Annotated in this window: 49 protein-coding genes, 1 tRNA gene and 1 riboswitch (2 of these 51 only partly in view); of the genes, 24 read left to right on the top strand and 26 right to left on the bottom strand. The window is 42.8% G+C overall.

Going from position 1 to position 57,671, the window contains the following annotated elements; genetic code table 11:
- The 5 genes from ACEN2L_RS01505 to ccoG all read right to left on the bottom strand — a co-directional run.
- Positions 1 to 252, bottom strand: the start of a protein-coding gene (locus ACEN2L_RS01505) for a topoisomerase IV (RefSeq protein ID WP_306023213.1). The gene continues 870 nt to the left of window position 1, outside the view; the window shows 252 of its 1,122 coding nt (coding positions 1–252); it begins with the start codon at positions 250 to 252; its stop codon lies beyond the left edge, outside the window.
- 15 nt (positions 253 to 267) lie between these two features.
- Positions 268 to 696, bottom strand: coding sequence for a phosphate ABC transporter substrate-binding protein (locus tag ACEN2L_RS01500; protein ID WP_306023212.1), 429 nt, complete (start codon positions 694 to 696; stop codon positions 268 to 270).
- 537 nt (positions 697 to 1,233) lie between these two features.
- Positions 1,234 to 3,219 (bottom strand): TonB-dependent receptor plug domain-containing protein, encoded by a 1,986-nt coding sequence (locus ACEN2L_RS01495; RefSeq protein ID WP_441741450.1) that lies wholly within the window; start codon positions 3,217 to 3,219, stop codon positions 1,234 to 1,236.
- Positions 3,184 to 3,423: riboswitch (cobalamin riboswitch) on the bottom strand. Its footprint overlaps the gene before it by 36 nt.
- A gap of 30 nt (positions 3,424 to 3,453) precedes the next feature.
- Entirely contained in the window at positions 3,454 to 4,428 is a 975-nt protein-coding gene (locus tag ACEN2L_RS01490) for a serine/threonine protein kinase (protein WP_306023210.1), read from the bottom strand.
- 20 nt (positions 4,429 to 4,448) lie between these two features.
- Positions 4,449 to 5,888, bottom strand: coding sequence for a cytochrome c oxidase accessory protein CcoG (ccoG, locus tag ACEN2L_RS01485; RefSeq protein WP_441741449.1), 1,440 nt, complete (start codon positions 5,886 to 5,888; stop codon positions 4,449 to 4,451).
- A 242-nt stretch (positions 5,889 to 6,130) separates the two neighbouring features.
- On the opposite strand from ccoG, the gene ACEN2L_RS01480 reads away from it, so the two are divergent.
- Positions 6,131 to 6,490 (top strand): hypothetical protein, encoded by a 360-nt coding sequence (locus tag ACEN2L_RS01480; RefSeq protein WP_441741448.1) that lies wholly within the window; start codon positions 6,131 to 6,133, stop codon positions 6,488 to 6,490.
- Here the strand turns inward: ACEN2L_RS01480 and ACEN2L_RS01475 are convergent.
- The 4 genes from ACEN2L_RS01475 to ACEN2L_RS01460 are packed head-to-tail and all read right to left on the bottom strand — an operon-like array spanning position 6,487 to position 9,669.
- Positions 6,487 to 7,722 (bottom strand): ATP-binding protein, encoded by a 1,236-nt coding sequence (locus ACEN2L_RS01475; RefSeq protein ID WP_306023207.1) that lies wholly within the window; start codon positions 7,720 to 7,722, stop codon positions 6,487 to 6,489. The two genes, ACEN2L_RS01480 and ACEN2L_RS01475, sit on opposite strands and share 4 nt — an antisense overlap.
- A gap of 5 nt (positions 7,723 to 7,727) precedes the next feature.
- Positions 7,728 to 8,429: a response regulator gene (locus tag ACEN2L_RS01470; protein WP_441741447.1), complete on the bottom strand. Its 702-nt coding sequence runs from the start codon at positions 8,427 to 8,429 to the stop codon at positions 7,728 to 7,730.
- On the bottom strand, positions 8,429 to 8,788 hold the full coding sequence (locus tag ACEN2L_RS01465; protein ID WP_306023215.1) for a DUF3019 domain-containing protein: 360 nt from the start codon (positions 8,786 to 8,788) through the stop codon (positions 8,429 to 8,431). The genes ACEN2L_RS01470 and ACEN2L_RS01465 overlap by 1 nt, the downstream gene beginning before the upstream one ends.
- A gap of 23 nt (positions 8,789 to 8,811) precedes the next feature.
- The gene (locus ACEN2L_RS01460) at positions 8,812 to 9,669 is read right to left on the bottom strand and encodes a MipA/OmpV family protein (RefSeq protein WP_441741446.1); all 858 of its coding nucleotides are present in this window, start codon (positions 9,667 to 9,669) and stop codon (positions 8,812 to 8,814) included.
- Between the two features lie 220 nt (positions 9,670 to 9,889).
- Between ACEN2L_RS01460 and ACEN2L_RS01455 the strand changes: the two genes are divergently transcribed.
- Positions 9,890 to 11,257: a DUF4397 domain-containing protein gene (locus ACEN2L_RS01455; protein ID WP_306023204.1), complete on the top strand. Its 1,368-nt coding sequence runs from the start codon at positions 9,890 to 9,892 to the stop codon at positions 11,255 to 11,257.
- 113 nt (positions 11,258 to 11,370) lie between these two features.
- The gene (locus ACEN2L_RS01450; RefSeq protein ID WP_306023203.1) at positions 11,371 to 11,895 is read left to right on the top strand and encodes a DUF3016 domain-containing protein; all 525 of its coding nucleotides are present in this window, start codon (positions 11,371 to 11,373) and stop codon (positions 11,893 to 11,895) included.
- A gap of 71 nt (positions 11,896 to 11,966) precedes the next feature.
- Here ACEN2L_RS01450 and ACEN2L_RS01445 read toward each other — a convergent pair whose 3' ends face one another.
- The 5 genes from ACEN2L_RS01445 to pepA form a co-directional block, all read right to left on the bottom strand.
- Positions 11,967 to 13,625: a diguanylate cyclase domain-containing protein gene (locus tag ACEN2L_RS01445; protein WP_441741445.1), complete on the bottom strand. Its 1,659-nt coding sequence runs from the start codon at positions 13,623 to 13,625 to the stop codon at positions 11,967 to 11,969.
- Positions 13,622 to 15,121: a bifunctional metallophosphatase/5'-nucleotidase gene (locus ACEN2L_RS01440; RefSeq protein WP_441741444.1), complete on the bottom strand. Its 1,500-nt coding sequence runs from the start codon at positions 15,119 to 15,121 to the stop codon at positions 13,622 to 13,624. Before ACEN2L_RS01440 ends, ACEN2L_RS01445 begins: the two co-directional genes overlap by 4 nt.
- A 95-nt stretch (positions 15,122 to 15,216) precedes the next feature.
- A complete protein-coding gene (locus tag ACEN2L_RS01435) occupies positions 15,217 to 17,994 on the bottom strand; it encodes a valine--tRNA ligase (RefSeq protein WP_441741443.1) in 2,778 nt (925 codons plus the stop codon).
- Positions 17,995 to 17,998: 4 nt separating this feature from the next.
- Positions 17,999 to 18,454 (bottom strand): DNA polymerase III subunit chi, encoded by a 456-nt coding sequence (locus ACEN2L_RS01430; protein ID WP_306023199.1) that lies wholly within the window; start codon positions 18,452 to 18,454, stop codon positions 17,999 to 18,001.
- A 21-nt stretch (positions 18,455 to 18,475) separates the two neighbouring features.
- Complete coding sequence (pepA, locus tag ACEN2L_RS01425) at positions 18,476 to 19,981, bottom strand: leucyl aminopeptidase (RefSeq protein WP_441741442.1); 1,506 nt, start codon at positions 19,979 to 19,981, stop codon at positions 18,476 to 18,478.
- Between the two features lie 261 nt (positions 19,982 to 20,242).
- Here pepA and lptF point away from each other — a divergent pair, with 261 nt between their 5' ends.
- Positions 20,243 to 21,352 (top strand): LPS export ABC transporter permease LptF, encoded by a 1,110-nt coding sequence (gene lptF / locus ACEN2L_RS01420; protein WP_306023197.1) that lies wholly within the window; start codon positions 20,243 to 20,245, stop codon positions 21,350 to 21,352.
- Entirely contained in the window at positions 21,345 to 22,412 is a 1,068-nt protein-coding gene (gene lptG, locus ACEN2L_RS01415) for an LPS export ABC transporter permease LptG (RefSeq protein ID WP_306023196.1), read from the top strand. The genes lptF and lptG overlap by 8 nt, the downstream gene beginning before the upstream one ends.
- 25 nt (positions 22,413 to 22,437) lie before the next feature.
- Here the strand turns inward: lptG and ACEN2L_RS01410 are convergent, their stop codons facing one another.
- Positions 22,438 to 22,953, bottom strand: a complete 516-nt coding sequence (locus ACEN2L_RS01410; protein ID WP_306023195.1) for an RDD family protein — start codon at positions 22,951 to 22,953, stop codon at positions 22,438 to 22,440.
- A gap of 394 nt (positions 22,954 to 23,347) precedes the next feature.
- Here ACEN2L_RS01410 and ACEN2L_RS01405 point away from each other — a divergent pair, with 394 nt between their 5' ends.
- The gene (locus ACEN2L_RS01405; RefSeq protein ID WP_306023194.1) at positions 23,348 to 24,094 is read left to right on the top strand and encodes an SDR family NAD(P)-dependent oxidoreductase; all 747 of its coding nucleotides are present in this window, start codon (positions 23,348 to 23,350) and stop codon (positions 24,092 to 24,094) included.
- Positions 24,095 to 24,207: 113 nt separating this feature from the next.
- Here the strand turns inward: ACEN2L_RS01405 and ACEN2L_RS01400 are convergent, their stop codons facing one another.
- Positions 24,208 to 24,939, bottom strand: coding sequence for a FadR/GntR family transcriptional regulator (locus ACEN2L_RS01400; RefSeq protein WP_306023193.1), 732 nt, complete (start codon positions 24,937 to 24,939; stop codon positions 24,208 to 24,210).
- A 255-nt stretch (positions 24,940 to 25,194) separates the two neighbouring features.
- Between ACEN2L_RS01400 and ACEN2L_RS01395 the strand changes: the two genes are divergently transcribed.
- From ACEN2L_RS01395 to ACEN2L_RS01345, 11 genes are all read left to right on the top strand, one after another.
- Positions 25,195 to 25,515 carry a hypothetical protein gene (locus ACEN2L_RS01395; RefSeq protein ID WP_306023192.1) on the top strand — a complete coding sequence of 107 codons (321 nt, stop codon included), beginning with the start codon at positions 25,195 to 25,197 and terminating at the stop codon, positions 25,513 to 25,515.
- 98 nt (positions 25,516 to 25,613) lie between these two features.
- Positions 25,614 to 27,872: a polysaccharide lyase 6 family protein gene (locus ACEN2L_RS01390; RefSeq protein ID WP_441741441.1), complete on the top strand. Its 2,259-nt coding sequence runs from the start codon at positions 25,614 to 25,616 to the stop codon at positions 27,870 to 27,872.
- 130 nt (positions 27,873 to 28,002) lie between these two features.
- Positions 28,003 to 29,301, top strand: a complete 1,299-nt coding sequence (locus ACEN2L_RS01385) for an MFS transporter (RefSeq protein ID WP_441741440.1) — start codon at positions 28,003 to 28,005, stop codon at positions 29,299 to 29,301.
- A gap of 64 nt (positions 29,302 to 29,365) precedes the next feature.
- On the top strand, positions 29,366 to 30,322 hold the full coding sequence (locus tag ACEN2L_RS01380; RefSeq protein WP_441741439.1) for a sugar kinase: 957 nt from the start codon (positions 29,366 to 29,368) through the stop codon (positions 30,320 to 30,322).
- A gap of 357 nt (positions 30,323 to 30,679) precedes the next feature.
- The gene (locus ACEN2L_RS01375; RefSeq protein ID WP_441741438.1) at positions 30,680 to 31,867 is read left to right on the top strand and encodes an NAD(P) transhydrogenase subunit alpha; all 1,188 of its coding nucleotides are present in this window, start codon (positions 30,680 to 30,682) and stop codon (positions 31,865 to 31,867) included.
- A 1-nt stretch (position 31,868) separates the two neighbouring features.
- Positions 31,869 to 32,150, top strand: a complete 282-nt coding sequence (locus ACEN2L_RS01370; protein WP_441741437.1) for an NAD(P) transhydrogenase subunit alpha — start codon at positions 31,869 to 31,871, stop codon at positions 32,148 to 32,150.
- A 9-nt stretch (positions 32,151 to 32,159) separates the two neighbouring features.
- Positions 32,160 to 33,542 (top strand): NAD(P)(+) transhydrogenase (Re/Si-specific) subunit beta, encoded by a 1,383-nt coding sequence (locus tag ACEN2L_RS01365; protein WP_306023186.1) that lies wholly within the window; start codon positions 32,160 to 32,162, stop codon positions 33,540 to 33,542.
- A gap of 13 nt (positions 33,543 to 33,555) precedes the next feature.
- Entirely contained in the window at positions 33,556 to 34,188 is a 633-nt protein-coding gene (gene eda / locus ACEN2L_RS01360; RefSeq protein ID WP_306023185.1) for a bifunctional 4-hydroxy-2-oxoglutarate aldolase/2-dehydro-3-deoxy-phosphogluconate aldolase, read from the top strand.
- A 155-nt stretch (positions 34,189 to 34,343) separates the two neighbouring features.
- Positions 34,344 to 34,430: transfer RNA gene (locus ACEN2L_RS01355), tRNA-Leu, on the top strand.
- A 458-nt stretch (positions 34,431 to 34,888) separates the two neighbouring features.
- Complete coding sequence (locus tag ACEN2L_RS01350) at positions 34,889 to 35,404, top strand: hypothetical protein (protein ID WP_441741436.1); 516 nt, start codon at positions 34,889 to 34,891, stop codon at positions 35,402 to 35,404.
- Between the two features lie 10 nt (positions 35,405 to 35,414).
- On the top strand, positions 35,415 to 38,099 hold the full coding sequence (locus ACEN2L_RS01345; protein ID WP_441741435.1) for an ATP-binding protein: 2,685 nt from the start codon (positions 35,415 to 35,417) through the stop codon (positions 38,097 to 38,099).
- 363 nt (positions 38,100 to 38,462) lie between these two features.
- On the opposite strand, the gene ACEN2L_RS01340 is transcribed toward ACEN2L_RS01345, so the two are convergent.
- The 4 genes from ACEN2L_RS01340 to ACEN2L_RS01325 all read right to left on the bottom strand — a co-directional run bounded on the left by ACEN2L_RS01340 (position 38,463) and on the right by ACEN2L_RS01325 (position 41,313).
- Entirely contained in the window at positions 38,463 to 38,939 is a 477-nt protein-coding gene (locus ACEN2L_RS01340) for a nuclear transport factor 2 family protein (protein ID WP_441741434.1), read from the bottom strand.
- Positions 38,940 to 39,019: 80 nt separating this feature from the next.
- Positions 39,020 to 39,904 carry an MBL fold metallo-hydrolase gene (locus tag ACEN2L_RS01335; RefSeq protein WP_441741433.1) on the bottom strand — a complete coding sequence of 295 codons (885 nt, stop codon included), beginning with the start codon at positions 39,902 to 39,904 and terminating at the stop codon, positions 39,020 to 39,022.
- Between the two features lie 116 nt (positions 39,905 to 40,020).
- Positions 40,021 to 40,614: a malonic semialdehyde reductase gene (locus ACEN2L_RS01330; RefSeq protein WP_441741432.1), complete on the bottom strand. Its 594-nt coding sequence runs from the start codon at positions 40,612 to 40,614 to the stop codon at positions 40,021 to 40,023.
- Positions 40,615 to 40,665: 51 nt separating this feature from the next.
- A complete protein-coding gene (locus tag ACEN2L_RS01325) occupies positions 40,666 to 41,313 on the bottom strand; it encodes a DsbA family protein (RefSeq protein ID WP_441741431.1) in 648 nt (215 codons plus the stop codon).
- Between the two features lie 120 nt (positions 41,314 to 41,433).
- Between ACEN2L_RS01325 and ACEN2L_RS01320 the strand changes: the two genes are divergently transcribed.
- The 3 genes from ACEN2L_RS01320 (at position 41,434) to ACEN2L_RS01310 (ending at position 44,707) form a co-directional block, all read left to right on the top strand.
- Positions 41,434 to 42,327 (top strand): LysR family transcriptional regulator, encoded by an 894-nt coding sequence (locus ACEN2L_RS01320; RefSeq protein WP_441741430.1) that lies wholly within the window; start codon positions 41,434 to 41,436, stop codon positions 42,325 to 42,327.
- Positions 42,328 to 42,591: 264 nt separating this feature from the next.
- A complete protein-coding gene (locus ACEN2L_RS01315; protein WP_441741429.1) occupies positions 42,592 to 43,266 on the top strand; it encodes an HAD family hydrolase in 675 nt (224 codons plus the stop codon).
- 499 nt (positions 43,267 to 43,765) lie between these two features.
- On the top strand, positions 43,766 to 44,707 hold the full coding sequence (locus tag ACEN2L_RS01310; protein WP_441741428.1) for a carbohydrate kinase family protein: 942 nt from the start codon (positions 43,766 to 43,768) through the stop codon (positions 44,705 to 44,707).
- A gap of 72 nt (positions 44,708 to 44,779) precedes the next feature.
- Here ACEN2L_RS01310 and ACEN2L_RS01305 read toward each other — a convergent pair whose 3' ends face one another.
- From ACEN2L_RS01305 to ACEN2L_RS01290, 4 genes are all read right to left on the bottom strand, one after another.
- Positions 44,780 to 45,982, bottom strand: a complete 1,203-nt coding sequence (locus ACEN2L_RS01305; protein ID WP_306024239.1) for an MFS transporter — start codon at positions 45,980 to 45,982, stop codon at positions 44,780 to 44,782.
- A 23-nt stretch (positions 45,983 to 46,005) separates the two neighbouring features.
- Positions 46,006 to 47,109, bottom strand: coding sequence for an NADH:flavin oxidoreductase (locus ACEN2L_RS01300; RefSeq protein WP_441741427.1), 1,104 nt, complete (start codon positions 47,107 to 47,109; stop codon positions 46,006 to 46,008).
- Positions 47,110 to 47,755: 646 nt separating this feature from the next.
- Positions 47,756 to 48,439, bottom strand: a complete 684-nt coding sequence (locus ACEN2L_RS01295; RefSeq protein ID WP_441741426.1) for a haloacid dehalogenase type II — start codon at positions 48,437 to 48,439, stop codon at positions 47,756 to 47,758.
- 175 nt (positions 48,440 to 48,614) lie between these two features.
- Complete coding sequence (locus tag ACEN2L_RS01290) at positions 48,615 to 49,037, bottom strand: hypothetical protein (RefSeq protein WP_441741425.1); 423 nt, start codon at positions 49,035 to 49,037, stop codon at positions 48,615 to 48,617.
- A 337-nt stretch (positions 49,038 to 49,374) separates the two neighbouring features.
- Between ACEN2L_RS01290 and ACEN2L_RS01285 the strand changes: the two genes are divergently transcribed.
- Together ACEN2L_RS01285 and ACEN2L_RS01280 are read left to right on the top strand one after the other, a co-directional pair.
- Entirely contained in the window at positions 49,375 to 50,046 is a 672-nt protein-coding gene (locus tag ACEN2L_RS01285) for an OmpW/AlkL family protein (protein ID WP_441741424.1), read from the top strand.
- A 156-nt stretch (positions 50,047 to 50,202) separates the two neighbouring features.
- The gene (locus ACEN2L_RS01280; RefSeq protein WP_441741423.1) at positions 50,203 to 51,066 is read left to right on the top strand and encodes a delta-class carbonic anhydrase; all 864 of its coding nucleotides are present in this window, start codon (positions 50,203 to 50,205) and stop codon (positions 51,064 to 51,066) included.
- 4 nt (positions 51,067 to 51,070) lie between these two features.
- Here the strand turns inward: ACEN2L_RS01280 and ACEN2L_RS01275 are convergent, their stop codons facing one another.
- Both ACEN2L_RS01275 and ACEN2L_RS01270 read right to left on the bottom strand, forming a co-directional pair.
- On the bottom strand, positions 51,071 to 51,751 hold the full coding sequence (locus ACEN2L_RS01275; RefSeq protein ID WP_306024234.1) for a response regulator transcription factor: 681 nt from the start codon (positions 51,749 to 51,751) through the stop codon (positions 51,071 to 51,073).
- Positions 51,748 to 53,307, bottom strand: a complete 1,560-nt coding sequence (locus ACEN2L_RS01270) for an ATP-binding protein (RefSeq protein ID WP_441741422.1) — start codon at positions 53,305 to 53,307, stop codon at positions 51,748 to 51,750. Before ACEN2L_RS01270 ends, ACEN2L_RS01275 begins: the two co-directional genes overlap by 4 nt.
- Before the next feature lie 264 nt (positions 53,308 to 53,571).
- Between ACEN2L_RS01270 and ACEN2L_RS01265 the strand changes: the two genes are divergently transcribed.
- Positions 53,572 to 55,923 carry a TonB-dependent receptor gene (locus tag ACEN2L_RS01265; RefSeq protein WP_441741421.1) on the top strand — a complete coding sequence of 784 codons (2,352 nt, stop codon included), beginning with the start codon at positions 53,572 to 53,574 and terminating at the stop codon, positions 55,921 to 55,923.
- 7 nt (positions 55,924 to 55,930) lie between these two features.
- Positions 55,931 to 57,671: the 5' portion of an FAD-dependent oxidoreductase gene (locus tag ACEN2L_RS01260; protein WP_441741420.1), read on the top strand. Its footprint extends 401 nt past the window's final position; 1,741 of the gene's 2,142 nt are visible here — the first part of the coding sequence; its start codon is at positions 55,931 to 55,933; its stop codon lies off the right edge, out of view.

Here is a 57,671-nt window from a genome sequence, read left to right as displayed (position 1 = left end):
CTCTGGACTATAATCGTCGGAACCACGAGCGACCATTTGTGCCGTTGCTGTCATTTTACTATTAATGTCGCCACTTACTTGGATAGCGAATAAACTCTCATCGGTAAAGGAAATGCTGTCATCGTAACCGTAAACAACGTCATCAGAGCTGGTAATACCGCCAATTAAATTGGCAAAGCCGTTTATGCGAACTTCAGCTTGTGCTGACAAACTAGCAAGTGTCAGTACACTTAATGCGATTAATTTTTTCATTTTTTATCTTCCTAATTAGTTCAGTGAAATGGCTTTAACAGCACCAGTAACCGATGCACTATCAACATAACCAACGGCATCTTGATTGCCTGATACAATGGCAATCACTTCCGCATCGTTGTTAACCTCTTTAGGGGGAATTCCTTTACCAGTGAAAACTAATTTCGACCAATAAGCCGCTACTTGGGTAGAGCTTCTGCCTAGGGTGTCGGTATCGAACGATGCGCGACTAGCTGATTCTGGTACCTGATTAATTGGTAGCGCTTCTTTGCCATTTGAAAACTTATTTTCTTTTCCTAAAAAAATCCTTTGAGCGGTTTTAGCATCAATAGAGGCATCGTTCGAAGGATGAACAATCAGAACGACTTCTGCATTGCTATAAAACGAGATTGAGCACCCAATAACAGCGCTAATCAGTGTGGTAGTTAAGGTTTTTTTTAACATGGTGGTTACCCTTATATGTGTTTAAAAAAGAACATCACTTTTGTTATTTCAGAAGTCTGAAACACATTAAAAATAATGCGTTATTTTTAATGGGTTCTAGCTCGTCTCAGTTAATAAAGTTTGTCAGGTGAATTCGAGGGCGCGAATTATGCCGTATTAGGTGCCCGGTGTCTGGCTTAATGGGTATGTATATGTATACCTAGTTATTGATCTGTATCCTGTATGTTTTTTATTCATTTCGCTTTTTCCTATCTATTGGAAGGCAAATACTCGCTGACTATTGCCGATTTAATGACCATTTCTCATCATCAAAAACGTACACGTTTCCTGCAATTTTTTTGGTTCCATTGTTCGCTTTTAATGTGACTAAACCTGCGTATCCACATGACTACGAAGGTAACAAAAAAGATTAGATTAAAATCAATTTATAGCTAAAACGAACTTAAGCCCCCGAATTATAGACAATTTTCAGAAAGAGCAAGGTTGAAATGAAAATATCTTGCAAGGGGAGGGGTTTCCCCTTGCGAATAAGAAAGATTACAGAGTAATGGCAGCACCGACGTAAAAAGCGCGGCCAGCAGTGTTAAATCCAACAACATCTTGGTAGTGGCGATCAAATAGGTTTTCTGCGCGAAGTGTAAACTGAATGAGCTCGTTAAACGTATAAAGAGAAGTGAAGTTAACTAAGTGGTAATCGTCAAGTCTTACACCACCAATATCCACCAGATCTCTTACCACTTTAAGTGTTACATTAAGTGTCAACATATCGTCTAGTAACGCGGTTTGCACACCTACATTAGCTTGGTGCTTGGGACGTCTAATACGCTCCTCATCTGCATTGGTTTGTGTGTGGTTATAGGTATAATTAGACCACAGTGTTATGTCACGGAAAAGCGTTTGGCTTAATTCAAACTCGATACCTTTAGAATTGCTAGATAGACTATTTTGTAGATAACCGGTGTAGGCCAAACTATCAAAATAGATTTCGTTAGCAATGGATTGATTAAAGTAAACCAAAGACATTTTCTGTGAATGATTACTGTAATCTAAGCCAATATCAAAGCCTTTACTGGTCTCTTCTTTAAGTTGCAAGCCCGCCGCATCTCCATAGGCATAGTCTCCATCATTGTAGGCTTGCTCGTATAAACTTGGGGCGCGAAAACCTGTGCCGTAAGACGATTTAAGCTTAATTAGCTCTTGTGCATTTAATGGCAGTAAATAAGCCGCACTTAAACGATAGCTATGGTGGCTACCAAAAGTCTCATTGTCGTCATGACGTACGCCCGCGGTCATAAAAAATTGGTCGTGCCAAGAGGCTTGGTACTCGGCGAAGAGCCCCGTTTGTTCTCTTTGCTCCCCAGAGCTGACCAATTTCTGTGATTCATTATCAGCACCCCAAATGATTTTTTGCTCAGCTAAGTTGATATACCCCCTGTATTCAACCTTATTGATCTCGCCTTCGCTGGCAAAACTAAACTGGTCTTGACTAAAATATTGACGTTCGACATCGGTTTTTGCATAGCCTAACTGGTGATGCATATTCTTATGTTCATATTGCAATGATAATCGAGCCGTTTGATTTTCGCTTTCGGTTCGGCAAGCGTTAACGGGGGTAAAAGTGGTATTGTCAAAGCAGCCATCATATTCATTTTCAGCATCGACATTACGCAAGACAACATTTAGTAAAAGTGACTCGTTTATCTGAAGGCCTGTATTCAAATGTAAGCTTGTGTTTTGATACCCGTCTTTGTCGCCAGTTTCATCTGCTGTTTGGGCATTGAACCCATCGGTTTCAAATTGCGCTGCGGCTACATAAATGTGTCCTGTTTTATTGGCATAGCCAATATCTGCACTTAATAGAGAGCTTGAGTAACTGCCAATTTGTGTGTTTACCGATCCTGTTAAACCCATCTCGCTTTGTTTGGTGGTAATGCTTACCACCCCACCGGCATCAGCCCCATACATCAAGCCTTGCGGACCCCTAAGAATTTCAACTCTATCGATAAATGTAGTCAACATATCGTCGAAGATAGGCGTGACTTGCGGGGCCGTAGGATCGCTTAGCTCCACGCCATCGATATAGACTTTGGTTCTAAAGCCATCTTCACCACGAACACGCAAGGTGGTGTTTTTGCCGATACCACCAGAATTTGACACGCCGACTCCCACTTCGTGACGCATAACATCGGCTAAGGATATATTCCCTCGCGCTTCAATATCTTCTTTTTCAATCACACTTACACTGGTTGCGAGTTCTCGCATTGACAAGGGGATTTTGCTAGAAACCACAGTTATTGTTTCAAGTTCTGCATTGGATAAGGAAGGACTAAGCGTATTGGCAAGTACAGAAGGGGTAAAAATCACGCTGCTACAAAATAAGCTGATGCAACACGATCTATTGCGGTAATTCATTGATTTCATTAATTTTAGGCCTAATTGATGCACTCCGCCCGAGTACATAAAATACAAACTAAACAAGCTATGCTGGTTTAGCACCAGATTAAGGCCGGTATCCGGGCTCATAAGTGACCAAACAATGTTGGACTGCTTTGCAACCTTCCCATTCGATCGAACAGTGGTATGCCTGCAAAACATGTCTTATTTACCGTTGCGGGGGCAGCGTAGGCTTTACATCTTAGTACCTTAAGATATTCACCAACTTCCCGTTTAACCTGATAGTAGAAACTGGGTTAGTACTATCGAGGCACCTTAAACGCGGCGCAGTATATTGAAAAGACAAGTAAATAGAAAGTGCAGTTAAAACAAAGTAAGGGGGGCTTCTTGTAAGGCAGACATTTGCTCTTTTAAAGAGAGAATTTGTTGCTCCCAATATTTGCCATCGGCAAACCAAGGAAAAGCTTGCGGAAAAGCGGGGTCTTGCCAGCGTTTGTTTAACCATGCCATGTAATGCACCATGCGCATGGCTCTTAAAGGTTCGATCAATTTGAGTTGTTCGTTGTCAAATTCAGCAAACTCTTCATAGGCATTTATTAAGGTATCTAATTGCAGCATTTGTTGATGTCGGTCACCGGACAACATCATCCAAAGATCTTGGATAGCAGGACCACTGCGACAATCGTCTAAATCAACAAAGGTCGGGCCATCACGCCATAATATATTACCGGGGTGGCAATCACCATGCAGTCGGATATTGTCAGTCTTGTTAGCGCGGTAGAGCTGCAAAGTCTTGTTGACTACAGGCTCTAGGATGGCAAAGAATGAGGTGTGCAAGTAGTCAGGTATGAGCTCACTTTTTTTCAAGTGCTCCAAAGGCTCAAGCAAGTGTTCTTCAACTGAAAATTTTGGGCGATGTACGAAAGTTGCACTTTTTGCTACGGCATGAATTCGCCCAATAAAGCGGCCCATCCACTCAAGTTGGTCAAGGTTATCCACTTCAAACTGCCTACCTCCCACAGAGGGGAAGAGAGCGAAGTAGTACCCTTGGTATTGATGCAAGGTATTATTCTGATAGATGATTGGGGCGACTACTGGAATTTCGTGGCTCGCCAATTCGAGGCTAAAGTCATGTTCTTCTTTAATTTGTAGCTCAGTCCAACGCATCGGCCGATAGAACTTCACTACATAGCGTAAACGGTCTTCAGCGATAAATTGATACACTCTGTTTTCATAAGAGTTAAGTGCGAGTAAGCCAGACTCCACTCGGATACCTAACGACTCAATCGCGTCTAAAATAAGGTCAGGCCCTAAGCCAGAAAAATCAAATTTTGTCATTTGCCTGGCTCCACCAAGTATTAATTGTCAGGGTATAAGAAGTTACTTGGCTCTTGTACTTGAACGTCAATTAAAGGGTCATTGATCACTTCAACTTTGACCTCGAATTCAGTCACATCTTGCTCTATTTTATAAGGGTCGATGGCTAAGCTTATAGGCCAAGTCAGCACTTCGCCGCCATCTACCACAACGGTATTTTCACCAATAAATTTAGCGCCCTCTAAGCCCACTATGCTAATTAGATAAGTTTGCTTTTGTTGTGACTTGTTGAGAATTTTTAAGGTATAAACGTTTTCAATCAAGCCATCGTTGGTTTCACGGTACAAGGAGTTACGATCGCGAATAATATCCACTTCTAAGGGCACGCGAGTCATGATTTCAAACACTAATAACCCAGACATTAAAACAAGCACTAGTGCATAACCGACTAATTTGGGCCTAATAATTTTAGTTGTTCCGCCCGCTAATTCGGTTTCAGAGGTGAAACTGATTAAGCCTTTGGGATAATTCATTTTCTCCATCACGCCGTTACAGGCATCGACACACGCCCCACAATTGATGCATTCGTATTGTAAACCGTTACGAATATCAATGCCGGTGGGGCAAACCTGAACACATAGGTTGCAATCGATGCAATCACCTAAGCCTTTCTCTTGATTCGCTTCTCTTGTCGTTTTGCGACTGCGCGGACCTCGCTGTTCACCGCGTGTTGCATCATAGGCAACAGTGAAAGTATCTTTGTCAAACATAGCTGACTGAAAACGCGCATAAGGACAAATATGGGTGCACATTATTTCGCGCATCCAACCTGCATTGCCATAGGTGCAAAAGGTAAAAAACAGCACAAAGCCCACCGTCCATGCAGAGCTAGAAAAGGTAAAAAATTCAATAAACAATTGGTCGATAGGGGTGAAATAACCGACAAATAAAAGAGAGGTAAGTAGAGCAACCGCTACCCATGCAAGATGTTTTAAGGCCTTTCGCCAAAATTTATCAAAATTCATGGCTCGCTCATCTAATTTGATCCGCTGATGTCGAGAGCCTTCAATTAACTCTTCAAACCAAATATAAATAAACGTCCACGTGGTTTGCGGGCACATAAAGCCGCACCATACTCTGCCTGCAAAGGTCGTGATAAAAAATAGGGCAAAAGCGGCAACAATAAAAATCCAAGCAAGCAGAGTTAAATCTTGTGGCCATAAAGTTAAGCCAAAAATATTAAATCGTTGACTACCAATATCTAACAAGATGGCCTGGTGCCCGTCATATTGGATCCAAGGAAGAATGGCAAATACACTTAAGAAAATAAGCCCAAAGAAACGGCGAAAGTTTTCCAGAGTACCTGATACAGCACGGACATAAATGCGGCTACGAGGAGTGTAGTGGTTATCATGTTGACTGGAGTCGGGTTTGTGAACTTTAACGGGAGAAATCACTTTAACTGGGATTCGTTCACTCATGTGGTGTCCTTGCTAGAAAATGCTGCAAAATCTAAAAACGATTTAGTATATCAGTTACTCATCATCGCTGCTGCTGTTGTGTGTCTTATTGTTTGATTTCTATCAACAAATCATGCTCTAACCGCCCAGTTAAATTTAGCACAAGAGTTTATCCCCAGTTATGGCAGCACATAACTAATGTTAGTACTCTATTCACTCAACTTCATTTACTCTAGTAATAGGTAAATCAATCAATAAGTGTTATGACGCGTTTTTTTATAATCTCCTTTGAAATATTGGCTCTTGTTGCACTGTTGCGCTCGCCGTTTATACATTATTGGTTTGACGATGTGCAGAGCAAAGTGGCGGATTGGATGTTAGATATATCGTTGATGGCCGAAAGAAATGAATTATCAATCTTTCGACAAGCCATTATTTCACATACAAATAATTTAACTGAATCTCAATTAGCCTATTTAGAAACCATCACCGCTAACAAAATGTCAGTCAGCCATTTTGATAGCCTTTATTGTCAAGCCAATGATAAAAACCCATATTTTTATGGGGCTAATTTACGTTATCTTTGTAGTGAAATAGCCAGCAGTCAAATAGTGGCCAATTAATTTCTGGTTATCTTCATCGGGAAGTACAAGGTAAATTGAGCGCCACCCAACGCACTTTTACTAACGGAGCATGTACCTTGATGCCACTGCATGACCCGTTTGACGATAGCAAGACCTAAACCCGCGCCTCCTTGAACCCGATCGCGGGCCTCATCAGGACGAAAAAAAGGCTCAAAAATCTTCTCAGCTAACTTGTCACTTACCCCCATGCCATCGTCTTCCACCAATAGCATAAGGTTATTTTCATTAGTTTTTATCGTGACCACAATACACTGTGTCGCGTAACGGGCAGCATTAAGTAAGAGGTTTTCTATTGCCCTTTCAATAAAGTGTCCGTCACCGATTATTTGCTCATCATTACCCTCAACGCTAACCGACAGGTGGGCTAAGTGACTCGTGTTTAATCTATCGACTACATTTAGGCAGATTGCCTTAAGAGGAATTTCGCAAAAGTGTAAGTTCGGCATGTGCGCCTCTCCCGCCGAAAAATCCAACATCTCTTGGACAAGTTTCTCAAGTTCAAGCACATCCATACGCATATTAGCGAGTAACTGGTCTTGGTTTTCATCTAACATGCCTAAAGCAAATTTTAAGCGCGCTAATGGCGTTCGAAACTCATGAGCGACCCCACCCGACAGCTCTCGTTGGCTTTGTATCAATGCTGAAATTTGGTCGCGCATACTGTTTAAGGCAATTGCAACGGGGGCGACTAAAGACGAACTACTGATATGATTTTTGCTGATGTTACCATCGGGTAAAACCGTCGTGACACTTTTTTTCAAGGCCTCCAAATCGCGCCAAAGCGGCCAAATCCAAAGGGCAACCAGCCCGCCTAATGCAATAAAAAATATTGTGCGGTATAAGAAAAAGCTTGTTCTGTCTGGCGCTGCATCATTAAGCGATAATTCTAGTAAGCGGCCTGATTCGAGTAAGAGATAAATTTGTTCGCCTAACAGTGGGTCAAAAACACTCACCGCTTCACCACTATCTAATTGATGTTGGTTGTCGGGGGGCCATGCAATATCACTGTTATCTAACAAGCGATAAGCAATATTGGTGTGCTGCAGTAAGCTCTGTATATCAATATTTTGTTTGTTTGCTGCAGCTAAAAGTTGATGTAAGTGTGAACGCGCCGGTGTTGCAGGTGGGGTAAAAAAGCTATCTAAGCCAGCACTGAGACCAAGTAGAGCCAAGGTAATGAATACATAAAGACTAATAAACAATTTAGCCATTTATGTTATTCGTCCCAGGCTTCAGCGACAAAAAAGAAGCCTTTGCCCCAAATCGTTTTAATACGGTAAGGGTGCAAAGGATTATCTTCTAGTTTCTTGCGTAGGCGTGAAATTCTGACGTCGGCAGAGCGATCTAAACCGTCGTATTCTCGACCAATTAATTCATCATATAACACACTGCGTTCGACAAGCGTTGAGGCATTTTCTGCAAGTTTCCATAACATATCAAATTCGTGGCTAGTCAATTGTACATTGCGTCCTTTGAGCAAGGCGCAGCGAGCATTTTTATCAATAACCAATTGGCCAAACACTAATTTTTGCACTGGCAAAGAAGGAGAGCTTAGGTGCCGAGCTCGGCGCAACAAGGCATTAATCCTTGCCAGGAGTACTCGTGGTTCAACAGGTTTGACAATATAATCATCCGCGCCTATTTCAAGCCCCAGTACTTGGTCGAAATCATCGCCCTTGGCGGTCATAAATAATAATGGCCCGTTATAAAAGGGACGTATTTGCCGACACAAAGTGAAGCCGTTTTCACCAGGTAACATAACGTCCAATAATACGATGTCGGGTTTTGTCTGTTTTACTTGGCTGAGTAAAGTGTCGCCGTTGGAAAGGTGTTTAACCTCAAAACCTTGCTGGCTTAAATAACTCACAATTAATTCGCTAAGTCTTTGATCATCCTCTACCAATAATACATAGGCCATTAAAAAATACTCCAAGGACTGCGAAGTCTGCGTCGTTGTTTTTGTCGTTGAGACTTAATAAACAAGGTAGTCGTCAACAGTGTGGTTTGTTTTGTATCAAGTAAAGTGAGTTGCTCACTTTGCTCTAATTTTACGGTGAGCTCGAGAGGAAATTCAGTAATCGAGTAGCAGCCTAAATTGCGTGAATCCAGGCTCAAACAGTATTGTTCTGCAGTCATATTTTCCAGTGCAATGAATAAGGTAAACACACAAGATACCTCTGGCAAGGCACTGATACAGGTCGTTGGTTTGACGTGCCAATTAGGCGACTTGGCGCTGACTCGGTAACTACATAGTAAACAACAAAACAGACACAGCACAGCTAGCTTCAAGTTAGATTCCGTTAAAATTGATAAGCAAAACCACTAAAAAAACGATAAATCGACGAGTCTTCTACAAGTGGACTTTGCGTCATGCCTTTATTGAGTTTTTGCACACTTAGCTTAGTTAGCCACAGCCATTTGTCATTTAATGGCTTTTGTATGGATAAGGTCAGCGCGGGTTGCCAGCCCCCTTTGGCCTGATAATAAAAAAACGGGTCCACTTTATCCAATGGTCGAATTCCATAATAGTAATTGAGTAGCTTGCTGCTTTTCCAAACGACATCAAGCTCAGCCACCAATCGCAGTGTCTGCCAATTCCAACTATGTTGATAATACACAGACATTTTTTGACCATTATGGGTGCCTGTTACATCTTGCCATACAGAGATTTGCCACTGTGCATCTTGAGTATAATAATGCCAACGGGTGCCGGCTAAAATAGCCCAATCCCGTGTTGCTATATGGTCGATAGACAACTTTTCTGGGCCAGTACTCAAGCCACCATCTAGGGCGGTCAAATTACTATTTTTATTAATAGGGTTAAGAATGTTGACTGGGTGCCAAAAACTAAAATAAGCGCGTTCTTGGTCGACCTCTAAAAAGGTCACGAACGCGGAATGAGCATGTTCCGTCCATTGATAGCCTAATTCACCATTGTCAAAATAAGCGGCTTCTCCATACCATGCGATATCAGGCAGAATAAATAAAGGAATAGTATCCCCGTCTTTTAGCGGATTAGAACCAAAACCGAGACCTAACGCTACACCAAATTGCCAACTTTGTGGCGACACACACTGCTCATCATGCGTGCAAGCTGCACGGCACCAAGGCGCTATTAGCAACAACACAGTAAACACAATTTTAGAACGAATACTCACATTAAATCCGCAGTGATAGCTGAATATTAGAAGAGGCAATATGCTAGCAGATTTATCTAAAAGGCAGACTCTTTGATTACAAATATTAACAATTGATGCCAATTTGAATCGCTTTTTAAACGTAGTTCTCTCTACACTTTTGCACGTTTAACGACTTTTACGTTGTGATGCCACAAATAATTACTCATGAAAATCCACTATCAGGGAATGCAAAGCAAGTATGAAAAACAAATATGTAGTGCACTATTTATTGATGCTATTGACACTTTTAGTTAGCGCCTGCGGTGGCTCAGACAACAAGGACAGTGATCCCACCTACCCAGATGCCTACCTGCAATTTTATAATGGCGCATCTAGCAGCGCCCTTACCTACATGAAAATAGTAGATGGCAAAACATTGGGCTCCGCTTCCTACGGTGATGTAACAAGCTTACTTACCCTTGAACGTGGTGATTATTCACTGGCCTTATATCGACTGGATACAGACGGTAAAGAGGTGTTAATTGATGAAATACAAGTAACTCTCAAAGCAGGTGAAAAAAATGTGCTTGTCATGAGCGAAAACGCCAGTGCTACCGAGTTAACTTTATATCAGTTTGCCCGAGAAGAATTAAACGCGCACCTGCGATTGTTTGGTTTATCTGTTACAAACTCAAATCAAGAGTACGACTTATATATGGCTAATGCGGGTGGCAGCTTTGCTGATGCCCACAAGCTGAGTCAGCTGACAAATAATGAGTTTAGTGAGGTTGTGCATTGGGATGGGGCGAATGTGGATTTTACCCTTGGTGAGTATGTGGTGTTTTTAACCTTACCCGGGCAAAGTGAGCCAGTGTTCCAAAGTGCCAATATCAATTTTACTTTTTCTACTGAATACCTGTTGATACTACGCGAAACTGCAGGTGCAAACAGTGGCCATATCGAGTTAGATGTTATTGCGAATGCCAGCACGGTTAGCACCTATCCTGATTTGAATGAAACCGCTCAATACCGAATTTACAACAGTTTGGCTGAGGGCCTAACAGCACAAGTGAGCTTAGAAGGCATTTCAGGCAATACGAGTGCCGCTACAGTTAACGCTCATACGTTAAGCGCCTATTCAGCAGTAAATTTCGGAGACTATCGTTTATCTGCGCAGGTAGAGAGTGAAACCGCTTTAGTGTTTAACAATCGCTTGCTCACCTTAAATCAGGGAGATAGCAAAGCAATCGTGCTTTATCGAAACCAAGAAAGTCAGTTAAACGTATTAACATTTGACGAAAGTAAACTGCCACAGGTGCATGACTTCAATATTCAGGTGGTAAATTTGGTCACTGATTATCCGTTTATCAATGTATTTTTTGTTCGTTCGGATGAGACCTTAGAAACCGCTAGATACCATGTTTCTGGATTAAACCTTGCAAAAAATAAGGCCATTACTTTACCGCAAGATAACTATCAAATTGTTGTTTTGGCCGAGCTTGATAATAATAAATTGTTACTTGATCGTATTGAAGGAGTAGAATTCATGCAAGGCAAAAATACTATTATGACCTTTGAAAGTGAACCTAACTCAGCGACGGGGTTCAAAATACAGGTGTTAAATTAGATACCAGTCTGAACTCGCATAGTCTAAGTGCCTAGCTATTAAACGCGATTCAGTTTAAGTTCATAGCGTTGAGTTTACACTCGACTCTATTAAACAAGAGCGAGGAGAGATAAATGAAAAAGTTAATTGTACCTTTAGTGGCAAGTTCTTTGGCGTTAATTTCAGTCCCAAGTTTTAGCCAGGCTGAGGTAGAAGTAAATTGGCAAAACCCAGAAAGTTATCGTGACGTTAGGCCTACGGGCGAATCACGAAAACGCTTTCGGGAGCACACATTTGCCGAGCTACAAGACTATATTGTTAAATTGGCAGAGCAGTTACCTCAAGGGCAAAAACTCACGCTCAATGTGACTAATCTGGATTTAGCAGGTCAGGTTTGGCCAGCCTCTTTTGTTGGTCTTGGGCACAGCACGAACGATGTAAGAGTCGTAAAAAACATCGACATACCTCGAATGAGCTTTTCTTATACGCTTACAAATAAGGCGGGTGAAATTGTGCAACAAGCAGAGGTTGATCTAAAAGATATGGCGTTTATGGACAGAGCAAATCGTTTTTTTGATTCCGAAAATTTACGGTATGAAAAAAACATGTTGAAAAGCTGGTTTGACGCTGAATTTCCGGCCTTGGTGGTTAAGAACTGAGTCAACTACACAATTGTAAAAAGCTGCTTAGGCAGCTTTTTTATTGGCTCAGTGACTGAGACGAATTAATCTTAGTTATTGACTAAAGCCGAGTAGGTGCAATATTGGTTTCGCCCCTTACTCTTCGCCAGATAAAGCGCCTTGTCTGATTGATTTAACAACTGTTCTGGCATTAGTACCTTATCTGGGCCTGAAACAGCAATGCCTATACTTAAGGTCACAACATCGCTAATGGCACTCATTTTATGCTGCACCTTACTATCGCGAACGCTTTGCAATATTTGCTGAGCAATGTCTTCCGCTCCTTGTAAGTCAGTGTCAGGCAATACACAAACAAACTCTTCACCACCATAACGGGCAATAAAATCTGAGTTACGTTTTAAGGCATGCTTAATGGTATGAGCAATTACTTTTAAACATTCATCACCCGCCGCATGCCCGTAGTTGTCGTTATACAGTTTGAAAAAGTCTACATCCATTAAGAGGACTGCTACGTAAGATTTTTTACGTATAGATAACTCAATGTCGTGTAACAGCCTGATATCTAATGCACGGCGATTGGCGATATTGGTTAAACCATCTGATAGCGACATTTGCTCTAATTTAACGTTTTGCTGTTCTATGGTTTCGCTAAACAGCACAAAACTATTAGCGATATCTGTAATTTCGTCATTGCCTTTTAAGTTCGCAGACATGACTTGACCCTTTATCTTGCCTTTCACCATGGTGTTGAGCATATCTAAACGCGCCATGATATTTTTTTGTATAAAGATGATCAGAACAATTAAAAATATAACTCCAACAATTAAGGCAACGCCAATAATCGAAGTTTCACTTTCGGCTTTGTTTATTGTCGCCCCCATTTTTTTAGTAATTTTTTCTTCTGTCTCTTTAGCTGAATACTCGAGCAATCGGCCAAAATCTTGAATTAAATTGTGAACAAAATTCTCGCGCCCAATCGCTCTTCCCGCAGTGCGTAGCTGCAATATTTTTAAAGGAAGCAGACCTTCTTCTTGCACAATAAGTTGAGCTAAGTTATTGGTTAACTTAAGTTTTTGACTACTGTTAGTCTCTTGCTGAGCATATTGGCGTAAGAGCTCAAGATCAGTATTGAATTGTCTAAAAAGGTCTCTTACTTCCTGCAGTCGATTCATATTGATACTACGGCTGACATTAACAATGGTCTTAGATAATTGCATTGCCCAAAACGAATTTTCTTTGGTTTGGCCAAAGTCATTTACGTTAGATTCAAAGGCCAAAGAAAGAGTAAATAGCCGATAAATGGCTTTTTCTTTTTCACTTATTTGCTGATTTATCAGTAAGTTTTTTTTAATTAGAGCGGTAAATTCAGCGATTTCCAAACTGATAATATTGAGCTGGACGTCTAAAAATTCATTTTTAAAATATTGTTCAGAAATGCGTTTTAACTGAGCTAAATATTGCTCGACTTTTTCTTCGGCTAAGCGCTTACTGGCGTCTGAATTTGATTTTGATAGCTGTTGTGTTGCTTCTAATAAGCGTGAAGATTCACCGTATAATTTGCTGGAAAAAACAATGTTAGGCAGTGACTCGTCTGCGATATCGTCTAACAAGGTTTTGAAACCCATCAAACTGGAATAGATTAACCACGTAAGAATAAGAAACAGCAGTAACATCCCACCCGAAGTAATACTAAAAATTCGATTGAGAGATATTCTATGTTTCCTCGATTTGTCTATGGCTGAGATCATTCGTCTAATCTCACTATTCGTTCTTCAATTTTGGGTGATATGACTTGCTGGCTTTGTATGGCTCGTATCACCACATCAGAAAGTAAGGGGGTATCTAAGGTTGTAACGCTTTTATCTTGAGTCATCAATAATGTGGTGTAACCGTCTCCGCCTTTTAATAGGTAATCTGATGTCGCTAACTTGTACTGTTTAGTTGGCTGCAAGGGCTGATCATTAATGCTGATAGCCTGGATTCGCGAACCAGCGGGATGTTTCATTGAATAACGGAATTTCATTCCTGCCACCTGAGGAAAGCGGCCTTTGGCTGATTCTACTTCGCTCAGCCCGTTTTCTAAGGCCAACAATAATTGCTGCCCCGTGATAGTTGCGGTGGCGATATGGCTTCTGAAGGGCAATTCTCTAGCAATATCACCACGAGTGATCACGCTTTGAGCTTGGTAGGCTTTGTCGCCCCTAATAATGCCACCATTGACTAGGGCAATATCGGCCTTGGTGGCTTCTTTCAGGGCATCCGCAATAAAGTTGCCAAACGCGACTTCTTGGGTTCTAACTAATTGGCGTTGAGTGTTAAATGTGGTGCTAGTGCGTCCTATGGATTGATTTAACAATCGATTTAGACGCATGTTGTATTCGTCTATTAGCAATGAAGTTGTTCGGTGAGCAATCAAAGAATCAAAATCGACTTTACTTTCTTCTACGCTGACTTTATGAGGAGAATCTGCCTGCCAAGATATATTCAAACGTATTACCGGATCTTTGTCTGTCACAGTAAATGTACGAAGCATGTTTTCTTGAGGAGTCGCAATATCGCTAGTGGAGGCGAGGCGCAAAGCAAAGGCGATTTTATTCGACTCTATTAGCGGCTGGTAATAGTCTTTGTGCTTAGAGTAAATCATTACGATGATGTCAGCACCTTTGCGCTGCAATTGCTTTATTTGTTGATTAATGACTTCTCTAGGCTCTTCTATATTGGCTCGTTGTAACAAATATTCTGTTACCACCTCTTCGTCTAAAATAGAGATAATACCAATGTGCAAGCCGCCTTTATTAATTAATAGATTGGTATTAATACCCTCTAAATTTCCTTTATTTAGCGGGTCATACAGATTTGTACTAACAAAAGGAAAGGCTGCTTCATAAGAGCGCAATGTGAGTTCGTCTTCAAAATAACTAAACTCGCGTTTATCGATAGTCATTAAATCGGGCTCTAGGGTATTGAGGATGTCGATGATATGAGAGCCGCGGTCTAAGCTTGATAATGGGCTCGGCCCTAAGCTTCCACCACCAAAAATAAATATAGTGAATTCGTCTTCTTGACGACTTTGCTCCAATAAACTGGCGAGTTTTGCATAGCCCAATTTCTTACTTTTGGTTATCTCTGGCATATTGGCAGCAAATACCAAAGACAGTTTATTTTCTCGTGTTGGTTCGCCAAGCGCCAAATTAGTCATAAGGGCTAATAAAACAGTCAACAAAACGCGATATTTAATAAACATTCTTAACCAACATGAATAGAACCGTCACTACTGAAAAATGAGCCTGCACCACCTTGTGATGATGCAGGTATTACGTAAGGCCAAGCTACCTAAAATTATAAGGCTTCAATGGTCAGTTTTTGTTCCTTTAGCTTGGCAATTTGCATTGAAAAGTCAGCCAGTTTAGCTTGCTCTTTTTCAATTACTTCGGCCGGTGCGTTACTCACAAATTTTTCATTAGCCAATTTACCTTGAGTTCGGTCAAAGTCTTTTTGCACTTTTTCAAGCGCTTTGGCAATACGGGCAAGTTCGGCATTTTTATCAATAAGACCTGCCATTGGGATTAAAATTTCCATTTCCCCCACTAAGGCCGTTGCACTGGCTGGTGCTTCTTCATCCGCTTCTAACAAATTAATGCTTTCTAATCGGGCAATGGTACCTAAAAACGCGCGAGTATTCTGCAAGCGTTGCCAATCTTTAGCGCTGGCGTTACGCAACAATACCGCAAGAGGTTTGCTGGGTGGAATATCCATTTCACCCCGGATATTACGAATACCAAGAACAAAACTCTTCATCCATTCGATGTCATCAATAACCTGTTTATCAATCAAACTTTCGTTTTGTGCAGGGAAACGTTGCATCATAATACTTTGCGAACCATCAGCGGATAATTCACGACACAGAGGAACCACTCGTTGCCAAATTTCTTCCGTAATAAACGGCATGATGGGGTGCAGTATGCGCAAAATATTTTCTAATACATTGACTAAGGTGTGACGAGTTCCGCGTTTTTGTGCGTCACTACTTTGCTCTGAATTTAGAATGGGTTTAGTCAGCTCTAAATACCAATCACAGAATTGATTCCAGGTAAATTCGTATACGACCTGAGCGGCGATATCAAAGCGATATTCTGCGACGGCTGTTTCAAACTCTTTTAAGGTGGTTTGTAAACGCGCCAGTATCCAGCGGTCAGCTACGCTTAGCTCAAGTTCACCACCGGCTAAGCCCGTGTCTTGCCCTTCGGTGTTCATCAATACAAAGCGCGAAGCATTCCATAATTTGTTGCAGAAGTTACGGTATCCTTCAACCCGTTTTACATCAAAATTGATGTCACGGCTGGTGGAGGCCATTGCAGCAAAGGTAAAACGTAGGGCGTCAGTGCCGTAAGCGGCAAAACCTTCAGGATAGCTGGCTTGAGTTCGCTTAGCGATTTTCTCCGCTAATTTTGGCTGCATCATGCCTGAGGTGCGTTTTGCGACTAACTCTTCAATGCTAATACCGTCGATCAAATCGATGGGGTCAATGACGTTACCTTTGGATTTAGACATTTTATCGCCATTTTCATCGCGAATAAGGCCGGTGATATAAATCTCTTTGAAGGGGATTTGACCAGTGAATTTTTTAGTCATCATGATCATTCTGGCTACCCAGAAGAAAATAATGTCAAAACCAGTTACCAGCACTGCGCTTGGTATGAAAGTGTTGAGTTCTGGCGTTTGTTTTGGCCAGCCCATGGTGGCAAATGGCCAGAGCGCCGATGAAAACCAGGTATCCAAAACATCAGCATCTTGGCGTAAGTTAATTTCAGCACCTAGCTGATGTTGTTCACGCACCTCAGCCTCAGTTCGACCGACAAAAAATTGCCCACTGTCATCATACCAAGCAGGGATGCGGTGCCCCCACCAAAGCTGGCGAGAAATACACCAATCTTGAATGTTGTTCATCCATTGGTAATAGGTTTTGTCCCAGTTCTCAGGGACAAATTTAATTTCACCACTTTTTACTGCTTCAATAGCAGGCTTGGCGAGTTCTTCTACGGCAACATACCACTGGTCGGTTAAATAGGGTTCGATAACGGCACCAGAGCGATCACCACGGGGGACTTTAAGTTTGTGATCCTCTATTTTAATCAAAACGCCCGATTCTGTTAAATCAGCGACGATTTGCTTTCGTGCCTCAAAGCGGTCTAATCCCTGATATTGAGCAGGTGCGGCGTCATTTATTTTGGCATCATCAGTCAAAATATTAATCATTTCTAATTGATGACGCTTACCCATTTCATAGTCGTTAAAGTCATGGGCAGGGGTGATTTTTACACAGCCGGTACCAAAATCTTGTTCAACATAATCGTCAGCAATAATAGGGATAAGACGGCCAGTGATAGGCAATTTAATTTGTTTACCAATATACGCTTGATAGCGCGGATCTTCAGGGTGAACGGCTACGGCGGTATCGCCTAACATGGTTTCTGGTCGAGTGGTGGCCACCACTAATTCGCCAGAGCCGTCAGCCAAAGGATAACGCATGTGCCACATAAAACCGGCTTCTTCTTCACTTAATACTTCAAGATCAGATACCGCAGTGTGTAAGACTGGGTCCCAGTTTACTAAGCGTTTTCCACGGTAAATCAGCCCTTCTTGGTATAAACGCACAAACACTTCGTTTACGGCTTCTGACAAATCGTCATCCATAGTGAACGCTTCACGCTCCCAGTCAGGAGAGGTGCCTAAACGACGCATTTGTTGAGTGATATTACCGCCTGACTCCGCTTTCCATTGCCAGATTTTTTCAACAAAAGCTTCACGGCCTAAGTCATGGCGCGTCAAATTTTGTGCATTGAGTTGGCGTTCTACCACCATTTGGGTCGCAATACCGGCGTGGTCAGTACCACATTGCCACAAAGTATTATCGCCTTTCATACGGTGATAGCGGGTTAGGGCATCCATAATGGTTTGTTGAAAACCATGACCCATATGCAAACTACCAGTGACGTTTGGCGGCGGTAATAAAATACAATAGGGCTCGCCTTGACCAGACGCTTTAAAGTAACCGCGGTTTTCCCACTGTTGATAACATTGCTGTTCAATATTTTGTGGGCTGTACGTTTTTTCCATGGGTTTAATTCTCGTAAATACTTGAGGCAGCCTGGGTATCTAATTGATTACCTGCCGCACGATAATGTTTGTAGCGCTCGCGAGCCTTGAGTTTGAGTTCTTCGGCATGTGGCACGAAGTCAATGACTTGATGAAAGCGAGTATGAAATTCAGGCACAAGGTCAGCTAAATTGATTAATACCTGTCTCGAAAATCGCTGCGGTGCTTGCCAGGTTATTTCAACTGGTGCACCGCCAACGGGGCCTTCGCCGGCTAAATTGTGTGGAACAAAGGCGTCAATTGGCAGTTGCCACAAAAGTTCATCAAACTGCTCCGCTTGTTGTTTATCTTGGCAAAACACTAAGCACTTTTGTTTTTGCCTAAAACAACGAGCAGCAGCTAGGCAGGCAAGTTCAAAATGCGCAAGCACTGAACTGCCAACCTGAGGTTCTTCTAGCAAGAAAAATGACACATTAGCCATGAGTGTTTGTTGTGTCCTGTATTAATCTTCGGTGGTTAAACCGGCTCTGGTCATTAAAAACTGAGACAATAAGGGCACAGGGCGACCTGTCGCGCCTTTATTTTTTCCACTCTGCCATGCGGTTCCGGCAATATCCATGTGTGCCCAGTTATACTTGCGTGTAAAGCGCGATAAAAAACACGCCGCGGTAATGGTGCCTGCAGGACGACCACCTATATTGGCCATATCGGCAAAGGGGCTTTCGATTTGCTCTTGATACTCATCCCACAAAGGTAAGCGCCATGCTTTGTCACCACTTTGTTCAGAGGCATTCAGAAGCTCATGAGCAAGTGGATTATGATTACTCATCACACCTGATGCGTATTTACCCAAGGCAATCACACACGCACCAGTTAATGTTGCCACGTCGACCACTAATTCAGGATCAAAACGCTCAACGTAGGTCAGTGCGTCGCATAGCACCAACCTGCCTTCGGCATCCGTATTCAGCACTTCTACTGTTTGTCCTGACATAGTGGTTAAAATGTCGCCCGGACGATAGGCGTTAGCATCAGGCATGTTTTCACATCCAGCAAGTATACCAACGATATTAATGGGAAGGTTTAACTCACAAATGGCATGCATGGTACCCAGAACGCCTGCAGCGCCGCCCATGTCGTATTTCATTTCATCCATTGCTTCGCCAGGTTTAATCGAGATACCACCTGAGTCAAAGGTGAGGCCTTTGCCGACTAATACGATAGGCGCTTGATCAACGGGACCACCTTTGTGTTCCATGATGGTCATTATCGATTCGTTAGCTGAGCCACGCCCCACGGCTAAATAAGAGTTCATGCCTAATTCAGCCATTTGTGTTTCATTCACCGAGCTAACATGCAAATTTTGATAATTTTTTTCAAGTAACTCCGCTTGTTCGAGCAAATACGCAGGGTTACAAATATTGGGCGGCATGTTGGCTACGTCTTTCGCCGTTTTCATTCCTGTCGCCACGGCTAAACCATGGGCGAGTGCTCGTTCACCAATCGGCAATTCGCGACGGGTGGGCACATTAAAAATGATCTTGCGAATAGGACGACGCAGCTCACCTTTTTTGGTTTTTAATTGCAAGAAGGTATACAAGGCATCTTGAGTGGCTTCAACCGCTTGACGAACTTTCCAATAGGTATCACGCCCCTTTACGTGCAGATCAGTTAAAAAGCTGACCGCTTCCATTGCGCCAGTCTCGTTTAAGGTCTTAATGGTTTTGGCAATAATTTGTTTGTATTGGCGCTCGTCTAGCTCGCGTTCTTTACCGCATCCCACTAATAAGACTCGCTCACTCAATACGTTAGGAACATGATGCAATAAAAGCATTTGACCGGCTTGACCTTCTAAATCACCACGTCTGAGTAAGTTGCTGATATACCCTTCGCTGATAATATCGAGTTGCTCTGCGACGGAAGTTAGACGCCTTGGCTCAAAAACCCCGACAACAATGCACGCGCTACGCTGTTTTTCCGGACTGCCGCTTTTTACGCTAAATTCCACACGCTTTCTCCGCTTTTATTTGGTTTCATAAAGAGTCATTATGCAGAATTAAACCCTAGAAAATTCGTCGATGACGAATCGTTCTACATAATGCTGTGATAAGATTACAAGAATAATTTGAGCCACAGATTATTTTTAAAGAATTCTGCGGCGAAATGCATTAAAAATGCAGCGTAGATAAATTAAACTTGAGAAAACGCTAAGTTTACTTAAAATTTCCTGTAGCGCTACTAAAATACCACTTTTTCCTTTGGAACACGCGTGCTGATATTTCGATATTTAGTGACAGAAACTGTCAAATCTCAAATTGCCGTTTTTATGTTATTGATGGCAATTTTCATTACTCAGAAATTTATCCGAGTGCTTGCTGAAGCCTCTAGCGGCGACATCCCTGCTAACCTAGTACTGGGTTTTTTAGCGCTAAGTATGCCCGTGTTGGCCTCAATTATTCTCCCTCTTAGTTTATTTCTTGGCATCATGCTGGCTCATGGTCGTTTATATGTTGATAGCGAAATGAGTGTCATGCGAGCGTGTGGTATTAGTGAGTGGTATATCACCCGTGTCATGCTTGTTGTGGCTCTTGTGATGGCTGTATTAACAGGCGCGCTGACATTGTGGCTGTCGCCCTTAGCGGTAGAAAACGAATATCAGCTTGAAGAAAAAGCCGGCGCACAAAGTGGTTTGACTGCTCTAGTACCTGGTCGTTTCCAACAAACGGCCAACGAACAAGCTGTGATTTTTGTCCACGACATTGAGCCTGGTCAGAGTCCTCTGCGTAAAGTCTTTTTAGCTCAGCGCTCTGCGGATACCGAACGTCAAGATATACGAATTGTGTATGCGCAGAATGGTGGTGTATTTGAAGAAAAAAACGGTGCTGAAAAATTAATTCTAAAAGAGGGGGTTCAATACGAGGGAACTCTCGGTAATAAAGATTATCGGGTCATCGAATTTGCCGAATATCAGGTGCAAATTGCTGAGCAAGAAGTCGAGCAGCAAAGACGTAAACTTACCGCATATCCCACTGCCAAACTATTAAGTGAAACCTCGATTGATGCGATAGCTGAACTTCATTGGCGACTGGCTTTGCCTCTGTCTTTGCCATTTTTAGTGATGATTGCAGTGCCCTTAAGTGCAGCAAATCCTCGACAAGGGCGTTTTGGTAAAATGCTCCCTGCCTTAATGTTATATCTTGGCTACTTCTTGATGTTAATGGCTGGTCGCAAGGCGCTAGAAGATGGCCATATTCCGCCTCAAATTGGCTTGTGGTGGGTGCATGGCATACTCTTTAGTATTGGTATTGCCTTGCTGTTAAAAGGGCGGCCAATAGGCGTGCGCTTGCGAGCAAAACTGCGAGGTGATGCCCGTGTTTAAAATAATCGACTTGTATATCGCTCGCACATTGCTGGCAACAACGTTAATGAGTTTATGTGTGCTGACAGGTTTAAGTGCGCTTATTCGTTTTATAGAACAAATGAAACAGGTGGGCAAAGGCAGCTATGACATGACAGTTGCCGCCATTTATATATTACTGAGCCTACCTCGTGAGTTTGAGCAGTTTTTTCCGATGGCGACCTTAATAGGTGGGTTAATTGGCATGGGAATGTTAGCCAGTAATAGTGAGCTGGTGGTGATGCAGGCATCAGGGCAAAGTCGCTGGAACATTATTGTATCAGCAATGAAGTCGGCTTTATTGATGGTTGTAGTCGTGATGATGATAGGTGAATGGGTTGCACCACTGACTGAAGCGAAGGCTAAAGAGATTCGTACACAGGCGATTTCAGGCGGCAGTTTATTTTCGTCGGACCGGCTAGTGTGGGCCAAAGATGCCGAAAATTTTGTTAGCATTGGCGAGGTTATCGACAAAAATACTCTGCGGGACGTTACCGTATACCGCTTTAATGACAGTCTTGCTTTGCAACAAATCATGAGTGGCGAGCAAGCCACATATGATGGTCAGGCTTGGTTATTAAAAAATGTCGAATTTACTGATTATCTTGCCAATCAAATAAACGTGACACAAAAGAGCGAAGAGCAATGGGTATCTACGTTAACCCCGGACAAGCTAGGCGTGGTGACGGTTAAACCAGAGGCTTTGTCGATCCAAGGCTTATATGGTTACGTTGATTACCTTGAAAATAATAGCCAAGATCCTAATCGTTACAAATTGGCTTTTTGGCGCAAGGTGCTTCAGCCACTGACAGTAGGCGTTATGCTCCTTATGGCGCTGTCTTTCATTTTCGGTCCCTTACGCAGCGTTACAATGGGCGCTCGGATTATCATGGGAGTACTGACAGGTTTCGGTTTTTTTGTCAGTAATGAAGTCTTCGGCACGCTCAGTACGGTGTATCAATTACCACCATTATTCGGTGCGGTTTTCCCCAGTGCAGTATTTGCCATTGTTGCGATATTTTTATTGCGAAGGCGGGGTTAATTCCGCCTTTTCATCAAACCTTGAATCAGTCTTGTAGATCTTTCCAAGCAGCATGATGATTGGCTTCTTTACTTAAATACAGCATTTCGGTTTTTGCAATTCTATCTTGTAATGACAGTTTATTTTTCACATCGAACAAAACAAACAATGTGCCAATGCCGCCTAAAGCACTCAGTAATCGAAGCAAAGCTCTGCCGTAGCCAAAAGGTTGTTCAGAGGTGCTAAATAATTTGAGTCGCCAAGCCCGCATACCAATTGTCTGACCGCCATTGCGCCAAAACCACAGAAAGAAGCCCACAACCCACAATAGTGACCAGCCGAAAATAATATTAGCATACAGTGGTGAATGGCTAATGACGTCCATGCTATGGGTGTACCCCTGTTTGTCTAATACCTTATTTTCTAATAACACGATGACCACGACCGTCGAAACGATTCCTGCAACCATAAAGATCGCGGTAGCAACAAGGAGGTCGTAAACAATTGCAGCGAGGCGGCGAAAAAAACCAGCACGGGGAAAGGTCAATTTTGTTGAATTCATGGAAATTTGTCTCAAACATTTTGTGCAGTTTAACAGTATTTACTTTCAGGGATAAATAGCAGTGTGCAGTAAATGATTGTCTTTGAGCTTTAGCGTTCTATCGGACTAACAAGATGAACGCCAGGTTCGCCTCATAACCTTTCTCACAGACAGATATGAGTAACACTTTTCTAACATTCATTAATGAGAGGGCGTCTTCGTATTCGCGTGCATTTCATTTTGGTAATACCAAATTAAAATAATTGGTTGACATAATTCTCTTTATTGGTTAGTTTTTATGTTTCAGGCAAATATAAAGTATTATTCTGACCATCACAGAAAAGGGGTTTTGGTTACTGTTTAAGGCCTTAGTTTGTCTACATAATACTTAAGCTCTTTTGTATGGAGAATGAAAATGTCGATGGCAGGAAAAGTAGCAATAGTGGCAGGGGGTGGTCGAGATATCGGTCGAGCATGCGCGCTGGAATTGGCAAGTAGGGGAGCGAATGTAGTTATTAGCTATCATTCAAGTTCAACGACGGCAAAAAGTGCGGTCGCTGAAATGGAAGCAATGGGCGTAAAAGCCGTGGCTGTTCAAGCGGATCTCACCACGCAAGAAGGCGTTGATGCTTGTGTTAAAACAGCAATAGATAGTTTTGGCAAGATTGACACCTTAGTGCATGTCTCTGGTGGGCTGGTTGAGCGAATTAAAATTGCAGATATGTCTTTAGCCCATTGGCACAAGGTGATGGATTTGAATTTAACGTCGCTGTTTATGATGAGCCAAGCCTGCATTCCACACATGGGAAAGGGTAGTTCTATTGTAACCTTAGCATCACAAGCGGGCCGAGATGGTGGCGGCGGCGGCGCCGTAGCGTATGCTACATCGAAAGGGGCAATCATGACGTTTACTCGAGGGTTGGCCAAGGAGCTTGGTCCACATATCCGTGTGAATGGGGTGTGCCCGGGTATGATAAGTACCGGATTTCACGATACCTTTACTAATGACACTATTCGCGCCAACGTCGCTGGAGCGACCGCCCTTAAACGAGAAGGGCAATCTGAAGAAGTGGCAAAATTAGTGGCTTTCTTGGCAAGTGACGAATCGTCGTATATGACGGGTAATAATGTCGATATCAATGGCGGTTTGTTGTTTTCATAAACGCCAACAATCTTTTCAAAACCCGCGTACCCTGCGGTAGGGGCACTGTAACAGGTGCCCCTTTTTTTATTTTTTCTCAGCGCTTGATGGCCGGCAATTCACTCAAGATGTGCTTAGCTGACCAAATGGTTTAACGAATACAAGCCACGAGTTTCACTTGATTTACGCTTCACTTCTTCTAAGGCTTTCGCTTCACTGACTTCAAAAAGTGAATTGATCAGGCGGTTAAAGTGATGATGCATCGCACTGCGCGCTGCCTGTGAGTCTTTATTAGCTAAAGCGGTGTAAATAGCTCGGTGCTCCTCTAGTCTATCGCTATCGCTTTGACTACAAACGTTTTTATAAGCAGCTTTAATTTCATCTCGACTGTCGCGCAGGCGCCACAAGTTCTCAACTGCTAAAGAAACGGCATTATTGCGGGTAGCGTTTGATATTATAACGTGAAACTCTTTATCAGCTTGGTCCGCATTAATACCTTTTTGCATGGCATCTAAGGTGAGCTTTAGCTTGGCTAATTCGGCTTCAGTAATTGTCATGGCAGCCAAGGCCGCGGCTTCACCTTCAATAAGGGCTCTGGCTTGCGTTAATTCAAACGCGCTAACGGGTTTGCTTTCTTGTTTGTCTTGTTGCATTTCAAGCACATACACACCTGAACTGGTTTTTACTTCGACACGTTGGCGAACCTCTAAGGCAATAATCGCCTCACGAACAGTGGGACGGCTCACAGAGAACGATTCAGCTAATTCACGTTCAGGTGGTAAACGACTTCCAGGGGGATATGCTCCTGAATCGATAAGGGTCTCAATTTTTTCGACTATGTTCCAAAACATACGTTTGTTTTTCATTTTATCTATTACCTTTTTACATAGTGTTTGAGTACCAAACTCATAGGCTTAATCATATCCAATACCCACAGGAATAGGCAAAGCCAATTTTAAAAAAAGTTTGTTTATATTCATTTACGATTTTTAGTATATACCATTTATTGGTATTACCAATAAATTCACTATTGGTAATAATTTATGTTAATAAATGGTTGACATTTGTTTGCTTGATTGGTTAGATGGCGTCGTCTGTGCAAAAGCTATGCGAGAAACTTAATGTTATTCATCACACAGTTAAACAAGATCAGTCGGGCTGTCCTTGAACATACAAGAAAACCAGCATTTATCACTGCAGTTTGTGCAATAGCCATAATGGTTGGTGTTTCAGCTTCGGCGCGTTCGCAAGAATTTGTCATTGATGGAGTAGCAAAATATCAAAGCCTTAACCTTGATGAATTAACCGTAGCAGGCGTCAATTTGGAGCGCTTAGATACGACCGATGACATTAACATCGCTAAAGGTGAAACAATAGGCGCGACTGATTTTGCAAGCTATTTTCACCCTTTGCGGTCAGTTGGCGATGAGTATGGGTGTTGAGACTAAATTGAATACAGATTTTGTAACGAGTGTGTCGGTGGAACCTGACGAACGTCCTATCGTCAGGTTCCATTTTTAATTTTTTATCTGGGGTCAAAATGTTATCAGAGCAATGTAAAAATCGCTTCTCCCAAGCAGCCTTATTGTTTGTTTTGTTGTGTTGTCACAACATGGTCAGTGCTGAGCAATGGGTAGTGCATAGCCAAGAAGAATATGGTCATGCCGCAAAAAATATTAAAGCAGGCGATAAAATCGTTTTAGCTGACGGTGTTTGGCATGATTTTGAAATTTTATTCAAGGGCCAAGGTACGGAAAAACAACCTATTGAATTAACGGCGCAAACGAAAGGGCAAGTTATATTGTCAGGCCAGTCAAATCTGCGTTTAGCCGGTGAATATTTAGTGGTATCTGGTTTGGTATTTAAAAATGGTTATAGCCCGACGGGTGAAGTTATCTCCTTTCGTCAAAATGCCAGCACATTGGCAAATCATAGTCGGGTAACGGAAACAGTCATCGACCACTTTAATAACCCCGACAAGTTTTCGTCCGATAGCTGGGTATTAATGTATGGCCAGCATAATCGCTTTGATCATAACCATATCGTCGGTAAAAGTAATGCGGGTGTGACCATGGCAGTGCGCTTAAATAATGAGGCAAGCCAACAGAACCACCATCAGATTGACCATAATTATTTTGGTCCTCGGCCTATTTTAGGCTCTAACGGCGGAGAAACATTACGGATTGGCACAAGTCATTATTCACTCAGTGATTCATTTACTGTTGTAGAAAACAACTATTTTGACCGCTGCAACGGGGAGGTAGAAATTATCTCCAACAAATCGGGTAGTAATACGTTCCGTAACAACGTTTTTTTTGAATCTCGCGGCACCTTGACCTTACGCCATGGCAGCGGAAATTTGGTGGAAGGCAATGTGTTTTTGGGAAATGGTCAAGATCATACTGGTGGCATACGCGTTATTAATGGCAACCAAACCATCCGTAATAATTATTTATCTGGCTTGACTGGAACCCGCTTTGGTGGTGGTTTGGTGGTCATGAATGGTGTACCTAACTCTAAAATTAACCGCTATCACCAAGTGGATAATGCTTTAATTGAAAACAATACCTTAATTGATGTGAGTAACATCAATTTAGCCGCTGGTAGTGATGAAGAGCGCACAGCAGCGCCTATTAATAGCCATTTTAAAAACAACCTTATCATTAATAGAAATAAACAAGACCCTTTTCACTTATTGGATGACGTAAGCGGAATAGCATTTTCTAACAATGCTATGAGTCAAGCCGCGCCGAGTGAAATTGAAAATGGGTTTGAGCTTGTTAGCGCGGAATTAGTCATGGCAGAAAACGGTTTGTGGTATCCAAGCGACATAAAATCCGTTGAGCTAGGTGCATCGAGAAATCTTCAGCCCATCACTAAAGCGCAAGTGGGTGTTACTTGGTATGAGAAACAATCGAAACCCGTGGATTTTAGCGCAGGCAAGCAAACTACCATCAGCAATAGCGAACAATTGGTTCTAGGCCTAAAAACAGCAGAACGGGGCGAGCAATTTATATTGGCTGACGGCGAATATATCTTAGACAAGATCATGGAAATCAACACCGTGGTGAGTATTCAAGCTGAAAATCCTGGTAAAGCCATCTTATTTAATTTGCGCCCAGTGATGCTTGAAATTGCTGATGGTGGCAGCTTAAAACTGCAAGGTTTGGTAATTGATGGTAAAGATGCTGTTGATTCTGCAGGTAATGTGCTTATTCGCACGACTAAATTGCCTACTTTGCAAAACTACACACTGATAGTTGACCAAGTAAAGGTTCGCCATCTTAATGTGAATCACTCATATCACGTATTTGATGCAGGCTATCGTAGCCTTGCAGATTTAATCAGTATCACCAATAGTGAATTTGTTGACGTCACTGGCGACATATTAAAACTAAATAAAGAGCTTGATGACTTGGGTATTTACAATGCGGAATACGTGGTGATGAACAACAATCGTTTTACCAATGTACAGGGTGCTATTGCGACTATCTACCGCGGAGGCACGGATGAAAGTACCTTTGGCCCTCATCTTGAATTCAGCCAAAACACTGTGTTAAACAGCGGCACTGGTAAACGTAATAAAGTAGGTGCAACGCTTTTATTGCATGGTACTCAAGTTAATCTCATTACGGGCAATTCATTTGGCTCATCTGCACCGGTTGTGCTCGAACATACCGTGGGAGAACCACGTACCACCATTACAAATAACCAATTTGAACAAACCCCTAAGCCTGTAATTAAGCAACTTTTTCCTTTGAGTGGGGCCGTACTGAGTATGTCTGGGAATACTTACTAGTAACTACACTTAACAATCGGAGCGTTAAACGGCATAAGTTTGATGACTCAAAAGTTTAGAATGAGTAGATAAATACGCAATTTTTTGCGTTTTTGTCCCCGTAAAGTCTGTTAAATTGAGTGGTATCGAAATGAAAATAAAAAACTTACGCTGGTGGGTCATAGCGTTAATTGCGCTAGCTACCGTTATTAACTACATAGATCGCTCGGCGCTGAGCGTACTTTGGCCAGATATCGTTGAGGAGCTATTTCCTGATGAATCGGCATTAGAGCGTAAGCAAATATACGCCAATATTTCTATTGTGTTCATTTTATCCTATGCCTTTGGGCAAGCCATTTTTGGTAAAATATTTGACTGGGTAGGTACACGCTTAGGCTTTGTACTGTCTATCGGAATTTGGTCTCTTGCCACTGCCGCTCATGCTTTAGCCCAAGGTGTGTTGAGTTTTAGTATTGTTCGCGCAGTATTAGGTGTAGCTGAAGCTGGAAACTGGCCGGGTGCCGCTAAAAGTAATGCCGATTGGTTTCCCACTAAAGAGCGAGCGCTTGCCCAGGGTATTTTTAACTCTGGAGCCGCTATTGGCGGTATTATTGCTATTCCGCTGATTGCCTATTTAACCGTTTTTTTTAATTGGCAAATGGTTTTTGTGGTCATTGGTTTAGTGGGCTTGTTATGGCTTATTCCGTGGATTATTTTGGTTAAAGCACCACCTAAAGAGCACCCTTGGATCACCGAAGAGGAGCGTCACTACATCCTTAGCGGTCAAAGAGTAACGGATGTTCAAGCTGACTCAGATGAAGAAGAATATAACCCTTCGACCGTTGAACTGCTCTCACGTAAGCAAAGCTGGGGCGTAATTATTGCTTCAGCGGCCATTGATCCTATTTGGTGGTTGTTTGTATTTTGGATCCCAATTTACCTTAACGAAGTGTACGCAATGGACGTTAAGTCGATTGGCATTTATGGTTGGGTACCTTATGTAGGCGCAATGTTGGGCGCATGGTTTGGTGGCCTGTTAGCGCAAAATCGTATCAAAGCGGGTTGGAACACAGACAAAACACGTAAACTCACTATCACACTGGGCTGCCTAATTATGTTGCCAGCTCTCCTTGCTATGGCTAACCCAGGTGGCCCCACTACCGCAGTTATCATTATGGCCGTTATCTTATTTGGATTTCAAACTACTATCGGCAACGTGCAAACTTTGCCAAGCGACCTGTATGGTAAAAAAGCAGTGGGAAGCTTGTCAGGTTTTGCGGGCATGGCGGCTAAGTTAGGCGCACTGGGATTAACCGCTTTAGTACCTTGGCTTACCGCCGATGGCAACTACACTCCAGCATTCGTTATTGGGGCATCTTTAGCCATTATTGCTATGCTGGCAGTTTGGATACTTATTCCAAAAATCGAACCTTTAAAAAGTACTAAATAAGGGTTTAATTAGAAAAATTCTTAGCTTAAGCAAGCTTATAAGCTATTACGATCCAAGGTTTATTATGCAAAAAATAGTGTTATTTGGTGAATGCATGCTTGAGTTACGTCAAGGTGGCGAGGGTAATATCATGCACCGCTCATTTGCGGGTGACGTGTTTAATACCGCAGTTTATTTAAAGCGAGCTTTTTTTGAACATCAAGTGAGTTTTATGTCTGGTGTGGGCCACGATGTGATCAGCCAAGAATTAGCAGCAAACTGTCAAGCTGAAGGATTGCAAACTAGCTTGCTACGACGCAGCGCCTCTCATAATCCTGGAATCTATTTGGTACAAACAGATGAACATGGTGAGCGTTCATTTTTGTATTGGCGCGAAAATTCAGCAGCTCGTCAGATGATGAAATTATTGGATGACGATATTCGTAATACTGTGTGTAAGGCGGATCTATTCTTTTTCTCTGGTATATCGCTGGCTATTCTTGCACCTGAAGATCGTGCCACGTTTTGGCAATTTTTAAGTGAGTTACAAGAGGCGGGCGTCACCATCGCGTTTGACCCTAACTACCGCGCGCGTTTATGGCAGAGTGAAGACGATGCTAGGCATCAATTTTCTTTGGCCTTTGCAGCTAGCGCCATTGTATTACCCGGTATAGAGGACTTTGCCACCCTTTATGGACATCAAACTCTTGAGGACGTTGTGGCTTTTTGTGCTCCTTTTAACATCAAAGAGCTAATTATTAAAAATGGCCCGAGTTCAGTTTTTTGCAAAACTGAGTACTGTCATTTTAGTCTGCCTGTAGAACCTGTTAAAAAGGTAGTAGACACCACTTCGGCGGGTGATTCGTTCAACGGAGTGTATTTAGGCGCAAGGCAAGCGGGTTACGACATCAAATTGGCGGTCGAACTTGCTGCAAAAGCAGCTGGACTAGTTATTCAATTTCCCGGAGCAATTGTTCCAAATGAGAATTTTAGTGAACTTATTCGTGCGCAATTATTGGCATTTGAACATCAAGCGAGCTAACTGTTTACAAAGCAAAAGTTCATTTTTATAAGGGGTAAGTGAGTATTGATAAACTGTAACATCATGACTCACTTACACAGAAAAGCACCTCCCGGAGTAAAACGTCGAAACTGGGCGCTAAGGGAAGGTGTTTAATAATAGAGTTATAAGCAATGACAAACATTGCAAAGAGCCCCCAGTTTTAGGTAGGTAGTTAAATTAGGTATTCATAAATGCTCGTTACATCGTATTTACCCCTCGCGTTTTGTAACGCGTAGCGGCACCTCGATACTCTGTATAAGTACTGTGAATTTTCCGTTTTAACCCTATGCGTGCATAGTCGAAGACGCGCAACTATTAATTGTTAGAGGGGAAATTATGCCTATTATTGGATTTCCGGTTGAGACAAAACCGGGGGAAAAACGCTGTGCATTATTGCCAGCCAACGTAAAAGCTTACACCTTATTAGGTGCCAGTGTATTAATCGAGAAAGGCTTAGGTGAGCCGCTCCACATCAGTGATGATGACTATGTTCAAGCTGGCGCGCAAGTAGCTGACAATCGTGACGTTTTACTGAAAAAGTCAGACATTGTCTTGGCTTTACATAAATTACCTAGCTCAGAATTACGCTCACTTAAAGCCGGTGCATTACTCGTGAGTTATCTCGATCCCTTTAATGAATCGGCCTATATTCAACAACTTTGTGATGCTGATTTATCCAGCATAAGCATGGAAATGATCCCGCGCATCAGCCGTTGTCAAAAAATGGATGCCTTAAGTTCACAGGCCAGTTTAGCGGGTTATGTGATGGTTATGCAGGCGGCGAATGCCCTTGAAACTGTGTTACCAATGATGATGACACCAGCCGGTACCTTAAAACCTGCCAAGGTCTTTATTATCGGGGCAGGGGTAGCAGGCTTGCAAGCTATTGCGACTGCAAAACGCTTAGGGGCAAGCGTGACAGCCTTCGATACTCGAAGCGTAGTTGCTGAACAAGTGCGTTCCCTTGGCGCGAAATTTTTAGATATTGATTTAGGCCAAACCGGTGAAACCGGACAAGGTTATGCCCAAGCTTTAAGCTCAGAACAAATGCAAATTCAGCAACGCGAGCAAGCAAAATGTATTGCTGATTCGGATATTGTCATCACCACGGCGCAGTTATTTGGTCGCAAACCGCCTGTATTGATCGACCAAAAGACCATCGCGTCAATGCGCCCTGGTAGCGTGATTGTGGATATGGCCGCTGAAAATGGCGGTAATGTGGTGGGTTCAGTTTCTGGTGAAACCGTTCAAATTCATGATGTGAATGTCATTGGTACCGGTTTTTGGGCCAATGGTGTGGCTAAACACGCCAGCCAAATGTATGCCAGTAATGTATTTAATTTGATTAGCGAATTTTGGGATAAAGCGTCAAATCAGTTTGCTTTAGATGTTGAAGACGAAGTGTTGTCAGCTTGTGTGATTAGTCACCAAGGTCAGGTAGTACACAAGATGATCAACGATTTTTATCAACAACATGGCGTGCCTATGCATGCTAAAGCAACGCAAATGACAGCGGAGGCCTAAGATGGACGCAATTTATTTACTCTTTATTTTAATGTTGTCGATCTTTGTCGGCTTCGAACTTATCCAAAAAGTACCTGCTACTTTGCATACTCCGCTGATGTCAGGAGCGAATGCTATTTCCGGTATTACCGTGGTGGGTGCGTTAGTGCTTGCTGGTGATGAAACCCTAGGAGACTACGCCATGTACTTGGGCGCGTTTGCCGTTTTTCTTGCCACTATTAATGTAGTGGGTGGGTATTTAGTTACTGATCGCATGCTCGCCATGTTCAAGAAAAAGAAGTAGGAAATGGCCATGTTAGAATTATCAACCAATAGCGCTTTATTAATTAATTTCGTTTACGTTATCGCCGCAGCTTTATTTATCTTTGGTCTAAAACTCTTAGGTCATCCTTCTACAGCTCGTAAAGGTAACGCCCTATCTTCATTGGCTATGCTATTAGCCATTGTAGTGACCTTACTCGACCTTAACATTGTAAATTATCAATGGATCATCATCGCCATGATAGCTGGCTCAGTTGTGGGGATTTTTGCTGCACGCTTAGTCGCCATGACAGCCATGCCTGAGATGGTTTCTTTGCTTAACGGCATTGGCGGTTTAGCCAGTTTGTTTGTGGCATGGTCTGCGATGGTTTCACCCAATACTATGTCGGTGTTTATTTTACTGGTCACCTTCTTAGCCTTACTCATTGGTGGCGTGACCTTTTCTGGCAGTATTGTGGCATGGGGCAAACTCAGTGAGCGTATTGTTGGCCGCCCTATTATGTTTCGCGGTCAAGCAATCGTTAATTTATTAGTGGTCTTGGCCGTTATTGCCAGTGGGGTGATGTTTATCTTATTCCCGCAGGAACCCCGTTATTTATGGTTAGCCATCAGCCTATCATTATTGTTTGGCGTTATGTTGGTTATACCCATTGGTGGTGCTGATATGCCGGTGGTCATTTCATTACTAAATAGTTATTCAGGCCTTGCCGCCTGTGCGGCGGGTTTTGCCTTGCACAATAACTTATTGATTGTGGCAGGCTCTCTGGTTGGCGCTAGCGGTATCATCCTCACGCAAATCATGTGTAAAGCGATGAATCGTTCCTTAGTAAACGTGCTGTTTAGTGGCTTCCAATCGGTAAGCAACGAAAAAATGGTTATCGAAGGAGAAGTCAAAGCCTTATCAGCTGACGATGCTTATTACGTGCTAGAAGCTGCGCAATCCGTGGTTGTTGTGCCGGGGTATGGTATGGCGGTAGCCCAAGCACAGCATGCCATGAAAGAGTTACAAGTATTACTTGAAGCAAACGGCGCAGAAGTGGCTTACGCCATTCATCCGGTAGCTGGTCGTATGCCTGGCCATATGAATGTACTGCTGGCAGAGGCAGATGTGTCGTATGAGCAATTATTTGAAATGGACGAAATCAATAAGCGCATTGAAACCTTCGATGTGGCGATGGTGATTGGCGCCAATGATGTGGTAAACCCCGCAGCCCGCGAGATGAAAGGAAGCCCGATCTACGGAATGCCGGTGATTAACGCTGATTTAGCGAAAAATGTCTTTGTCCTTAAACGGGGGATGGCATCAGGCTTCGCCGGTGTTGACAATCCTTTGTTTTTCAAACCGAATTGCCGAATGATTTTCGGCGATGCAAAAGAAACCTTAAATAACATAATTCGTCAGTTTGACCATTAACTAGAGAACTCATATGCAATCAATATCATCACTGTTAGGCACACAAACCCTATTGCCAATTATTCAAACCAATTCGGTTGAGGAAGGCGTAAAAATCGCCCATGCCATGGAGCAAGCTGGCTTGCACAGTGTAGAAGTCGTGTTACGAAGCGACGCTTCTTTACAAGCACTTAGCGAAATTAAAAAAGCATTTCCTAAGATGTTAGTGGGGGCGGGTACAGTGTATAACACGACGATATTGGATGCAGCCATTCAAGCTGGGGCTGACTACATCGTTACCCCAACGGTCACTAATTCTTTGTTACTTGCCATGCAAGGTAGCGGCGTTCCGTTTATTCCAGGTGTGCAAAATATGCGAGACATCGCCGAGGTGATGGAGCATGGTGTGACAGAAATGAAGTTATTTCCTGCGGAACTGTCAGGCGGAATCGCATTTCTAAATGCGATCTCGTCACTGTTTAAACACATTCAGTTTTGCCCTACTGGCGGTATTAGCCCGGCGAACAAAGATAGCTATTTAGCTCTACCTAATGTGTTCGCTGTAGGTGGAACATGGGTGTCTAAAGCCGACTGGGTTGCAGCTGGACAATGGGACGAAATTACCAAGGCATGTAAAGCAGCCAATAGTTTCAATAAAGCTGCTTAAAAAAACAGCATCTCGTACTGTGTTTGCAACAAAATACTTGCAAGCGCAGTACGCCTCGCTATAATGCGCTCCTCTTGAAAAAGCACACAGTAATTTTAAGAGACCAATGCCTGTAAAGATTGCATTATTGATTAACTGATAAGTTAGTAAACAATGCCAGAGTGGCGAAATTGGTAGACGCAGCGGATTCAAAATCCGCCGCTAGTGATAGTGTGCCGGTTCGAGTCCGGCCTCTGGTACCAAACTTTACAAGCAAACAATAAACCGACCATGTGTCGGTTTTTTTACGTCTGCAGAAAGTGAGCGGCAAGTAAGGTTGTTTTTAGAGGAAATGAATTGGCCGGACACTACGCGTCTGAATCTTCGGTAGCAAGCTGAGTAGCCCAGATCTTCACCCATCGGAACAGACTACAGGACAAATCTGTAGTAATTGGAATAATACCAAACAATTACTCTCGTCTTTAGTTTAGCCTGTTGACACTCAGTTTTTATTCAAAGCATAAGAGTGACAGTAAATTCGTTGAGTATTAAGTAAATAATTTATAAGATGACCCGACAGGGATTTCACACTAACGTTCAACACTACATTTTATCTAGAGTCACAGTATGTCAGCGAAGATGCGGCAGATAGGTACGCAGTAGGTAAAGCAATGATAGCGCGATGTAAGTTAGCCGAGCTTTACCTCTAACAAGGAGCAGTATGAGTTTTAGAAATAGTCTTAAAGATTACATAGAAGACGATCATTCCCGCCTAGAAAACCATCCCAAAATGACCTTGTATAGCTCAGGAATAGTAAGTGAACGAGAGTTTGTCGAAATATTAACAATCCTATCTTCTTTTTGGCACAGTGCTTGTCCTGATAACAATGCGTTACCGCAGGAATACCGGTCCTTTTTATCTGAATACAGAGCCGCTTTAAGTGTTGATATTGGCTGCCCTGCAGGCGTTCGGCATTCTTTTCAGAAAGAGTACGACGAAGTCGCTTTTTTTTATCTTTTGTTGGGCTCAAGTCATGGCGCTAGATTCATGCTAAAAAAGTTGGCGTCTACCCATTTACCAATCAGTCATATTAAGATCTTATCTGAGCGCGGACCTAAACTGTGGAAACCCTTCATTGATGATCATTTAGAGACTGTAAATACAGATCGCAGGCTCTTAGTGAGAGAAAGTGCTAAAAGACTTTTTACAGATTTGCATCTCTGTCTAAGTAATTAACAGGTTTAAAATGAAATTAGACATAAACAAACTGAACTTCGATAAATGTGAAAATGAAAAAATCCACATTCCTGAGTCTATTCAGGCTTACGGATATTTGTTCGCACTTGATAACCAAGACGGCAAAATTAAAATCATTAGTGAAAATGTAAAAGATTTATTGAAAGACGGAGATATTCTTGACTCCAATTTTTTCGACCTGATTGATGACAATAAAAAAGATTACGATTTTTTCAAAGAAACATACCAACGAGCCAGAAAGCAACAAACGAGATTGCCCATTCAAGTCAAGTTTAAATCCAATTTGATGAAATTTGATTTAACCTCGGAATTTTACGCGGTAGTGTATGACAGTGGTAATTATTTCGTCGTAGAATTGGAGCCGGCTTCTGAATTTCGCACGACATATTCAGCAATCCATCACATGAAGCTGTATGCGAAAACAGTGGCTCCCAAGTTTGAAGAATTCAAAACACTTGATGAGATCGCTCAACATATTGTTACAACGATAAAGTTTATTACTAAAATGGAACGAGTAGTACTTTATAAGTTTAATGATGATGAGTCTGGGCAGGTTATTGCAGAAGCGAAAGTCGATGATATAGACAGCTATCTCGGCTTATTCTATCCAGCGTCAGATATCCCGAAACAGGCAAGAGAGCTGTATAAAAAAAATTGGGTGAGAATCGCACCCGACGTTGATATGGCTGCCTCTTTACTTATTTCGTCCACGTCTGAAGACAGTCGCGCCCCCTTGGATATGACCTACTCCATTTTGCGAAGCATGTCTCCCATACATCTGCAATATATCCGCAATCAAGGCCTGCGTGCCTCTATGTCAGTGTCGCTGGTTACACACAACAAACTTTGGGGCTTGATCTCATGTCATTCTAGGCAGAGTTGTTATATCCCACAGAATATTCGCCTTGAATGCGAAAATATTTCGCAACTTTTCAGTTGGCATCTATACGCTAAAGAAGAAGAGATTCAGATAAATAAGAGAAATGCTGCTGAAAGTAAAGTCAATGCAATGCTAGATATGGTGACAATCGACAACTCTATTATTGACGTGTTTAATTCTCAGGAAGAAGAAATACTAGGCATTATGGAGGCAGATGGATTTATTTTTTACTCTGAGCAAGAAACGGTTTCACTGGGCATAGTGCCCGAATTAAATGTTATTCATCAGTTGATTGCTGAATTTGACAGTGGTCAAGATAAAATTTACATATCAAATAATGTGACAAAGACTATTGAAGACAGAAAGCGTTTAAATGGTATTAGAGGTGTGATGTTAATTCCGCTTGGTTTGCAGAAAGGATACTACACCGCATGGTTTAGAAAAGAACATAGACAAATTGAAAAGTGGGTGGGTGCGGCCGATGAAAAACAGGCAACAAGTTCAAAGCAAGAACGCCTCACGCCACGAGCTGACTTTAGAGTGTATGACAGAGAAGTTACCGACCAGAGTATAAAATGGGATCAGAGCGACACTGAGGTCGCAGGCCGCTTTAATCGTGTATTTATGGCCCATGCATTAGAGATGCAAGAGCGAATGCGTGTCAGACTTATTCAAATGAGTGTCCAAGATGAGTACAGAAATGATTTTCTTGCCACTTTAGCCCATGAATTGAGAAACCCACTTGCACCAATCAGTAGTGGCATTGAAGTGTTGAGATCGTCACCGAATATGCAAGTGATGGAAAAGGTACTAACCACTATTGAGCGCCAAGTAAAAAACATGACGGTAATGGTTAATGATCTCATGGAAATCTCTCGAATCACGAAAGGCAAGCTTAAAATTGAAAAACACCCCATGTCGATTCAGCATGTCGTTAAGGATGCGTTAGAGTCGTGCGAAAGGTTAGTAATTGGAAAGCAACATAATTTAAAGAGTGATTTGATCACTACCGACTGCTTCGTAAGAGGCGATAGAACCCGCTTAGAGCAAGTTTTTACGAATATCATTAACAATTCTATTAAGTACACGCCTGAAGGGGGGAATATAAGTGTCGAGATGGAAGCAAATGACTCTCATGTTGTCATTAAAATCATTGATGACGGGATAGGGATCCCACTTGATAAGATCCAAGAAATTTTCACCATGTTTACTCAGGTAGAATCCGAATCTAAACACTCTAAAAGTGGCTTGGGTATAGGTTTGACTCTGGTTAAGAGTTTGGTCGAGCTTCATGAGGGAGAAATTATCGTCCGCAGTGATGGTCTCAATCAGGGTTGCGAAGTAGAAGTTAAGCTCCCCATCATTACTGCCATAGATGACTTGCAAAATCTACCCAAAGTAAAATCAACGAACTCAAATATGCGAAAAAATCGTGTCATGATCGTTGACGACAGTGTTGATATTTTGGGTATGTATAAAATATTATTAGAACAATCAGGTTACATTGTTGAAACGGTTTCGAATCCAACCCAAGCAACTAGTGTTTTTCAGTTGTTTTGCCCCGATTTTGTATTTTTGGATATTGGCATGCCACAATTAGATGGGTATACATTGTGCGGTCTACTTTCAAGACTTCCTGAAGCTTCTCATACTAAATTTATTTGCCAATCAGGCTGGGGTACGAAAAGCGACGTCCAAAAAGCTTACGATGCAGGTTTCATCAAACACTTAGTGAAGCCCGTTAACAGGCAAAAGTTAGAAGATACCTTAAAAGAGCTTCAAGATTCAGATTAAGTGTGGCTCGTATCGAACTGACTGCCCCGTTTTCGTAGGAGCACTATTTTTTGAATCAAGACTGCGGTAATAAACGTATCAAATAAACAATTAACTTGGCTCAGTCGGTTATTTTTGCCAGTAGGAAAGCGAGTGTAGATGGGTAGGCAGCGGAAGTTACATCTACACGTTTATGATCTGCAATCTAATTCACATCTCGAAAACTGCTTTTGTATTAACTGCTTCGTTTGCCCTCCATGGCGGTCGCTTGTCTGAGTGGTAAACCCGAAAGGCGTTTCGCGTCTCAATGATGACACTTAATTCAATGTAATTCGTGATATTTTGGTAGTGCTCAACTTGATGAAAGTTGGAGTTGAAGTTGCGTCACATCGCATCGGTCACGGTTTTACTGTCAACAAACTGTTCAAAACTGACTATTTTGCTGTCTTTAAGTTGCCATAAATGCGCGACTCTGGCTTTGAAAGATATGCCTGTGGCCTTATATGTACCACTATAAGTGCCAAAAGCAACGACTTTATCGCCGTTAGCCACATAGTCTTCTACTGCAAAGTTGTAGTCATTCCATTCACTGGCTAAACGAGCAAATACGTTGCGTTCAATCTGTTCAATACCCTGATAGGTTCCGGCATAAGGAAATCCGGCGGCTTCAGTCCAGCGAGTTTCATTTGTAATGTAACGCTTTAGATTCTTGCCATTTTCTTCTGAAGTACTTCCTTCATAAGTGCTTTTTACAATATCAAGATTAGTCATGGTATTAGCCTCTGTATTTGCTTGAATTGTGCATGCTTGCAATAAACAAAGCACAATTACTGCCTTTGATAAAATCAGTAGCGGTTTCATTAAATTTCTCCATAGCGGATGGGTAGAAGAACGTTTCGAGCTAAACAGTTCGAAACGTCAGCATCACTTTAAACAGCTGGTTATTGGCCCCACTTCATTTCGCCCATTATCACTTTTGCGCTTAAAGTTAATATACTGTCGCTACCCACATCGGGGTACCGTGCTTTCATCTTAGCGATTAACTCGGCAGAGTTGCTTGATACTTTGGCGACTTTTTCAAAATCTTGGATATAGTGGCGGGTAAAATGAGCTGATTGAATCGTCATGGGTTTGTCGCCTAAAAAGTGACCAGGAATAACTGTTGTTGGCTCGAGTTGCTCGATCACTTCTAAGGTTTTGTACCAACGTTGCCGTGAATCTGGTGTTTGTGAATCAGCCAAGAAAACATGCATATTGCCGAATATTACAACACCACCCAAGACTGTTCGAGTGGAAGGGATGTACACGAAAGTGTGCTTGGGGTCGTGTCCTTCAAGTCCTAGGATGTTAACTTCCTCACCATCTACCATTAAGGTGTCGCCCTTTAATACCTCAGGTACAACTAGTGCTTGCGGCGCGTTGTCTTTTAAAATGGGACTCCAATAGGCCTTTTTAGGCTCCATAGACGCTTTGATATAGGCTTGAGTCTTGGCTGAGGCCAGCACTTTGGCTTTGGGGTAGGCAGTGGTAATGACATCCAAACCAAAGTAGAAATCGGGATCGCCATGGCTAATATAAATAGTGGTTAACTTTTTGCCTGATTGTTTAATCATGTCGACTAAGGTTTGAGCATCATTTCGCTGAAATTGAGCGTCAACTAAGATGGCCTCAGTAGGGCCAGTTATCAGCACGGAGCTGACTGGGAAAGTACTTTTTTCTTGAGGATTAAATACCGTAGTTTGAAGTGTTGCACTTACTGCGTTAGCTGATGAAAGTAGGAGTGAAGATAGGGCTCCTGCCTGAATTAATTTTACTAAAAATGTCATCTTAATCTCTGTCGTGTTGATTGAAGGTGGTGCCCTAACGGCTAGGGCTTGCAAAAATAAGTGTTAGACCAAACACGCCATGGCTGCTGATACCGATGGCGGTTAGGTTGTACCGGTTAAAAAATCTTAACCACGTCTTCAAAGCTGAGGCGAGGCCCTCGTGGGTAATTTTTTGAAGCGTCACCGTAGCCAATATTGATAATAAAGTTTGACTTGTAACGTCCATCTGCGAAGAAAGCGTCATCAAGCACCTTATTGTCAAAGCCGCTCATGGGGCTGCAATCTAAACCAAGACTGCGGGCGGCCATGATAAAATAAGCACCTTGTAAGGTGGAATTTCTAAAAGCAGTGGTTTCGCGCATGACTTCATTATTGGCAAACATATCTTTGGCTCCTGGGTTTGCAGGGAATAGCTTTGGCAAGTTATTATAAAACTGCGTATCCGAGGCAATAATGACCGTCGCTGGCGCGGCCATGGTTTTTTCTTGATTACCCGGTGCCAAAGCTTTCTTTAACTTTTCTTTGGCCTCAGTGCTCCTAACCACGACGTAATAGCCTGGCTGGCAATTCATCGATGTGGGGGCCCATTTCATTAAGTCATATAACTCTTGAATGAGTTCATCAGGCACTGGTTTGTTTAAAAATGCATTAAATGTGCGTGCGTCGCTAAACAACTGCGCTTGTGCTTTGCTATCTATTTTACTGTTCATGTTACTCTCCACTTTGTGTCGTAAAATTATTTGTAACTGTAAAAATTAGTTTTATGCAATGGTCTTCATTACGCGCTCAACATATTTCACCCATTGCTGGGGCTGACCGTAGTAAGCGCTGTGATCTAATTTAGTAAAGGCACCATCTGCGTGCTCAAATGCCAGTGTTGGGAATCCGTTTCCTGCAACTAATTCCAGCATATGTCGAGATTGAGCAATATGTTGTGCTGTTTTTGTGCCACTGAAGTCTGTGAAAGCCTTTAAAAATGCAGAGGTGCTTGCGCCAAGCTCTGCGGCAATAGCAGTCAAATTGGCGATGTCAGACTGAGAACGTCCCTTTACAAACTGGGCGATTTGTATTTTATGTAACATCGTTATTGGGTTTATACCAATTGAGCGGGCAGCTAATAGCGCGGTAGTCGGAATATCCGAATCAACAATACGGTGCTTATCTGCCAGTATGTTGGCATAGTAAGTTTGACTGAATATCTGGCCCGTTAGCGTTGTGATCCTTTGGTCCATCGCCATAATTTGTTGATGAAAATCCGCCGATAATATGCGTTTATTCGTACCTGAAAATAGTCCACCGCCATGCATGTTAATGTCGATATCTGAGCGCTCAATGAGAGCATCAATTAATGGGGCGGCGGCATAACACCATCCGCATTGTGGATCCAAAATAAAGTGTAAGGTCTTCATTTTACCTTCCTGTTTACGCTCTGCTTTAAATAATGAGTTAAGTCTAAATTGCAAAAACCTTGCAATAAATCCTAGTTTGGTTAATGGTTAGTTGCATATATCGAACATATAGGGTGAATAATGGACAGAATTACCGCGGCGCAGGTCTTTGTTAGCATAGTAGAGCAAGGCAGTATGGTAGGGGCCGCTCAAGCGTTGGATATGTCCCGCTCAATGGTAACTCGCTATCTCAATGAGATGGAAAACTGGGCTGATGCACAACTCTTACACCGTTCTACGCGAAAACTTACCCTTACCGCGGCAGGAGAAAAAGCCTTTGTTACTTGTCGCTCTTTATTGAGTTTTGCCCAAGAGGTATCAATGCCAATTGAGCAAGATCATGAGGCCCAGCCCGAGGGAACTATTCGCATTGCCTGTTCACAGTTTGTTGCTGGTGAATTGCTTCCTCGCGTGGTGGACCGCTTTTTAGATGACTACCAAAAAGTGCACATAGATATTCATGTCAGCAATCAGGTGACTAATTTGGTTGAAGATCGAATAGATTTGGCGATACGGATAACCAATGATCTCGATCCTAATATTATTGCGCGGCATTTAGGACGCTGCCGCTCGATATTATGTGCCACTGAGGAGTATTTAAAACAAAATGGGCATCCCGTGTACCCAGATGATCTCGTTAAGCATAACTGTCTCATTTATTCCAATTTTGGCAAAAGCTTGTGGCATTTTACCAAAGATGAACAAGCTGTTGTGGCAGCCGTGTCCGGTAATTACAGCGCAAATGAATCCATGTTATTGTTGCACTCTGTTCTCAAAGGGAGGGGCATTTCGTTACAACCCCACTATGCAGTGCAGCCGTTAATCAAAGAGAGAAAGCTGGTGCACGTATTACCTAACTATGAACCGAATTCATTAGGTATTTACGCGATATACCGCTCGCGAAAACATCAATCTATCGCCATCAGAAAGTTACTCGACCGTTTGGTTGAGTATTTTAAGCAAGTTGAAACTTAAGCCATGTCGTTTAAAGTAAGGTTTTGCATCAGATAACCTGCGTCTATTAACCCGCTAATTAGCAAAAATAGTGGTGGCTTTCTCCGGATTTTCGTTTGCTCATAAAGCAGCTTTATGGTTTATTCTCAGGTATTCTTTACTTGATCATTTAGTGAACTTCACCTTGGCACTTGGTTTTTTTGTAATTGGCAATCCTCTTTGCCCTCTTCTTCTAATACGCTTTTAAGTCCTTGAGTAAAGTAAGTAGTGCGAGATTTATGTGATATGACATCAATAGACCTTATTATTTTTGATTGTGATGGTGTGCTCATCGACAGCGAGATTATGAGTAAAAAAACACTGCAAATCGAATTGCCCAAGCTAGGTATCAATATTGACGACACTTACTTTATGCAACACTTTTTAGGACGGAGTTTTTCTCACGTAAAGGAAAAACTCTTTGCTGATTTCCAGATCGCTTTGCCAAACGACTTTGAAATAACTTATCGCGATATTTTGTTGCAAGATTTTGAGCGAGACCTGGTTACCACACCTGATATTATTTGGCTTTTAGAACACCTGAAAGTCAATTTTTGCTTAGCTACGAGTAGTAGTCGACCCCGAACAGTAAAAGCACTCAGTATTACCTCATTGGATAGGTATTTTACCACGAATGTTTATACAACATCTGAGGTGAAAAACGGTAAACCTGCCCCTGATCTTTTTTTACATGCCGCAAAATCTATGGGCGTAGCACCTGAAAAGTGTTTAGTTTTTGAAGACTCTTTATCGGGTATTCAAGCTGCAAAAGCCGCAGGGATGACAGTTTGTCGTTATACGGGCGGTAGCCACTTACTTAACTCTGATGCAATTGCAAAGGCTGAAGCAACTGACTATTTTACATTTAAACATTGGCGGGATATACCCAAACTGCTACCGTCAATCATTTTTAACGAGTAGTAATTGACGAGTAATATCTAAGCTTTCTATGGCTGAATCGCCACTCTGTATGCAAAACGCTCATTGTTATGCAATGTAACTTGAATTTTAACCAGCACAATGTGCTGTTTTGCTAGAGCACGGAGCGTCATTTGACAATCAGTTTTAACAGGTCCCATAACGTTTGTGTTTTTTTGCTGAGTGGATTAAAAGAACCACATAAATAAGCCTGACTTAATAATTAATAAAGTTTTGTTATTTATTAAAGGATTTAGCGTTATATTATGTCAAGCTGAAAGCTTTTAGTGTCCTAATTATTCGTTATAAGTCAGTCCCGCAAAAATAATCTGACAAAACTGTTAATAACAAGGGCGTAAAATTGTGCATAATCTGCCACGTAAAATCGAACTTTTAGCTAGAATTAAGATGATCGGTGTACGTTTAATCAATAAATTAGTGTCCCAACAAGATTCAGTGCCTAACCGTCGAGGGTGCTAGCGTTAATATTTCAGGAGTTTACATGACAAGCCCAAAAGTTGCCGTATTTGGTGAAGCCTTAATCGATATGATTCAACAGCAAGATGGTTCGTATTTACCTTTTATTGGCGGTTCGCCCTTTAACGTTGCCAGAAGTTTTGTAAAGCAGGGTATTGATTGTACGTATTTGTCACCTATTTCTACTGATTTTATGGGTCAACAAATATACGCCTCAGTATTAAAAGATGGCGTTAAAGTTCCTCCCAATAATCGTTCTGAAAAAAACTCTTCTCTGGCCTTGGTTTACAAAGATGCTGAGGGAAAACCGAGTTATCGTTTGTATCGTAAGGGTGTAGCTGACCTTGATATTACTGCAGATGCCTTGTTAGCCATGTTGCCAGTTGATATTGATGTATTCCATACTGGCTCTTTGGCGCTCGTGCCAGAAATGCTGGAAGTACTTATTCCGGTGGTTATCAAACTCAAATCTCGTGGTGTTAAAATCAGTATTGACGTCAATGTACGCAAAGGCGTTGAAACCAACCATCAACAATACGTGGCAGCCATTTGGCGTTTTGTTGAGTTTGCCGACATTGTTAAAGTCAGTGATGAAGATCTTGAATTGAAAGGCTTATATGGCAGACCTGAATTTCATGCCAAAGCCATGTTAGACAGAATGCAAAACGGTATGGTGGTATTGACCTTAGGCGAAGGCGGTTCGCATCTTATTACCAGTGAACATAACCTGAAACAGGCTGTGCATGTGCCCGAGGTATTTGGCGATACGGTTGGTGCTGGAGACACCTATTTCTCGGCCTTGATTGCAAGATTGCTGAAGGCTGATGCACTATCCCCCAAGGCGTCTACTGAAAAACTCAGTGATGCCTTGCGTTTTGGCGCAGTTGCAGCAAGTTTAAATGTGGCAACCGTTGGCTGTAATCCTCCTACCTGCGAAGAAGTTGAAGCGGTTATTAAAGCCCTTTAATAGGGTAAAAGTCGCGCTAAACACGGCGTAAGTGACACACTAAAAAACCGACTGATGTCGGTTTTTTTGTTATTAGGCAGGGTTTGGCCTGTCTTTAAATTTAAGGGTAAATAAAAACAGGACAACGTAGCTAACAAAAGCAAACCAGTAGGGCAGTGCACCATCAATTGAGTACAAGTAAGTGCCCAGTATAGGGCCTACGGTAAAACCCAGTGGTGGACAAGAGCCTGCCACTCCAGCAACGGCGCCTTGCTCTTCTGACGACACAGCAACCGATGCACCCGCCATAAAACCTGGGCCTGCAAGCCCTAAGCCTAAACCTAAAATGCCCATCGCAAGGGTAAAGAATAACTCGGTCTCACCAATTGCCATCATTGCAAATGCGATCATCATCATGGGCATTGAAATACGGAGTAATACAAAAGGCCTAACGTGTAAGCGAGGGATCACTATTAATTGTACAAATAGGGCGGCCGCGGCTGACAGCATTAAACTAAAACCTACAATTTTAGCCGTTTGAGTACCATCAAGACCCAGTATATCTTGAAAGCGAAATGCAATGGTTTGTTGCACAATGGCAAAGCCCATAAATAAAAATACCCCCGCAACCACGAGTGGAAATATCCTTGGATCGGTGTATTTGAGCCTGGCTTGCTTGCGAATGACCTTAGGTTTGGCGATTTCTGGTAATGCATACACGGTCAATATAGCTGCAGCCAATGTTAATAGAACCGAGAAGTACAAAGGTGTGAGCAAACTGATACCTGCTAGCAATCCGCCCACCGCAGGCCCTAATATTGAACCGATATTCCCTGCCGCGCCGATAGCACCCATACCTTTTATGCGGTCAGCTACACTGGTGATGTCAGCCATGTACGCATTGGCGGAAGGCGTGACTGCAGCCATCACCACTGCATTGGCGACTCGAGTAATGATCAGAAATACCAGTGCGGTTAAGGGAATAAGGTATCCCAGTAAGGCGGCTTGAAACACCCCGGCAAATAACATGGTGCCTACAGAATAACCAAACAAACCTATTAACAGGATTTTTCTTCTGCCCCACACGTCGCTAGCCCTTCCCCACAGAGGGCTGACCAAAAAAAGTGTGAGTGATGAAGCAGAAATGATTGCGCCTATTTGTACCTCTACCAAGCCTATTTCACGTCCAAGTGGCGCGAGGATGGCGAACAATACGGTTTGAGCAAACCCCATTGCTGCTGATGCCAGTAACAGTGTACGTTTAGCGAGCGCATTGGCAGCATGGGAGTCGTTCATAGGTCCGCAGATTTCTCTTATGTTTAAGACAAGGTTGCTAGCGCTTCACCTGAGTATTGCTCAAGCTCTTGTAGTTGGCCCTGGTGAATTTTATTGGCCCAATTGGGGTCTTGCAACAAGGCACGTCCTACTGCAACCAAGTCAAATTCGCCTTTGTCCATACGCTCAATTAAATCATCAATTGAGCGCGTGCTAGAGCCTTTGCCTGCAAAAGCGCTGAAGAAGTCTTCGTTTAAGCCAACCGAGCCCACGGTGATAGTCGGTTTGCCAGTGATCTTCTTCGTCCAGCCTGCTAAGTTGAGGCCTTCGCCGTCGAATTCACTTTCCCAGTAGCGGCGAGTTGAACAATGGAAAATATCCACACCTGCTTCGCTTAGGGGCAACAAAAACGCTTCTAGTAGCTGCGGGGTGTCAGCTAATTTTGCACTGTAATCTTGTTGTTTCCATTGGGAATAACGCAAAATAATCGGAAAGTCAGGCGAGGTTGCTGCGCGAATGCGTTTAATAATTTCAACAGCAAAACGCCCACGGTTTGCCATGCTACCGCCCCATTCATCCGTACGTTGATTGGTACCACTCCAAAAAAACTGGTCAACGAGGTAGCCATGAGCGCCATGGATTTCAACACCATCAAAGCCAATACGCATGGCATCGGCTGCGGCGGTGGCAAAACCATTGATAGCAACTTCAATTTGTTCTGCTGTCATTGGCTCGGCCACTTGTTTGCCTGGTGCCAATAAGCCAGAGGGCCCTACACTAGGTAAATCTGGAAAAGGGGCTTTTTTAGGTGAGCGCGCCATGCCTACGTGCCACAACTGCGGCATGATTTTCCCACCAGCGCCGTGTACCGCTTCAACGACTTTTTTCCATCCAGCTAACGACGCTTCGCCATGAATTTGCGGAATGCGCTCACTCATCGTTGCCACAGGATCGTTAATGGTTGTGCCTTCAGTAATAATTAAACCGGTGCCGCCTTCTGCGCGTCGACGGTAATAGTCAGCAACATCGTTCGTTGCAACGCCGCCAGGCGAAAATTCTCTGGTCATCGGCGCCATCACGATGCGATTACTTAGAGATAAACCTTTATGATTAAAGGGATTAAAAAGCGCATTTACATTTTTACTCACGTGTTTACCTTTTTTAAAAATTGAATGTACTGATTTGACTCAACTGCCTGAAGTGACCATTGGGCTAAACCAATACTATTATTGGTCTGGGATGGTTTCCCGCAAAGCTAATATTTATATGACTAATTCACTTTTCAATGATACACAAACTTGTGGCACAACTACCTTTCAAATATTTATAGATACTTATCAAAAACGTCATTGAAATATGCCGTATGAAATATCTAGGTACGATCCCCACACTGCCAAAGGGGCAAACTTTTTAAAAGGCAGCAAGCCATGATGAAAAAAACGGGTACACCTTGTTGGTCGTCTTGGCGTATTTAAATTTTTTGTTACCCACGGGGCACTGGCAGACCGTTTTAGATGCGACAATAGCTGTTTAGAAACGGCGATACCCGCATTAAAGTAAAATTAACGAGCGGCCAACGATTTGATGCAGACTATATTGGGCAAATTAAAAGTGGCAATCGTTACGCCAATCTTTAGTGTTCGACTTATGTATTAGATAAGGGAAAATTTGTCAGATTTTTTGAATTTCATGACGCTGTGTTGACAACAATATTGGTGGGGCGGCGGGTATAAACACAAATAAAATGCTTACGCTAATCTTAAGCATTTTTTCATTCTTGGCTACGCCGCCCATTTATTCTAAAAGCGCGACTAATTCATTGAGATCCTTAACCACATAATCGGGCTGTGGTGCGAGCGGATAAAGTGCTTTACCAGGGCGAGCGACAAAAGCGGTTTGCATACCCGCTGCTTTGGCTCCTGCAACATCCCATCCATGTGCTGCAACCATCAAGGCATCTTCAGGTTTGATGCCCAATTTTTTTAACGCCCAGGCGTAAGCGCGCAAATCTGGCTTGTAGACTTTGATATCTTCAATACTCATGCGTTGCTCAAAAAAGTCAGTTAGGCCCGCATTGGCAAACTGGGTTTGTACCCCTTCATTTGACGAGTTAGTTAAACTTACCAAGGTGTAGCCCTTAGCTTTGAGAGCAGCTAAACCCGGTTTAACGTCAGGGTGAGCGGGTAGGGATAATAAAGGTGTTTTGATGGCGATAACGGCTTGTTCTTGCGTGATGCTAATTCCTTCATTTTGCGCCACCATCATCAGTGCAGCCACGCCTATTTTACCAAAATCTTGATAATCACCGCTCACAGTCGTCACTAGTGAATGATGAAGCATGGTTGAAAACCACAGTGTGGTCAGCCCATCTTTACCGCCCAATGCGTCGCCTATAGACCTGCGCATGGTTTCAAGGTCAAGCAGTGTTTCATTGACGTCAAAAACGATTACCTTAGGTTTAGTACTAGCTTGAGACATAAAAGCGGCTCCTGATAATAAAATGAATAAACTAAAATACGTTAATAAACGTGTTGGCTTTAGGGTGTGCATCTTGGGTTCCTTATTCGTTAAACTCGTTGCTTGAACACCTGCATAATGATGACAGCCGGTGTATGTATTGTATCAGCCGTCTTGTTTGCTAAGTTTATAACTGCTACCAGTTGGTTCCTAAGGTAAATTTGGTGTCTGCATCGCGTAATAGATACAAAGCAAAACAGGCGGCCCACATCGGCCATGCGGCAAAAAAGAGTAAATGATTAAATGCGTCAAAATATTGATTGAAGGCGGAGAGTGTTGAACCACCATGCAGTAAAAAGACGAGTCCATACGTTAAACGTTTTTTCACCCCTAATAAAAATGCGCTCACTAAGATAAGCTGCAATGCGCCCATTACATAAGCCATGTTTTCACCTAGACCAGCAATGGCATAAAATTTTTCAAAAATTTTTATGCTGTGGCCTGGATTAATAAACTTATCCAGTGTCCATACAAACATCACAATAAAAACACCGACCCGCAATGATAACAAAGACCACTGTAAGCGGCTTCGAACATCTTGTGGTAAAACGTCACTCATTTTAATTCTTTAATTTTCATTTGCGCTGGGGGAGAGTGAATCGTTAATCTGATGATTCACTTTTATCAGTAAAACTACCTAAGGGTAGTCATATCACAGACCGTAGTTTTTGCATTTTCTTGCACAAAAACCTTTATTTTTCTGTAAGTTGCGATAAATGCCCTATATCGGCGATGAACGACATACGGGGGTAATGTTGATGCATTTAACGGCGACTTGTTAAGTGCGCGTCAGTACGTCTAGGGCTTTTAATCTAATTTTAATGTTCACGTTAAGTCTTTTTTAGGTTGCTTCTATAAGCTCTCTTTTAGTCAATTAACACTATTAAGAGAGTTTTATGAAAAAAATCGGTTATACCCTGTTTTCTCTTGCTTCTCTGACTGCAGCGCATTCTGTGCTTGCGTTCGAAAAAGGTGATATTTTATTACGTGGTGGTTTAGCGGTAGTGAGCCCCAACGATTCTACTTCTAATATTGTGGTAGCAAGCGACTTGGGCGTTGACCTTAGTATTGAGAACAACACCCAACTAGGTCTGACGGTAGCTTACTTTTTCAGCGACAGGATGAATGTTGAAGTACTTGCTGCAACACCATTTAAACATCAAGTCAATTTTGGAGTGAGTGACCCGCTAGGCACCGGTGACAAACTCGGTGACGTAGCGCATTTACCTCCAACGGTTTTTGTTAATTATTATTTTAACGATGCCACAACTCAGCTTCAGCCTTATGTTGGCGCAGGACTTAACTACACCTTCATTTTTGACGAAAAATTCACACCTGCCAATGATGCTGCTGGTTTAAGCGACTTGTCATTAGACAATTCATTTGGCTTAGCCGCGCAAGTGGGCGCTGATTATTTACTCACTGATAAGTGGTTCGTTAATGCTGCTGTTCGTTGGATTGATATTGATACCCGTGCCAGCTTTACACTAAATGGTACTGACGGTTCCGTTGATGATATCCAGATTGATCCTTGGGTTTACACCCTTTCACTTGGCTACCGTTTTTAATCATTACCACTGTAGCCAGTTTTACAATGAGGTGATCAGTAGCACAGCAACGCCCTTGCTTGCTCGATACCTTCAATAAAGAGTGAGTTTTACATTGCACACGAGATAACGCTTTATCTTGTTGGCATTAAACTCTATAACATTGAGAGAAACGATATGAACAATAAATTTTTCAATAAAAACAATGCCGTAATCATCACCTTAGCCACAAGCTTGGCATTGTCTCAAACCGTGTTAGCCAAATCGGTTAGTGACAGTGTGGTTGAAAAACAGCGCGCTGCTTTACAAGAAAACACCGAAGGTAAAGGTTACGGACCACAATCCCCCCGTGATATCGACCAAGATTATGGTACCAATTTGCGTGTTTTTGGCACGGCTCCAAATCGGGCTGACATGAATTTGTGTAATATTCATTTTCACAAAAACGCTGAGCATCGTGGTGGTGAATTTACCACCTATGCAGGTAACGGGGACGGCAATGGTACTGATACAGGTTTTGTTTATAACGGTAAGTTAAGCAAAGCGCAGCTCAAGCCTGTTAACGCGCATGTGTGCGCAGCCAAAGGCCACGCCTTGCAATCAGGTGATACCTTAGAGGTGCACTTTGTTTATTCATCGGCTCAAGTTACGCCGGGTCCAACTCTTGGCGCCTGTTTAGCAGAAAGCACCATGAACCCAGGACTTCGGGTAGAAGGGCAAGTGATCGTATTGGCCAACGATGACAAGGCGATGAACTTTAAAGAATTGGCTGAAGTAAAAAGTGTGAATGGTTATTATCAAGCGCCAAACGTACCAACTAATACGGGTAAACCTGTTGAGTATTTAGGCTCAACGACTGGTCCTAGCTACAACGAAAAAGCGTCTCCGTTGCAAGTAAGCTGGAGTGTAAGACCAGAGGTTGCTGTGGTCGATATCAACTCGGTTGCTGATTGGTGTAACGATAACGAATTTAAAGAAGATCATGCACACGGCGTGCGTAATCTCGTTATCAACCCCAACTTATTATCGCCTATTTTATAGGTATTTATTCGCGAAAACCGAGGCGATAACCATTGCCTCGTAGTGTTTGGATGGTGATCTTTGGGTCACCCTCCAATTTACGCCTTAGTCGACTAATATACACATCAACAATATTGGTATTAGGATCGCTCTGAGTTTGCCACACCCTGCTTAATATCCGTTCACGGGATAACACTTTTTGTTTGTTTTCGATTAAATATAACAACAGTTCAAATTCTATTTTTGTCACACTCAACTCAACATCATTTAGTAAGGCAATACGTTGGTCGAGGGCCAGAGTTAATGAGCCAAAATGTAAACTGGTTTGTTGAGTTGGCACAGCGGGGTCACTGCGTCTGCTGAGCGCTTTAATACGAGCCAATAACTCATCAAAATCAAAGGGCTTGCACAAATAGTCATCAGCGCCTTTTTGCAGCCCTGCTACCCTTTCGCTAACTTCATCAAGCGCAGTCAGCATGAGCACCATGGGGGCATTTGGCAAGGCTTTAATCGCACCTAAAATAGTTACGCTGTCCTGAGAGCCAAAGAGTCTATCTAACACCACGACCTTTGGGGCATGTTTACGGATCCAAGGTAAGACCTCGTGCAGCTCGTTCACTTCAGCACACTCGTAACCTTCTGCTCGTAATCCTTTTGCCAAAAAATGCAACAGGGGTTTTTCGTCATCGGCTAACAAAATGTTCATTTAGTATGCTCTAGAGGTAATGTAATCGAAAAAATTGAGCCTTCACTCGGTAATGATTCAACCGTAATGTGTCCGTCATGTGCCTCAACAATCGCTTTGGCAATGGGCAAGCCAAGGCCAAGGCCTTCACTGTGCTTACTAAACCGCACAAAGCGTTCAAAGATGTTTTCAATCTCAGTGGCCGAAATGCCTTCACCAAAATCACGAATATGAATGAGTACACTGTCTTTGATGATTTCAACATTCACCTTAACTGCGCTAGTAGCAGGCGAATATTTCGTGGCGTTATCCATTAATATCGACACAACTTGCTGCATGCGGGGTTTATCAATCATGACCATGGCATGCTTGACCTTGCCATCAATGTGCAATTCAATATCCCGATTTTCATATCTACGTTGCCATTTACTCACTTCGGCGCGTAAGAAAGGCTGAATGTCGGTGGCAATAAACTCTAAATGTAATTGATTCATTTCCGCACGGGTGAGCAGCAATAAATCATCGACCAAACGACTGAGGTTAATTGACTGTTCCAAAATAACCGTAAGGGTTTCTTTGTAGTCTGCTTCAGAGGCGGCTTGTAGCCTCAGCGTCACTTGCGCCTCGCCACGAATAATCGTCAGCGGAGTGCGCAGTTCGTGCGATACATCAGCGATAAACTGACGACGGCGCGAGTCAATATTGGTGAGTTTTAAATTGGCCTGGGTTAAATCTCGGGTGCGTTGCTCTACTTCAAATTCAAGGTGTTTGCGTGATTTGGTCTCACTGTGTTCATGTTCACGTAATCGTGCAGCGAGCTGATTGATTGAACGTGCGAGTCCTTCAAATTCATCGTCTAATTTTGTTGAAATAGGCGTATCGTAATGGCCTGCAATCATCGCGTCGGTGGCGCCGCGAATTAAAATTAAGGGTTGGTATAATTGGTTAAACAGCCAATAACACCCATAAATAATTAGTGGAATAGAAAGCGCCCCCAAGCCCAGTGCAAACCAGACAATGGCGGTGTTCAAGGTGTCAATTCTGGCGTTAATAGCAGAAACCACACGGCTCTGCCTATTTACCGCTGAATTGATCGCTTCTCTAAATTGATTATCAATGGTGACTTCTAGCAAGCTCCGTAAGCCTTCTTGCTGACTAAGCGGAGTGGCATTGCCATTGAGCACGAGGGTGCGAAATTCCTCAACAATACTGTTAATGATGTTTTCAAGTTCATCGGTGTCTTCAACAGTGCCTTGGGTAAACTTGATCCCAAGGGCTTCGCGCTGTTCTAGTTCTAACTGACGAATGTTTTCAATTGATTTTTCAATTAGCGCTTGCTTGTTGCGCACAAAGGCTTGATTGGCATTGTTGCCGAAAATGAGCTCATCAGTAAGTTGTTTGAATAAACGATAAGAAATACTAGAGAGCTTCTCATGTTCTACCAATAATGATTGAGCAATATTGCTCTGGTTTAAATTTGCGCGGGTCAAGTGAGCTAAAACAGCGGTAAACGTAAGAGCCAAAATCAAAATAAGCGCAGTAGTTAATCCAAAATAAAAGAGTTTTCGTTTATACATTTTTTAGGATAAAAGTCCGTGCAAAGGGTAACATCAGTATTTCTAACGTAAATACGGTATTTTGCAACCATAATTCCCTAATAAAATCAGCAAATTGAATATTGGCCCTCGTATTAATCGGCCGAATCATGCGCTGCTCCGCAAATAGCAATTGTCATTTTAGGTAGTGGTGAGTAACAAGCGCGAATAAGTCACAACTTCCCTGTAATAAAATTTGCCATCGTTAGGTCTCTAAGTGCAGAAACACAAATAAAGGAAAAAAACATGTCGATTTTACCAAGCAGCTTATTTATTTTGAGCAGCTTAAGCGTGGCAATGAATGTTGTTGCACAAGAACAAGCCAGTACCATTGAGCGAGTCACCGTTAGCGGTTCAAATCAGTCTGCTTTTTTTATGTCGCCAAAAGATGCCGTGGTCGACGGGCCTTTTGGTAAAGATAAAGGCGTAACAGATATTGCTCGTACGCTAACCGCGATTTCCAGCGACATGTTAGAAAAATTATCTATCAATGATTTACAAGATGTTCTGACCTTAGTACCCAATACTTACGCAGCCACAGGTTTTGGTACCCCCAGTTTGCCTACCATTCGCGGTCAGTTAGGCGAAGTGTTTCAACAAGGTATGCGTCGCCAAGCCGGCAACAATGGGTTTGGTATCCCCTTATCATTTAATAGTGTGAGCCAGCTTGATGTGGTGAAAGGCTCTCCCTCGGTGATGCTTGGCACTTCTCAGCGAAACGGTGGTTTTGTTAACCTAACTAATAAAGTTGCGACATTATCTGGAACAGACCTCAAGTTTCAAGCAAGTGCCGGCAGCTGGGCGCATTATCGCGGCCAACTTGATGTTAATACCGCTATTGATGAAGGGAAAAGTGGTTTTCGAGTCAGCGCAGAATTGATTGATAACAACAGCTACTATGACTTTAGCCAATACCAAAGTGAAGACTTATATCTTGCTTATCGGCTGTTGCCTGACAATCAATCAAGTTGGGATATCAGCGTTGAATATTTTGATGTGGATTTTACCGATAACGCGGGTATCAACCGACCCACACAAAACTTAATTGATCATGGCCTGTACATTACGGGGCAGGGCGTGCAACCGAATGGCTCACTGGTGCCAGGGCCTTTTGCTGTGGTATCACCCACGGGTGAAGTGACAATACCCCGCAGCGCCGTATTAACCGACCCTGACAACATTAATAATGCCCAAACGTATATACTGCATAGTACTTATGAGCGGCAACTTAATGCCCAACATACCCTTACCAATCGTAGCTATTTTCAATATCTTGATCGTGAAGAAATTGCACAAAATAGTTTTGTAGAAATTATCGATGGCGCCAAATCAGCGCAAAACCGCATCGAAATTAATTCTGTATGGAGCGAAGCTCAGCAAACCACATGGGGCTTGGATATCCGCTTCAACGATGTATTGGGTTACAGCCAGTTCACGACTGAAGCCGACTTGCCCATCGATCTTTTGGGCGACCTAGCACAGCGTAGGATCGCTCTGACCAATTCGCAAAAAGCCCGCCTAGTTGAACTTCGTCCCGGTGTGTTTGTTTCACCTGGCGCTAACTATGATGTAGACGGTGACGGCAGTTTAGATTTTTCTTTGTCAGACACCACCGACTCTACCACGTGGCAAACGGGCTTATTTGCTCAGCAAGACAGCGACTGGAACGATAGGTTAAGCACAACAGTGGGGGTGCGCGCTGATTATTATGATGTAAGCGCCCGTGATGCGATTGCTCCTTTGGGGCAACTTGCTGCCTCCGACAGTTTCAGTCAATGGCTGTATTCTGGCTCTTTAAGTGCCCGTTTTACACTTAACAGCGAGACGGTCAGTTACGCGACGTATAGCTATAATGAAGCCACGTCTAATAGTATGGGAGGTGGCACCGTACTCGGAGCAGGCAATAAAATAAACCCGCTCAACTTTGCAACAGAAAATGTATTGTATGAGTTAGGGCTTAAATACGCACCAAGTGCCTCGCCTTGGTATGCCGATGCCTCAGTATTTGAGCAAACTCGCAGTTTACGTAATCGCGATGGTAGCAACACCGGTATCGTCGCTAAAGGCTTCGAAGCGCAAATGTATTATCAGGGTGAAGTGTTGTGGGCAAATCTAGGTTACAGCTATATCGATGCACGTTTTGATGAATCGGCAAGTGCCCAAGATTCACAACAAGTGGCAGATGCTTTTGATAATTCACGACCTGATATCATAAATGGCACTGGCCTTGGTGCGCCTAATTTTGCAGGCTTCGCGCCTTCTAATCAGCGGGTTCAAGGTATTCCACAGCAAACAATATCGGCCAATGCGGGCTGGCACGTTTTTGATAACTGGAATGTGGCGGGCTCAGCGATATACAGCAAATCTTACCCACTGGATTATTTGGCTACGGTGTTAATTCGAGACCAAATCACCATTAATGTGAATACCAGTTTGCAGTTAACCGATCGTTCGAGTGTGCGCTTAGAAGTGAGTAATATCACTGATGAGAAAAACTGGCGCCCGGTGTTTGAAGGCGGCTATTTTGGCTCTACTTTGGTTTTTCCTGAACTGCCGCGCCATGTTCAGTTAAGCTACACCTACCATTTTAAGGCATAAACGTCACATGAACAGTAAAAGAATCATCGTTGCCCTCATCATCGCTGCCCTAGTCGCCAGTTTTTTTGTGTTTGATATCAACCAATATTTAACCCTTGAAAGTCTTAAAAACAACCAGCAAGCCTTGGCTGAAACCATAGAGGCTAATTGGCTGGTGGCCTTTGTTGTGTACCTTTTGATCTATGCCAGCGCCACGGCATTAAGTGTACCTGGCGCGGCCATCCTCACCTTGGGAGCTGGCGCATTGTTCGGTTTTGGCTGGGGCCTGTTATTAGCGTCTTTTGCCTCGAGTATTGGCGCTACCTTGGCCTTTTTAGCTTCGCGTTTTTTATTGCGAGATTGGGTTAAAAGTACCTTTTCTAAAAAGTTAGAATCCATCGACCAAGGCATCGAACGAGACGGTGCATTCTATTTACTCAGCTTGCGTTTAGTGCCGCTTTTTCCTTTTTTCATCATTAATTTAGTGATGGGTGTTACCAGCATTAAAACCTGGACCTACTATTGGGTAAGCCAACTCGGTATGTTGATTGGGACTGCTGTTTACGTTAACGCGGGTACACAGTTAGTTGAAATTAACCAGTTGTCTGACATTGTTTCGGGTGATCTCATTCTCTCTTTTGTGCTGTTGGGGATTTTCCCGATTTTAGCTAAGTTCATGCTCAGTGCACTGCAGCAACGTCGAGTCTATAAAGGTTGGAAAAAACCAAAACAATTCGATCGTAATCTTGTGGTTATTGGTGCGGGAGCGGCGGGGTTGGTGACGGCCTATATTGCTGCTGCGGTAAAAGCCAAGGTTACGCTGGTTGAAAAACACAAAATGGGAGGTGACTGTTTAAATACCGGTTGTGTGCCTTCAAAAAGCCTATTACATGCCAGCAAATTGGCGCATATCCATCACATCTCCCAAAATGCGGGGGTAAACTACGCGCCTCCTAAGGTCGACTTTGCCGCAGTGATGAATAAAGTGCACAGTGTGATTAAAGCCATAGAGCCTCATGATTCAGTTGAACGCTATGAATCGCTAGGGGTTCATGTTGCAATTGGCACCGCCACTATCGTATCGCCGTGGCAGGTGGATATTCAAACCGCAGACGGCGTGCAATCACTTACCACCCGCAATATTGTGATTGCAACTGGCGCGCGCGCTTTTATACCGAATATTCCTGGTTTAAAAGATATCGACTATCTAAGCGCAGATAATTTGTGGGAAATTCGCGAGCAACCTAAGCGTTTGATTGTGCTTGGTGGTGGGCCAATTGGCTGTGAATTGTCGCAAGCCTTTGCCCGACTAGGCACGCAAGTGACGCAAATCGAAAAAAGCGAACAGATATTAAGCAAAGAAGATCCCGATGCAGCCCTTTACTTGCAAATTCAGCTAGAAAAAGACGGCGTAGATTTACGGCTTAATACCAATGCCATGGCCGTTGAAACAAGCACTGATGGCAATGTGTTAGTGGTAGAGCATGATGGCAAACGAGAGCGTATCGCTTTTGATAAAATATTAGTGGCAGTAGGGCGTCAAGCCAACCTGAGCGGTTTTGGTTTAGAAAAATTGGGTATTGAAACCGACCGCACCGTTATTACTAATGAGCTGCTGCAAACTAAGTACCCAAATATTTTGGCTGCGGGTGATGTTGCAGGACCCTATCAATTTACTCATACCGCCAGTCATCAAGCGTGGTATGCGGCGGTTAATGCCTTGTTTAGGCCGTTTAAAACCTTCAAAGTAGACTATAGCGTGATACCTT

Origin of the sequence: Flavobacterium sp. W21_SRS_FM6 (assembly GCF_052119645.1) — a bacterium.
Classification (GTDB): domain Bacteria; phylum Pseudomonadota; class Gammaproteobacteria; order Enterobacterales; family Alteromonadaceae; genus Paraglaciecola.
This window is presented reverse-complemented; position numbering and strand designations above follow the sequence as displayed.

What these genes read in the sequence shown, in the direction of transcription:
- ACEN2L_RS01450 (WP_306023203.1), top strand. Translation starts at nt 11,371, where the DNA reads ATGAAAAAGTTAATTGTACCTTTAGTGGCAAGTTCTTTGGCGTTAATT.
- ACEN2L_RS01390 (WP_441741441.1), top strand. Translation starts at nt 25,614, where the DNA reads ATGTTATCAGAGCAATGTAAAAATCGCTTCTCCCAAGCAGCCTTATTG.
- ACEN2L_RS01430 (WP_306023199.1), bottom strand. Translation starts at nt 18,454, where the DNA reads ATGGCTAATGTGTCATTTTTCTTGCTAGAAGAACCTCAGGTTGGCAGT.
- ACEN2L_RS01495 (WP_441741450.1), bottom strand. Translation starts at nt 3,219, where the DNA reads ATGAGCCCGGATACCGGCCTTAATCTGGTGCTAAACCAGCATAGCTTG.
- ACEN2L_RS01285 (WP_441741424.1), top strand. Translation starts at nt 49,375, where the DNA reads ATGAAAAAAATCGGTTATACCCTGTTTTCTCTTGCTTCTCTGACTGCA.
- ACEN2L_RS01410 (WP_306023195.1), bottom strand. Translation starts at nt 22,953, where the DNA reads ATGAATTCAACAAAATTGACCTTTCCCCGTGCTGGTTTTTTTCGCCGC.
- ACEN2L_RS01325 (WP_441741431.1), bottom strand. Translation starts at nt 41,313, where the DNA reads ATGAAGACCTTACACTTTATTTTGGATCCACAATGCGGATGGTGTTAT.
- ccoG (WP_441741449.1), bottom strand. Translation starts at nt 5,888, where the DNA reads ATGAGTGAACGAATCCCAGTTAAAGTGATTTCTCCCGTTAAAGTTCAC.
- ACEN2L_RS01490 (WP_306023210.1), bottom strand. Translation starts at nt 4,428, where the DNA reads ATGACAAAATTTGATTTTTCTGGCTTAGGGCCTGACCTTATTTTAGAC.
- ACEN2L_RS01400 (WP_306023193.1), bottom strand. Translation starts at nt 24,939, where the DNA reads ATGAAAAACAAACGTATGTTTTGGAACATAGTCGAAAAAATTGAGACC.
- ACEN2L_RS01270 (WP_441741422.1), bottom strand. Translation starts at nt 53,307, where the DNA reads ATGTATAAACGAAAACTCTTTTATTTTGGATTAACTACTGCGCTTATT.
- ACEN2L_RS01330 (WP_441741432.1), bottom strand. Translation starts at nt 40,614, where the DNA reads ATGAACAGTAAAATAGATAGCAAAGCACAAGCGCAGTTGTTTAGCGAC.
- ACEN2L_RS01375 (WP_441741438.1), top strand. Translation starts at nt 30,680, where the DNA reads ATGCCTATTATTGGATTTCCGGTTGAGACAAAACCGGGGGAAAAACGC.
- ACEN2L_RS01310 (WP_441741428.1), top strand. Translation starts at nt 43,766, where the DNA reads ATGACAAGCCCAAAAGTTGCCGTATTTGGTGAAGCCTTAATCGATATG.
- ACEN2L_RS01365 (WP_306023186.1), top strand. Translation starts at nt 32,160, where the DNA reads ATGTTAGAATTATCAACCAATAGCGCTTTATTAATTAATTTCGTTTAC.
- ACEN2L_RS01345 (WP_441741435.1), top strand. Translation starts at nt 35,415, where the DNA reads ATGAAATTAGACATAAACAAACTGAACTTCGATAAATGTGAAAATGAA.
- ACEN2L_RS01435 (WP_441741443.1), bottom strand. Translation starts at nt 17,994, where the DNA reads ATGGAAAAAACGTACAGCCCACAAAATATTGAACAGCAATGTTATCAA.
- ACEN2L_RS01380 (WP_441741439.1), top strand. Translation starts at nt 29,366, where the DNA reads ATGCAAAAAATAGTGTTATTTGGTGAATGCATGCTTGAGTTACGTCAA.
- ACEN2L_RS01370 (WP_441741437.1), top strand. Translation starts at nt 31,869, where the DNA reads ATGGACGCAATTTATTTACTCTTTATTTTAATGTTGTCGATCTTTGTC.
- ACEN2L_RS01470 (WP_441741447.1), bottom strand. Translation starts at nt 8,429, where the DNA reads ATGGCCTATGTATTATTGGTAGAGGATGATCAAAGACTTAGCGAATTA.
- ACEN2L_RS01455 (WP_306023204.1), top strand. Translation starts at nt 9,890, where the DNA reads ATGAAAAACAAATATGTAGTGCACTATTTATTGATGCTATTGACACTT.
- ACEN2L_RS01475 (WP_306023207.1), bottom strand. Translation starts at nt 7,722, where the DNA reads ATGGCTAAATTGTTTATTAGTCTTTATGTATTCATTACCTTGGCTCTA.
- ACEN2L_RS01335 (WP_441741433.1), bottom strand. Translation starts at nt 39,904, where the DNA reads ATGACATTTTTAGTAAAATTAATTCAGGCAGGAGCCCTATCTTCACTC.
- ACEN2L_RS01290 (WP_441741425.1), bottom strand. Translation starts at nt 49,037, where the DNA reads ATGAGTGACGTTTTACCACAAGATGTTCGAAGCCGCTTACAGTGGTCT.
- ACEN2L_RS01295 (WP_441741426.1), bottom strand. Translation starts at nt 48,439, where the DNA reads ATGTCTCAAGCTAGTACTAAACCTAAGGTAATCGTTTTTGACGTCAAT.
- ACEN2L_RS01385 (WP_441741440.1), top strand. Translation starts at nt 28,003, where the DNA reads ATGAAAATAAAAAACTTACGCTGGTGGGTCATAGCGTTAATTGCGCTA.
- ACEN2L_RS01275 (WP_306024234.1), bottom strand. Translation starts at nt 51,751, where the DNA reads ATGAACATTTTGTTAGCCGATGACGAAAAACCCCTGTTGCATTTTTTG.
- ACEN2L_RS01280 (WP_441741423.1), top strand. Translation starts at nt 50,203, where the DNA reads ATGAACAATAAATTTTTCAATAAAAACAATGCCGTAATCATCACCTTA.
- ACEN2L_RS01340 (WP_441741434.1), bottom strand. Translation starts at nt 38,939, where the DNA reads ATGAAACCGCTACTGATTTTATCAAAGGCAGTAATTGTGCTTTGTTTA.
- eda (WP_306023185.1), top strand. Translation starts at nt 33,556, where the DNA reads ATGCAATCAATATCATCACTGTTAGGCACACAAACCCTATTGCCAATT.
- ACEN2L_RS01440 (WP_441741444.1), bottom strand. Translation starts at nt 15,121, where the DNA reads ATGTTTATTAAATATCGCGTTTTGTTGACTGTTTTATTAGCCCTTATG.
- ACEN2L_RS01480 (WP_441741448.1), top strand. Translation starts at nt 6,131, where the DNA reads ATGACGCGTTTTTTTATAATCTCCTTTGAAATATTGGCTCTTGTTGCA.
- ACEN2L_RS01445 (WP_441741445.1), bottom strand. Translation starts at nt 13,625, where the DNA reads ATGATCTCAGCCATAGACAAATCGAGGAAACATAGAATATCTCTCAAT.
- ACEN2L_RS01395 (WP_306023192.1), top strand. Translation starts at nt 25,195, where the DNA reads ATGTTATTCATCACACAGTTAAACAAGATCAGTCGGGCTGTCCTTGAA.
- ACEN2L_RS01405 (WP_306023194.1), top strand. Translation starts at nt 23,348, where the DNA reads ATGTCGATGGCAGGAAAAGTAGCAATAGTGGCAGGGGGTGGTCGAGAT.
- ACEN2L_RS01350 (WP_441741436.1), top strand. Translation starts at nt 34,889, where the DNA reads ATGAGTTTTAGAAATAGTCTTAAAGATTACATAGAAGACGATCATTCC.
- ACEN2L_RS01315 (WP_441741429.1), top strand. Translation starts at nt 42,592, where the DNA reads ATGACATCAATAGACCTTATTATTTTTGATTGTGATGGTGTGCTCATC.
- ACEN2L_RS01500 (WP_306023212.1), bottom strand. Translation starts at nt 696, where the DNA reads ATGTTAAAAAAAACCTTAACTACCACACTGATTAGCGCTGTTATTGGG.
- ACEN2L_RS01305 (WP_306024239.1), bottom strand. Translation starts at nt 45,982, where the DNA reads ATGAACGACTCCCATGCTGCCAATGCGCTCGCTAAACGTACACTGTTA.
- ACEN2L_RS01265 (WP_441741421.1), top strand. Translation starts at nt 53,572, where the DNA reads ATGTCGATTTTACCAAGCAGCTTATTTATTTTGAGCAGCTTAAGCGTG.
- ACEN2L_RS01320 (WP_441741430.1), top strand. Translation starts at nt 41,434, where the DNA reads ATGGACAGAATTACCGCGGCGCAGGTCTTTGTTAGCATAGTAGAGCAA.